A 56,626-nucleotide genomic window follows, 5' to 3' on the forward strand; every position below is an offset into this window, starting at 1 on the left:
CTGTCAAAATGTTCTTTTGCCATGATTCTATCTCCATTTAGTGAGAGCCCAGATCGGGAGTCGGACCCGAGACCTCTTCCTTACCAAGGAAGTGCTCTACCACTGAGCTACCTGGGCATAAGCCCTATGGCACCATTCAGTACCATAGGGCGGTTTGTTGCGTGGGCCGTCGTGGTTTCGAACCACGGTAGGCGTAAGCCAACGGATTTACAGTCCGTCCCCTTTAACCACTCGGGCAACGACCCATATTTTCAAGCCAAAGATAGGAATCGAACCTACGACCGGCTGATTACAAATCAGCTGCTCTACCAGCTGAGCTACTTTGGCAAGTGAGCCAAATTTAATAAGTTTAGGTGCATCTTGTCAACGAAAAAAGGCGCTTTTTGAAATTTTTTTTGTTTTTTTTCGTCAAAAATGTAAACAGACCCCGCAAGAGATTGTGAATAGATTGTGAATAAGCAAAAATGTTCTCTTTTTCACCCCGGCCATACCCGCCCAAGACGCGAAATCCGCTTTCAATTCGTTGATTATCATTGACATAGCGCACACTCCCTTGTAAAAAAGCGGCCTTTACCCTAGCGATGCCAAATATCCGTAACTATATTTCCTCGCAACACAATCGTGAAACCAATCCCAAGGAGATTGAAATGAACAAGATCAAACTTTCCGCAATCGTGCTCGGCTTTGCCGCCGCTGGCGCGTTTGCCCAGGCTCCTGCCGCCGCTCCGGCTGCGGCTCCCGCAGAACAGGCTGCCGCCCCGGCTGACTCCGTGAAGGCCGCCGAAGAAGCCAAGAAGGCCGAAGAGGCCAAGGCCGCCGAAGAGGCCAAGAAGGCCGAAGAGGCCAAGGCCGCCGAAGAAGCCAAGAAGGCTGAAGAGGCCAAGGCCGCCGAAGAAGCCAAGAAGGCTGAAGAGGCCAAGGCTGCCGAAGAAGCCAAGAAGGCTGAAGAGGCCAAGGCTGCCGAAGAAGCTAAGGCCGCCGAAGAAGCCAAGGCCGAAGACTCCAAGCCGGCCGAAAATACCAACCCGGGTGAAGTCGCGAACGCTGCCGGCAATGCTTTCAGCATGCTCAAGGCCAGCATGAGCGAAGGAACTTCCGCCGCCAACATGGAAGTGAAGTTCTCCGGCGAAGTCGAATTTGACGCCTACACGGGCGACCTCATCAACGAAGACGACGTCAATCACAACTACTGGACCACCTTCGACTTCAATATCGACGTGAAGTTCAACGAGAAGTGGTCCGCACACGTGGGTGTCGAAGCTGACGGTCCCGTCGAAGCTCCGGGCATCGGCTACAACGGCGCTTTCGTGCAGTACAAGCCTGCCGACTTCTTTGCCGTGAAATTCGGTGACCTCACCTTCACGGAAGGCGCGTTCAAGGCCTACTACGGCTACGACGACCCGACCTACAACGCCGCCGGCATGGTGGAACACGATATCCGCGGTCTCCAAATCGAACTCGCCGGACTCGAACTCGGCATCGGCTTTGGCCGTAACGCAAACGACGTGTCTTGCGATGTCCTCGGCGCCTGCGCAAACGGCAAGGTCTACAACGCCCATTTGGCTTACGAATTCGACTACGCCGGTCAGCACCTGCGTCCGTTCTTCGACTACAAGAGCTACCAGACCGAAGAACACAACGAACTGCATGCCGGTATCGATGCCGGTATCAACATCGGCGGCTTCGGCTTCCGCGCTGTGTACGGCTTCCACGCCGACTTCCTGGGCGATGACGAAGATGTCGTACCGAATACCGACCTGACCTCTGTCGCCCACACCATCTTGGCTGAACCCACCTTCGACGTGGCCATGTTCCAGATCAAGACGAGCTTCTTCTTCGCCTTCATCGGCGAAAACGACGCAAACGAAATCGAAGGCCAGAACATTTCTACCTTCAACCGTCTCGCTGGCAACGACTTCGAAATCCCGGAGTACATGTTCATCTATGCTGAACCCGCCCTCAAGGTCGGTGGCTTCATGAAGTTCGGTATCCCGGTCGAATTCCACACCAATACGCTTGACACCGATGTGGATGACACCAAGACGATCGATGTTGGCGGCCGCCTCTACCTCACCCCGGTCGAACATCTCGATATCACCCTCCTGGGCATGGTTGACATTCCGGTCGGCGACAACGACAACGATGTCGGCCTGCGCTTCGGTGCAGAAACCGTGTTCAGCTTCTAATCTAGAATTAGACTCTTGACAGAAAAAGTTCCCGGCTGATGCCGGGAACTTTTTTTTCTGTAGATCTATAGACTCTTAATGGGCCACGCCTAACGGGCACGCACAAGCCTATCGCACGGAAACACGCCGGGTTGCGCGGCCAATGCGGACAAGGTAATTGCCTGCGCGGCTGACCGGAATGGAGAAATTCGACTCCCCTACCCTGCCGGAACTAAGCACGCGGCCCTGCATGTCGAACAGGGCGAAGGCCGCACCAGGACGGGCTCCGGAAACCTGGAGTTCGCGGTTCATCGCCGTCACACGGAACGAGGGTGCCATGGCGATTGCCGGGATGGCGTCCTTGCAATCCTTGCCCTTGCATTCGGAGCTACTGGATTCCGGTTCCTTGCTGGAGCTGGAACTAGATTTCTCGCTGCTCGAGGAGACGGCAGAAGAGCTGCTTTCTGCGCTGGAACTGGAACTTTCGGGATTGACCGGCGCGAAGTTCGCCGTGACCGTAGTATCGGAAACGACCGTGAGGCGGTACTGCGTGCTCACGAGGCGCACGTCGTCTTGCCAGTTGCTCAGCACGTAGCCGTTATCCGCGACGGCGACAAGTTCAGCCTCTTCGCCATACTTGTAGATTCCATTTTCCTTGAGGCCCCTCACTACGCCCCAGTTCCCGTTGTTCACCTTCACGGTCACCTTGTATTCCTTCGGTTCCCACTTGGCGTAGAAAATCTTGTCGCCCGCATCCTTACCAGAAATTTCGGTGACGACGCTGCCCTGGAAGTTGGCCGACCTGAACCAGCCCTTGAAATCGTAGCCCGTGCGCGTGGGTTCGGGGAACACAAGGCCCTCGCCGTACGTGTATGTCGTGGGAGCGTTCTCGAGCTTGCCACCGTTCAGATTGAGTACGAGGGCAAATTCGGACTTCGTCACGAGAACCGGGTATTCGTCGCCCTGCGTCCAGGCCGTACCGGTAATGCCGTTTTCGACAGCGACTCCTTCACCGTCCTTCTGTACATAGTTGTGGAGCGAATCCGCGACCGTGCCGTCCCTAAACTTTTCCATCGGGAGAATAATTCCGAGCGACGAGGTATCGAGACCTTCGACAGTCGGCGCAACGAAGTTGTTCTCGAAGACAAGATTCGTGCCGTAGGACACCGCCATCACGTAATCGATGGCGCCATACCTCTCGTTTGTCCTGGAGATTTCGCCAATGCTGTAGTTGTTAGCGACAATACCGAAAACATCGCTATAGTAGACACGCGAAATAAGGCCCGCGACATACGTGTTATTCGGGCTCGTACTGCGCACTGCACCCGTATTGTAGTTGTTCGCGATTGCAACTTCCCCACTGCCAGATATATCCGAAATGAGACCCGCCATATAGGCGGAAGGCCCGCTGATTTCACCGGCGTTGTGGTTCTGGACGAACGTGAGCTTGCCATAGGACTGACCCAGGATTCCTGCGACCAGGCCCGCATTGTTGTTGAAGATTCGGGCGACCACCTCGCCGTTGTTTTCACAATTCATGATGGTCGTTGTTCCCGAAACACCGCCTACAAAGCCTCCCGTCGAAGAATAGCCGCCTACAATTTTCGCACTGTTGACGCTATTGGTGATGCTGATTGTCCCGTACAGGTAGCCACCAAAGCCACCCGCATTGGAGTATCCCTGTATCACACCGTCCGACGTGGAATTGGTAATGGAGAGCGTACCGCTACTGTTGGCAACAAAACCGCCAACGACGTTCGAATCGGATTTCAGGAAGCCCTTGAAATGGCAGCTGTCCATCTCAAGCTTCGCTCCCGGATAGCTGACCCCTCTTGCAGTTCGCGCACCCTTGATAGATGCCACAAAGCCGGCCACTCCATTCTTCACACCGCTAAAGTAGGTATCCTCGAGGGTAACTTTCTTGATGACGACGGGCCCTTCGGCCTGCAGGGCCGGGTCGTAGTTCCCTTCGTAGATTTCATTGAAGAAGGCCATAGGCTTCTTGGGTGCGGCAACGCCGTAAAGGCCGGATATCTTGTGGCCCTGGCCGTCGAACTTGCCCGAGAACGACTCTATAATTTCCCAAGGCAGGAACTTCGCCACGTTCGCACTGTCGAGCGTGCCGTCTTCCTTGAGCACGTTCTCGTTCACCACGATATCTGCAGTAAGCTTGCCGCATATTTCGGGATGGTTCCAATACGACATGCCGTGCGACCCGTTCACGTATGCCGCAAAGCCGTAGAGTTCTGCCGCATCCGAAATCGCGTAGCAGTTGTCCGTTTCGTCAAGTTCCGGCATCTTGAGCTTGAACCAGGCCGCATAATACGTCTTGTCACCGGAATCGTCCCGGGTAATGGCCGTCACGGGCGTGCCCTTGAGTTCGGCGTTGTCGTACCAGCCCGCAAACAGGTTGCTGTCGAGCCGCACGTCGTTTGGGAGTTCAAGGCCGACACCTTCCGTATAGATAACCGCCCCGCCGGAATAGATGGTACCGCCGTTCGTCTCGTAGGTTACGCCGAAGGTCCTCTGCAGTTTTGCCCAGTATTCCTTGTCGCCCGAATCCATGTTGGTAATGGCATAAACTCTTTCGCCCTCGAATTCGGGATTGTCGTACCAGCCCATGAACGAGGCGTTTTCCATGTAGACATCCTCGGGAAGCGCCTTCGAGAAACCCGCGACGTAGCTGTCGAAATACGTGGCGTTATTGCCCTCGAAGGTATGGAATGTCACCTTGTATTCTGCCGCCTGCGAGTTCTCGAGCTTGCCCGAAAGGTTCGGGTAGGCATCTGTACCCACGTTCTGGCCCCAGACGGAGCCATTTTCGCCCTTCCGCAGGACAAGCGTCACCGTGCCGTTTTTGAACAGGCTATCGGCAGCCGGGGTGCCGGCAATTTCCCTGTAGGCCTGCGTGTTCAGGTAGTAACAGTTTTCAATGCTCACCGTCGATGCGCCTAGATTCCCGGCAATAAACGCCTTGCTTTCCCTGCTCATGAGGGATTTCGACTTCCACACGCTATAGCAGTTGGACATGTACAGCGTGGTGTTCGAAGACAGGTGAGCCAGGATACCGGCGATATTGTAACTGCGCCCCAGGATAAGGCCGCGGTTGTAGGTGTTCTCGAAATGGGCGGTACTCCTGTAGTTGATACTCCCCAGGATGCCCGCGGCGCCCTGCGCATCCGCGTAAGGCAGGAGCGTCGATTCGTTATATACGCCCGAAAACTTGGCACAGTAACCCGAGCCGTAATTTACACTGAACGGGACACCGACTACCCTGCCGGCAATCGCGCCAAAATAGTCGGCCTTGACCGCAAAGTACGAATCCACGAGCCCGAAATTCTTGAGCTCGGCGAACTTGTCCGCAGTGCCGCCGATGCCCGCGAAGAACCCGAAGCTTGCGTAATACGCGGAATCGGCATAGAACAGGCCCGAAACCACGTGCCCGTTGCCATCGAACACACCGGCGAAACTATCGATCGGGTTCCACGGGATATAATTCAGCGCGGCTTCAGCATCCTTGAGCGTGCCATCCTCTTTCAGCACGTCGCTATTCACCACGATGTCGTTCGCGAGGCCCGCACAGGCCGACCTTTCCCGGGTATAGCCGGCGGTTCCGTTCACGATGGCGGCAAAACCATAGAGTTCCGGAGCGGTCTTGATGACGTAGCAGCCCGCATCGTCCTTCGCAGGAGTTTCCATCTTGTACCAGCGGGCATAGAATACCTGCGCGCCCGTCGCATCCGGGCCCACGGCCTGCACCCTGTTCCCGCTAAAGTCCTCCTCGGCGTACCAGCCCACAAAGACGTAGCCATCGCGGGAAACCTTCTTCGGGAGTTTCGCGCCCAAGCCTTCCGTATATTTTTCGACCATGCCGGAATCCACAGTGCCGCCGTTCGTATTGAGCGTAATGGAAGCGACCGCCATGAACTTGCCCCAGACCGTAGCGTCGGTATCTGCTGCGGCGACATGCGAGAGCGTATCGCCCTTGAACTCGGGATTGCCGAACCAGCCGAGATTCTCGTAGCCCGCGCGCTCGATATCGGGAATCCTGACCGCGAAACCCTTCGGGGCCGCAATTTCAATATTCTCGCCACCGTGCGTATCGAAAGTGACCGTCCTTGCCTCGAAGGTCGCGTTCTTCACCTCGCCCGTAAGCACGGGATGGGAGTCCGTACCCACGTCCTGCCCCCAGACGGAGCCCTCGAAACCCGCATAGTCATAGGCATGCATGAGGCTTGCAACAGAGCCATCCGCGAGTTGTGCCGCCGTGACTGCCGTACCGTAATGCTCGTTGCGGCCGGGAGCGACATAGAATACGTTGTCGATCATTTCCAGGGCATAGCCCTTCTCGCCGACAATGGACTTGACATCGATGGAAGTTTCCTGTTTGTCGAGCTTGACCTCGCCCAGGTTCATCACGTTAACAAGCGCGCCTCCATAGCTCCAGTGTTCGCCCACGATACCGCCGGACGAAGAATCCGACGTGACAGTCCCCAGGTTGTAGGAGTTGACAATCCACGCCCTGTTCATGTAGTAAACGCCACCGACAATGCCGCCTGCACCGCTCCCCGCAAAGACGGAGCCCTCGTTGAAGCTGTTCCTGACAACGTAACCGCCATCACCGCCCGTAGAGCCACCAATCAGGCCCCCCGCAAAGCGCCCGCTCACGACCACGCCATCAAAAGAGACGTTGTCGAGAACCGTGGCCACATTCGAATACGCATGGCCGACAATGCCGCCCACTTCGAATTTTCCGCGGAAATAGGAGCCCTGCACACGTAGATTCTTGACGGTCACTTCGGGATAATTGAACCCTTCCCTGTTAGCGGAATTGTACGGGGCATTCGTCGAACCGATAAGGCCGACCGGAGACTGCAAGGAATCGTTAAAATAGAGGCCCGTGATGGAATGCCCCTGCCCGTCGATACTCCCGGTAAACGCGATAAGCGGCGTCCAGGTCGCAAAATTTGCCGTATCCGCCACGTTGAGGTTCCCTTCCGCGTCGAGGACGTTCTCGTTCACCACGATATCCTTCGTGAGCTTGCCGCAGGCGAGCGAATCCTTCACAAAGCCGTCGGTTCCGTTCGCGATGGCGGCAAAACCGTAGAGTTCGGCCGCGCTCGAAATCTGGTAGCAACCATCCTTCAGTTCGGGCGTCTTGGGGGTGACTGTCACCGCCCCCGCAAAGACGCTAGAAAGCGCAAACGATGCGCAAAAAAGAAATCCCTGTGTCCTGGACATCTTTGTAACTCCTGATTATAGTTTCCTAACATACAAACTGCTTTTTTATTGCTGTTTTGTGAAGACGCAAGCGTGCTTTCGCGTTGTCAAGCGTTACAATGCGAATTTGGGCGAAAAACGGGAAAAAAGGACTAAATAGGGTTTCGAGATATGCGGCTGCCATGTAAAAATTGGTTGACAGGTGTAGCGGTGCGTCCAATAACTATATTTTGCCCATGCTAGTAAAAGGATTGAGTTATACGAGCCATATCGAGGTCCGCTACGCCGAAACCGACGCCATGGGAGTCGTGCACCACGGATCCTACCCTATCTGGTTCGAACAGGCGCGCATCGATTTTTTCAAGTCCATCGGAGCCCCCTACACGGCCATCGAAAAAGAGGGATTCCAGAGTCCGGTACTCGAATTGGTTGTCCGCTACAGGCAACCCTGCAAGTTCGGCGACACCGTAGACATCGAAACGACCATTTACAAGGTAAACACGCTGAAATGGAAATTCCAGTACAGGCTGTTCGTTGGCGAGACGCTCTGCGCCACGGCATCCACCCTGCATGCCTTCACCAAAGGCGGAGTCCCGACCATGGAAAAGCCCGAATGCTTCAAGAAGGTAGAAGGCAAGCTTTTCCCGGATAAATAGGCCGGACTTCGCAAAAATTTGTTTGTATATTTAGTTTATGGAAACTTGCACCTTCAAACACACCGCCCGCGTCGAAGTGCGCTACGCGGAAACAGACCAAATGGGAATCGTCCACCACTCCGTTTACGCCGTGTGGTTCGAGCAGGCACGTACCGAATACTTCCGCGAGGCGGGCGCGAGCTACGCCGACATGGAGGCCGAGGGGTTCTCGAGCCCGGTGCTCGAACTGAACGTGCAGTTCAAGGCGCCCACGCACTACGGCGAATTCGTGGATATCGAGACCACCATGATTCGCGTAGACAAGCTGCGCATCCGATTCGAGTACAGGGCGAGCGTGAACGGCAAGCTGTGCACCACGGGCCACACGCTCCACTGCATGCTCAAGAACGGGCGCCCCACACGCGAACTGCCCGCAAGTTTTGCCAAGTTTGAATTCGTTAGCGAGGAGAAATAGATACATGGAAAACCAAGAAGAGACCGTCCAGATTCACATCAAGTCACTGGACAAGACCGTAGACTTCCCTGTAAGGAGTTCCAGCCCGTGCAAGAAATGCAAGGGCACCGGAATAAAGGACAAGAAGGCTTGCCCGATATGTTGCGGTTCCGGCAGCATCAAGATGCTCGACTGCATCCGCTGCAACGGCACGAAGCAGATTGAAAATGGCCTCAAGTGCAATATCTGCAAGGGCGAAGGGACTATCTCCGAAGCAAAGACAAACGAGTTCCTCCAGGCCCGCCAGTTCTGCGAAGAATTCCAGAAGAAACCGGCAAAGACAATCCTGATTTGCCTCGCATGCCTCATCGTGCTTGGCGCGTGCTCCTACTTTATTTCGAGTTACCTGTTCGTAGACCTCCGCATGATTCAGTCATGGAATGTCTACATCCCGCTTTTGCTGGGACTCGGCGCCGGATTCTACGTACTGGTGACCCTCCACAAGATGCACGTGGGGTCGTACCTGCCCGCACCCAAGAAGTTCATGATTTCTGCCGCAGTTGTCGCCCTCGGTATTGCGGCAATCGCCATTCCGGGCCCCGTTGCCGGGCGCTACCACTGGATGGAAAGCGAAGCGAAGGAAATCATCAGCGACGCCCTTGCAGAAGACAAACTTTCTTGCCAGAGCGTCAAGGTATCCAGCCACGACGGCAACGACTATCACGGAATCGCGACGATTTCTGATGGCGATGTAATCAAGATAATCATCCACTACAAGAAAGTCGAAGAAACGAGCCGCGAAATCGGCTACTCCATCGAAGTGGAACCCGTGGAATAAGATATGGACCAGCCGCTCGCCGAAAGACTACGTCCGCAGAACCTGGACGAATTCCTTGGCCAGAACAAGATTCTGGGCGAGCAGAGCCTTTTGCGAAAAAGTCTCGAGAACGACAATGTGCCGAGCATGATTTTCTGGGGCCCGCCCGGCTGCGGAAAGACGAGCCTCGCCCACGTGATTCGGCAACATACCAAAAAGCGCTTCGTCGCCCTTTCGGCAGTCGCGAGCGGCGTGAAGGAAGTGAAGGAAGTCCTCGCCGACGCGCGCACGATGAAGAACGCGTTCATGGACACGATTCTCTTCATCGACGAAATCCACCGCTTTAACAAGGGCCAGCAAGATGCGCTGCTGGGTGCCGTCGAGGACGGCACGGTGACGCTCATAGGCGCCACCACCGAGAACCCCGGGTTCGAGGTCAACAGCGCCCTCCTGAGCCGCTGCCAGCTGATACTGTTTGCACCCCTCAGCAAGGAAGACCTGCGCACGCTGATTTTCAGCGCACTGCGCGACCACCCGCGGGGCCTGCAGCTCAAGGACGTGGAAGTCGAAGAGGCGGTTATAGACAAACTAATCGCACAGTCCGACGGCGACGCACGCTTTTTGCTGAACCAGATTGAATGGATTGGCAAGAACCTCGGCGATCGCAAAATCATCGACGAGAAACTGCTGGAAGAATTCCAGTACAAGAAGCCCCTGCGCTACGACAAGAGCGGCGAGGAGCACTACAACCTGATTTCGGCGCTCCACAAGTCGGTGCGCGGATCTGACCCGGATGCGGCCCTCTACTGGCTGCACCGCATGCTGCAGGGTGGCGAAGACCCGCGGTTCATACTGCGCAGGCTGATGCGCATGAGCATGGAAGACATCGGGCTTGCAGACCCGAACGCACTCTTGCTCGCGACCGCCGCCCGAGAGGCATACGACTTCATGGGCATACCCGAGGGCCTCATCGCGCTCGACGAACTTGCGGTGTACCTCTCGCTTGCGCCCAAGAGCAACAGCCTGGAACTTGCCGGAATGAAGGCAGACTCCATCGTGAAGCAAACCGGGACACTGCCCGTACCGCGCGCATTCCGCAATTCGGTGACGAAGGTCGGCGAAAAGCTGGGCTACGGCGTAGACTACCAGTACGACCACGACAGCCCGGGCGCATACTCCGCGCAGGAGCATTTGCCCAAGCAACTCGAAGGCACCGAGATTTACCAGCCCAAGCCCTACGGCAAGGAAAAGGCTCTGGGCGAGCGGCTCGCGCAGCTGAAGCAGATAAAAAGAGAAAAGAAACAGGCCGAGAAATAAATAATTTTTACACAAAAATACGCTAAAATACAACATTTAAACATATTTTAGTGCATTCATAGAATTACTTTTACACACTTTCAACACGGAAACAGCACGCCGGGAGGGGCAAAACCTAGGATTTCCGGGCGCAAAAACCTATTTCTAGCATAGCATCAAAACTGGAGTGTGTTATGCAGAAAAAGTGTATGGGATGGATAGCCGCGGCAGCGCTCGCGGCAGGGATGGGGGCAACGGCCTCCGCAGCGGAAGGGGACGCCTACACATGGCCCGCCTACCGCTCTGACCTCGATTACGACACCAAGTCGAACCTGGGCGAAATCAAACCGCCCACCAAGTTCAACAACAACTGCTCGGGCGTGACCGGCAAGAAGGCCGGCAAGTGGTGGGCCTTCTACTGGGGCAAGGATCGCGACAGCCGCATTACCGACGTGACTATCGACAGCATCCTCAAGAAATACGATACCGACTTCGAGTACCTCTATAACGAGATGGGCTGGGCCCCTGACGCACAGGCACAGGACGGCCAGTACAGCGCCGTGTACTACTACGGCTCGGGCACGTGCGCGGGCGGCGCAAAGACCGACACCACCGGCGGATGGCAGACATGGGTCGCGGGCTACACGGCCGTCGCGGCATCGTTCTACCCGCTGTACAGTTTCAACACGAGCTGCCCCTACCGCGATCGCGTGGCACAGATGGACGCGATGATCCACGAGGGCATCCACTCGATGACGAACGGCTACCCCGGCGCCAAGGAGGCGCACTGGTTCCAGGAAGCGGGCAACACGTGGATCCAGCAGGACATGTTCAGCCACCGCGAAGGCGTCTATAGCGGCATGGGATTCCTGAACGCGGCGACGGTGATCGCGCCCTTCATGCCCATCGAATGCTACTCGGGCTGGCTCATCGACGGCACCTTCGGCGGCCCCGGCGCCCAGGGCGTCACCGGCAAGAACCAGCGCTACCTTCTGGGCGGCGCGCAGTACAGCAACATATTCCCCACGTTCATGGGCACATGGCTCGGCACGGGGTCCGTGCGCTGGGTGTACGGGCACGCCTACGGTAAGACTACCTACCTGCTCGAAACCTACGGGCTCGACATCGGCCTCGGCGACGAGGGCGTGCGCAGGCTCATCACGGAATTCCGCGCAAGGCTCGCCATGCTCGACATGAAAAAATGGTCGAACGAAATCAAGAACCTGCTGAACCAGAATTTCGGGAGCGATACCTACTGGGAACAGGACATGTGGGACAACAACAGGAAAAGCTACACCTGGAAAATGACTCCGTACCAGAGCGTCACCACGAGCAACGGCGACTGGGTGCCGAACCAGGACTTGACTCCGGGATGGTCGGGCTCGAACGTAATCCCGCTCAAGCTCAAGGACGGCGCGACGCAGATCAGCATGACGCTCTACCCGAACGGCTCGCATTCCACGAACGACAACATGCGACTGGTGCTCGCCTACCGCGCCACGGACGGCACGCCGGTGTACAGCGAACCCGTGAAGGGCAACGAAACCGCAATCCTCAAGATAGCGAAGACCCCGAGCACCACGGGCGGAAGCAAGATGGCCTTCGCCATCGTGGTGAATACCGACTACAACTACTCGAAAAATCCCGATATGCGCACCTACCACTACGATTACCGCCTCAAGCCCGAGGAAGGAATCAACGGCGCAGGCGACGCGAATACGAAATACTACAACGACTTCAAGCTCGACTACAAGTGGCCCGAAATCGGCGACGCGCCCGTTGCATCGAGCAGTTCCGTTACTCCGACGTCCTCCAGTAGCTCCGTTACGCCGACATCGAGCAGTTCGAGCATCGTAGCACCGGCGACGGTCGCAGCGACATACGAAATCAAGGTAACCCTCCCCATCGACGACAACTACGCTCCGGTCACCGCCACCTTCGACGTCGCCGAAGTCGCAGACAAGCTCGGGCTCACCGCGGCAAGCCTCTCGAAGGCGACCTTCTTCGCGCAGGAACCCAGCGGGAACAAGGTAACCGAATCTACCGCGAACGCTCCCGGCCACTGGTTCGGCATGGCGGGCAACGTGGTGGAATGGGGCGAAAACGCCTATGTATTCAGCGAAGCGGATATTGCGAAGGGAACCCTCTCCATCGGGCACTACCCGAACCGCGTGAATAACGGCGATACATACAAGTTCACGCAGGGACTCGAGTACAACGGGAAAACGGTCCTCTTCAAGGTGACAGTCACCCTCACGAACGAGCAGGGCAGCGGAGCCGGCGAATCGACCACAGCACTGATGTACGGCCTCAAGGGAATCGCGACGCACATGGAACTCTCCCTTGCCCGCAGGAACCTCAGCGTGCGCTACTCGCTCCCGAACCGCGACAACGTGAAGATAAGCCTGTTTACCGGATTCGGCGCGCTAATCGACCAGAAGGTGACGGGAATCCAGAACGCAGGCGGGCACGTGCATACCTTCGACATGAGCGAGATGCCCGCGGGCACCTACATCGTGAAGGTATCGACCGGCAGCTACCACGAGGCGCGTCCGATAAACATTACCAAATAACCGGCTTTTCATTCCGATCCAACATGGATAAGGGAAGGCAACCGCCCTCCCTTATCTTTTTATACCCAGCGTTCCAAAAAATCCTTCGCGTCGCGGCTCACGACCAGGCTACCCAGCAGGCGTTGCAAGCGTCCAAGCACTGGGGAATTTTCCGGCTCGAAAACCACCACCTTCTTGAAGCGTTCGCGATGCCGCAGCAAAAATTCCAGGTTGTTCATGTCCGTCTTCGGGAAACCGTAACCCAAGAAGTATATCTCCTGCGCATTCTTGAGGTAATAATCCGCCTTGCTCCAGAGCAGGTTGAAAAGGCTCCCGCGCAAGAAGGATTCCTTCGCGTGCGCCATCGGGATGTAGATGGGCGTGTCTTCGCGGTAGATGGGGAAACTGCGGTCGCAGGGTTCCACCTGGCACACGTTCTTGAGGTCAAGCGGGTCGGAGGCTCCCTTTACCGGGTACCAGTTGAGCGAACCGTGTAGCTTGATGAGGTCGACCGTGAGCGTCCGCGGGGCACGAACCGCACTCCGGTCCGCAGGGTCAATGCGCACGCCGTAATCCACCGCCACGCGCGAACTCATCTCCGGGTCGGCAGCAATCACGTCCTCGACAAGCGTATCGTAGTTGAACGTGAGCAACAGCGTATCGCGCACGCCCTCGCCCGGGCAGTTCTCGCACCCCCCAAGGAACTTGCGGAGCACCGCGGCCGATTCCGCATCCACACCCTTGTCGTGCCGGATTTCGCTCGCAATAAACCGCAAAAGCTCGAACCGCAGGCTAGAATGGTACAGGCTCTCCCGCACCCCCGGGAAAATCTGCGCCGAAAGAATCGAAGTCGAAAGCCGCTCGATGTCCAGGTAATCCGGCTGGCCGTTACACAGTTCCAGGAACCGCGTGCAGTACTCGCGCAGGTGCGGGAACTCGTCCGGGATGCCGAAGGGAATGCGCTCGTTCAGGTCGCGGAGCGTGGGCATCTGCGGGCAGAAAGACTTGCTGAAGCCGGAGCCCAGCACAAAAATGCGGCGGTATGTACCCGATGTAGTATCCATGGTCTAGCGCTCCTTTAATCATTCTTAATGCAACGAACAGGATCCAAGGCTTTTTTATCCATATAATCACCAAAATTGAGTGCAGAAGACTTGTTAAATATAACAGGATAGGCGGAAGTTTTTCTAGAGCTGCGTTCAGTCGACTGCCAAAACGCCGCAAGTTTGGTTCTGTCAGAAACGCTACTTATGGTGTCATAGGGAAGTTCCGGATCGCATGGATTTTGTATATTGCACTCTAGATTTATGCATGTATTCACATTTATGCATAAATTGTAGTAAAAACGCCAACTATAGAACAAACATAACGCCATCGACAGGAGCTCAATTATGGCAACAATACATATCGACGACACGAAACCCTTCCCGTACATCCCGGCGGAGCCGAACAACAAGCGCGAAACTTTCGCGGATTTCTGCAAACGGCAGGCGTCTGGACTAAAACTAATCAGCGACGAAATTGAACAAGAAAACAGGGAGCAGGAGGAATTGCACAAATTCCAGGAAAGGAGCGTTGAGCGCAAGAAGAAACTGCTGTTCGACAACCTCGATCTCATCATGCGCCACAAGGACGAAATTCTTGCGACACCGCGCTACGCCAACATAGACGCCCACTACGCCATCAAGGGTGGCGGGCTATACGTAGGCCCCTTGCAAACTTCAAGGACATTCAACATCGCAGGCAGCATCGTCAGGGTCGGCTTCAGGCTCGCGACACTCCTGCGCATCTGGGAAACCGATCAGTTCAAGGTGGAATGCGAGTGCGGCGGCACAGCTGTCATCCGCTCGTTTACGGGATCGCCCCTTTCGGGAGGTTCGCAGGCGACGGCGATTTGCCCCAGTTGCAAAAAAGAAACCCGCGTCGCAAACCGCAGTTTTGGCCAGTATTTCTGGTATTTGCAGGCAAGCCTTTCCGAAGACGTCGAGGCCGTCGCGAGGGATTTTATCGCCAAATGGACGCTCGCCGAAACAGAACACGAAAAGAAGGTCGCCGAGGGGATATACAGAGACCCCAGACCAGGCGACGATCTCCACGGCGACGGCAAGCCATGCAATCTCGAAACCATGATCAACGAGCTGAAAATTAAGGAATATGACGAATCCGTGCATTCACGAACGTAAATGACAGTATTTGTCACAACTATTGATTAGATTTAATAAGCAGAAAAGGAGCAAACTATGACACTCGAAGAAAAAGTAAAGGAACTGTATAACAAACTGAAGCCCAAGTGCGAAGCAGAAGGCCTGAATCACTTTTGGGAAGTCCACAAGGCATTAAGGCGATTCCGCAAAGAACATCCCGATCTGGACGAGCAGTGGTCCAGAGAAGCCGAAGGGCTGTAACTTATAACTATATTCTTACTATGCTGCACCTGAAATTCGCACTGAACCTGGAAAATCTGGCCGACGAGATGATCGACGCTCTCGGCAAGTGTTGGACGGACCCTTTCGATTCGCCCATCGTGATTTTCCCGGACCCGAAAATCGAGCAGTGGTTCAGGCTGCGCTATATTGCCAAGTGTGGCGTCCTCGCGAATTTGGAAATTATCACGCTCGATAAATTCCTGTTCAGGTATTTGACGCAGGGGGATTCCTCCAAGCAGAAGCTGACGGCGGATATCCTATGCAACGTGCTAATCGCTTACTTGAACGAGACCTATTCCGCAAAGTCTAAATCGATTCCGAAAGAAATCAAGAAGTACCTCTATAAAAAGTCCGGCGAAAATTTTTCTGGCGAAATAGACGAATCCAAGTTGTTTGATTTTGCACGCACGCTGGCGGGGCTCTTCTTGGAATACGAAACGAGCCGCCCGGGCGGTTTTATTTCGCCCTTGCAGAACAAGCATCACGAAGGCCTGCTTGCCTACTGGAAAGAGGGCGAGTTGCGGGACTTCTTCTCGGACAAGGGCCGTGTATTGCCCAAGGAAAAATGGCAGCGCGATGTGTATGCGCAGCTGTTCCACAATGCAGGCGGCAAGTCCCTGCTGACTCGCGTGTTCGAGGCGACGCACAAGCGCACGGGCAGCGATACGGAATACCTCACGATTCCCTACCTGTTTTCGCAGCAGAAAGATTCGTCGCAATGGAAAAAGCCGGTCTTCATTTTCAGTCTTTCGGGCATGGGACAGTTCTACCGCGTAATCTTGCAGAGGTTTGCGCAGGAACACGATATTTTCGCTTTCATTCAGAATCCGTGTATGGAATTCTGGGAAGATGTAGGCAACCGCGCCGTGACGCGCTGGAGCAAGAAAGACGAACCGTCGCGAATTGCGCTCCCGGCCGTTCAGGATTCCGCTACCGAAGAGGGGCTTGCCCAAAACGAGAACTTGCTCCTTAAAAATTGGGGCCGCACCGGCCGCGAAAACATTCGCCTGTGGTGTTTGGCGTCGGACTATACTTTTGATTTTGTCGGTTACGAATACGCTCCGAATTCGTTGCTGCATCAGGTGCAGTACCTGGTTTCGCACCGCCTGAACCGTTTTGACGATTCCGAAGCGGCGTCAGAATCCATTTCGCCTGAGTTCGACCGTTCGCTGACTCTTACCGCAGCACCGTCATCGCTGCGCGAAGTCGAGAATTTGCATACGCAGGTGTGCCTGCTTTTAAAGCAGGGCGTGCGCCTGGACGAGATGGTAGTGATTGCGCCCGAGCTGGATGCGTACCGCACACCGATTGAGCAGGTCTTCAATGCGGCCCCGCGCGACAGCGAGTTTTACATTCCCTACGCGATTACGGACTACCCGGAAAAGGATTCCCTGATTGGCAAGGCCATCGCGAATCTTCTGGACATTCACCAGCAACGTTCAATTTCGAGGCCGGCATTCTTTGACCTTGTCAAGAATCCGGTGGTCCAGTCTACGCTGCAGATTACCGACAGCGACGTGGCTGCCTGGGAAAAGTGGGTGGTAAACATGAACGTTTACCGCCATACCGTCGAGGGCTCCGAAGATGACTGGAGCCGTTGCATAAACCAGATGCTTTTTTCGCAGGTGACCGACGCTCCGTTTGCCTCGGCCCACGAGCGTTACTTGCCCTACGAAGATATCGAATCTTCAGACGACGGGCTCACCATGAAGTTTATCGCCTGCATCGACGAACTGAACCGCTGGATCCGTTTTGCGCCGGAGGGCATCGAGCCCCACCAGCCGAATTCCCTTGCGGCGCTGAAATCGCATTTGGCGCATTGGGTGGCGTTGAACGCCAAGGAAGACCGCTTCGCTGTCGAAAAGAAGATTTGGCAGAGGGTGCAAGACGCAATCGACCTGATGGAATTCCAATTCGATGCGGGTGCGGCCTGGATTTCTTGGAAAATCGCGGGGCAGATGCTTTCGAGCGCCTGCCAGGATTCCCACACCGGAAACACGCGGCTTTTCAGCGGTGGCCTCACCTTTATGCGCTTCGCTGTCAACAGGGTTGTCCCGGCAAGGCATATCTTTTTCCTCGGCGCAAACGCAAGCGTATTCCCGGGACAAAAGAAAGCGAACACCATGGATTTGCGCACCCAGACAACGCGCTGGCCGGGTGACGACACTCCGGTCGACAAGAACTGCTATACCTTCCTGTGTCAACTGATGAGCGCCGCCGACGGATTCCACATCAGTTACATCAACAGGAACCTGAAAAAAGACGAAGAACTTTTCCCGTCTTCGGTGATTCGGGATTTGCAATTCTTTATTGCCGAAAGCGCTTGCCCGAACAGTGCTGTTTTTAGGGAACGCAAGATTCCGCTGGACGAAACCCGGCCGGACGAAGAACTGTTTACGCTCCGCTCCATCCGCAACAAGTTGAACCGTATTCTGGAAACCCGCACCGAAAATACAAGCGAAAACGAGCCGGAAGAAGTTCAGGTTGCCTTGCCCGATACGGTGAATACCCGCGACTTCAAGCGGTTCTTCGATGATCCGTTCCAGTTCCAGCTGGCGCGAAAGGTGACGTTGCCGTCGGTAGAAAATGACCCCGAAAAGGAACTTTTCGAACCAGTGTCCTTGAACAATCTCGACCGCTCTATTTTGCTCAAGGATTTTGTGCAGTCCGTCATGGATGCCGAACGCATCAAGGATTCCAAGACAGAAGAGGAATGGATTTTAAAGAAGAAAATTCCGCGTGGAGTTTTTGGCGACGTCGCCCTTGACGACATCAACAAGGAATCGGAAGATATTTACAACCTGGTTTCTGAAAGCGTTGGCTGCAGGAACGCGAAATACCAGGAACAGCTGGAAGTTTCTTTGTCGGAAGGCGCACACAGCTGGACATTGCGCAGCAAGCTTGACTGGCACAATGAACTTGCAAATGGAACGCATGTGCTATTCAGCGTCAAGTCCGGCGATATTTCCAATACAGATTTTACCAAGCTGTTTTTGGACGCCCTGCTGATTGCAGCAGCAAACTCGAACGATGCTGACGGAATCCCTTTTGAATTGAGGGTGTTCTCGAGCAAGAACAAAGTTGCCGAAAAGAAATTCTCGATAGACCGTCGCGGCGCCATGCAGCGCCTGAAAATCATATACCACCGCTGCTATGTCGAAAATTACCGCAAGTGCGTGCCCGCGAAAATGTACACCGAAGGCGACATGCAGACATTCTCCAATTACCGCCTGAAACTGGCGGGCAAATATGGCCCGTGGTCATATTTTGACGGAAAGAATCTATTCGACCCCGAAAAGTTCTCCGGATTTTCGCACGAGGATTTTTCGAAGGACTGGGAAATCGCCGTGATGGAACAAACCCGCTTGCTGGACCCGATTTGGAGGGATGACGATGAATAATGTTTTCGACATAGAATCGTTTACCGGCAACGAGAACCTTTTTGTCGCGGCCTCCGCAGGCACGGGCAAGACTTACACGATTCAGCAAGTGGTGGGCAAGCTGGTGGCTCAGGGAATGAACCTGAACCAGATTCTGATTGTGACCTATACCGAGAAAGCCGCCGGCGAACTCAAGGACCGCATCCGCAAAAAAATCGAAGAAGAATTCAAGAAGGATAGCGGGAACATTTACTTGCAGCAGGCCCTGCACGATGTTCAGGGCGCACCCATCGGCACCATCCATTCGTTCTGCCAGAAGGTGACGCAGGAATTCGCCTACGAAGCCGATGTGCCCTTGAAGCAGGAACTGATTGACGAAAGCGCCGTAGAAGAACTGATTCAAAAATCGATACGCGACGTGTGGGCGCACGAAGAACTTTTCAAGTGCTTTGTGAAATACAACGGCGACTTGGATAGTTTTACGGAATTGCTGAAGGGCGCCATCGCAAGCTATATTCCCGAAACGGTCCGCTTTGCAGGAAACATGGAACTTCGCCTCGGCACAAAAGACATTGACTTCGACGATGTCGGCTGCATGGCCGAAGCGGAAGACTTTACGCACTTGAGGGAAATCCCCTGTGTAGATGCCGCCTGCGATATCCTCAAGATTCACCAGGACGAACTCATTTCAAAATCCAAGACGGCAGGCAACTTGCTTAAGGCAGTGTCGTCGTGGACAAAGGGCTTCGCCCTATATAACGGCGCGTCGTTCAAGTTCAATGTCTTGAATGATGGCTCGGAACTGGATTCGGCCCTCGGCGTCATCAAGGATTTGAAGGCTTTGCTCGACGAAAAATCGGGCGGTATCGAAACGCTGCTTTTGCACAAGTGCCTTTACGAATACACGCCCAAGCTTTTTGATGCTTGGCAACTCCACAAGAATACAAGCAAGATTCAGTCCTTCAACGACATGATTCGAAACGTCTACAAGGCAGTCCTTGATGACGATTCTCCGCTGGTAGATTCGTTGCGGCAAAAATACCTGTTCGCCATCATCGACGAATTCCAGGACACGAACCTGTTGCAATGGGAAATTTTCAAGCGCGTGTTCTTTGATGCCGACGATGGACTCCACCATATTCTGGTGGTAGGCGATCCGAAGCAATCTATCTATAGTTTCCAGGGCGCAAACGTCAAGGTTTACGAAAATGCCGTTGACCAGATCGCAAACGGCAAGGTGCTTTCGACAAACTGGCGCTCTTCCAAGGCGATGATTGAAGCCTGCAACGAACTTTTCCCGCCATTCGGGTTTGAATTCGAACCGTCGAAGAGCCCTATCGAAGCTAAAAAAGATGCGACCTACAAGGGAAAAGTCATCAAGCCGTTCCTTGTAAGCAAACCGAATGTAGATCCGAAAGATTACGCTGAAATCGTGGTCAACAACATTGTAGACCTATGCTCTTTCAAAGGCGGCAAGACAAACCTCCAGATTCCGGACAAGGGAACGGGTGAACTTCGCAACGTCAAGTTTTCGGATTTTGCCGTCTTGGCGAGAACCCGTAACGAACTTGACAATATCGAATACGGCATGAAAAAGGCCGGCATCCCGTTCTTGCGGTACATGGACGCGAACTTGTTCCGGAGTCGTGAATGCGCCGAATGGACAGCGCTTTTCAGGGCCATCGACGCCGAAGATTATTCCGACAGGAACCGCAGCCTGCTTTACGCGGCGCTCATGACGGACTTTTTCGGCAAGGACATGGACTACATCAATGCGTTCAAGCCCGACGAAGACGGCGCGCAGTTTATTACCATCTTTTCGCGGTGGCATGCGTTGGCAGAACAGCGCCGCTGGGCCGAACTGCAGGAATCCATTTACAGCGATTCGAGCAATCTTGTGTCGCTCAACGCTCCGGATCAGCTCCAGAGCCTGAACAAGATTCGCCAAGTGGGCGATTACGCCATCGAATACCTCTATACGGCAAACGCCTCGCTCGAAGAACTGATTCGGCATTTGGACGGCCTCGCTATCGGTAGCGAAGACGCTCTCGAAAATTCAAACATCGTGGCGAAAGGCACCGACCTCGACGTGGTGCAGACCATGACCATTCACGCCTCCAAGGGCCTTGAATTTCCGGTGGTGATTTCGGTCGCGAGCGAGCGCGGGCATGTAGGATCTTCGGGGCCATACGTTTTCAACAATCCATCGGGCGACCTTTCCCGCGTAATGACTTTTGAAAAAGGCGGAAAAGAAATTTGCCAGCATGAAACCGAAGAAGAATGGCGCAGGCTTTTCTATGTCGCATTCACCAGGGCCTCGTACTTGATGATTTTGCCTTGGTTCCCGAAATTCAAGCCTGACAAGAACGGAAAAATGCGCGCCCGCTGCAAGGCGATGGACTGGTACGTAGACATTCTTGAGGGCTTTTGCAAAAAAGCCGAGAACGCCAAGTTCTTCGATTTTGTCGAAGACAAAAAGTTTAAGGACCGAAAGGAATCCGTACGCACAATTTTGAAGCTGATGCAGAAAGATTCCGAAACGGTTTCGGCGGCAAGCGTCGAATCGGCCGCACAAACGCTCAAGTCGCTTGATGTGTGGCGCAAGTTCCCGCATTCTACCTCGTACTCGCAAATTGCTCACGGTACGCAGGAGCAAGAAACGGACGAAGGCCGCCTGCAAAAAGACGAAGTCGACAGCACGAAGGCAAAAACGGAAAACGAAGCGCCAACGGCCGAAGATAAATACCCACGCGGCGCCGAACTCGGTAACGCTATCCACAAAATTTTTGAATTGGTGGACTTCGAAGAAGTCGGCAAGCTCGCGCTCGCAGAGGCCCTCGAATTCAAGCCGTTGCAGGAACTGGTTCGCAAGTCCTTCATTGACGAGAATCTGGATATCGAGCATCACCCGCATTGGCTCGCAAGAACAGTCGAGATGGTTTGGCATACCCTGAACGGCAAACTGGAAACAATCGAGGGCGCGCAAAAGACGGGCGAATCGTTTACCCTGAACGAAGTCTCGTTTGCAAACCGCCGCAGCGAACTTCCGTTCCACATGGCGCTCGATGGCGTAAAGGGGACGGAACTTCTGGACCGTTACTGCAAGGGCTTTATAGACCTTCTGTTTGTCCGCGATGGCCGCTACTGCATTCTCGACTGGAAATCCGACGTGTTGGGCGATTACGAGAACGAATCGATGAAAGAACACATGGTGTTCAGGCATTACGACGTGCAGCAGATTCTCTATTCTTACGTGCTGATTCGCTGGCTCAAAGGCTTCTACCGGGATTTGACGGAACAGCAGATTTTCGAGAAGTATTTCGGCGGCATCTATTACGTATTCTTCAGGGGCTGTAGTGAAGGTGAAACCTCCGGCATCATGTCGAGCACCTTCGCCTCTTACGAAGAACTGAATAAACTTTACAGCGGGATTATCTAGCCATGGACAAGAGCAACGAAAACTTGATGAATGCGTTAGTCGAATGTGGCGCCGTCACTCCGCTGCAAAGGCGTCTTATGGATGCGATTCCGGCTTTTTGCTCCGATGCCGACCCTGAACTGTTTGATTTGCTTGCCCTTTTGCTCTGCAGGCAGAATTTTGGCGATACGCGCATTCCGCTGGATTCTGGCAAACTGGAAGCCAGGCTTTCGAAGACGCTCGAAAATTTCGGCATTCCTTGCGAGCCCTGCTATAAGGAATCCCTGCAGAAAGCGGCAAGAAAAATCAACGACGGCGGTTACGAAGGAATTGTCGGTACAGACGCGCACGAACATTCCTTTTTCAAGAAGCCCTTTACGCTGAAGGACAATTACCTTTACCCGACCAAGTATTTCTATTCCAAGCTTACCGTCGAACAGAAAGTCCGCGAGCTCTTTGTGGCGCACGCTCCGGTAAAAGGTGCTGCGGAAAAATGCATCGAAAGTGTCGCCTCGTTCACAAAAGACGTCAACGGAAATCCGGTGCGGCTCGAAGCGGAGCAGGCCGAAGCGATTGTGCGCGGTGTCGACGAAAACTTGATTGTCACGGGTGGCCCGGGCACAGGCAAGACGACGGTCATCTTCTTCTTGCTTCGGGAACTTTACTGCGAGCATCCGGACAGGCTTGCCTACCCGCTGTATCTGGCGGCCCCGAGCGGCAAGGCCGCCGACCGCATGAAAGAAAGTATCGTGAATTCCGTGAACCTGGTCGGCTCCGAGGAATTCGAGAACCATCTTGAGATTTACAACAAGATAACGAATGCGGAAACGTACACCCTCCACCGCCTGCTGGGTTACAAACCGAACGAAAACAAGTTCTTTCACGACGAACAGAATCCGTTCCCCGAAAATGCGGTTATTGTCATCGACGAAACGAGCATGGTGGATATCTCGCTTTTCGGGGCTTTCCTGAAAGCGGTTCCCAAAAGCGTGCGACTGTTCTTGCTGGGCGATGCGGACCAGTTGCCGCCTGTAGATGCGGGTGCCGTGCTAGGCGACCTGCTCGGCGTAAAGACGGATTCCACCGTCAAATTAACTGTTTCGAGGCGCTTCGACAAGAATTCCCAAATCGGGAAACTCGCCTCGCTCGAAAATGCCGAAACTCTTTTTGGTTTCAAGGATTTGAACTCGTGGGTTCTAGGAAGCGCTGTGCAGATGCTGGGATTGCCTGCCGAAAATTACCGTAACGAAGTCGAAGCCTTGCTTACCCGCTGGTTCGAAAATTACCTCTCGGACTTTGTAGATGCGGCAAGTCAAATCAATCCGCAAAAGCAGTGTTCGCCGCAAGATGCGGAGTACGCAAATTGCCAGAAGGTGTGGGAATTTTGCACGCAGTCAAAAATTCTTTCTGCCGAAAGGCAGGGCGGCATCGGCACGGACTTCATCAACCAATTCATGGAACGCCTCGTCCTCGAAAAATGCCGCAACAAAAGAACATGCAAAATGCTCATGTTGGTCAAGAACCAGAAAACCTTCCGGCTCTACAACGGCGACATGTGCATTCTCTGTTACGATCGGTCGGGCGAAAACTACCTGATGTTCAAGAAGGGGAACGACTTTGTATTTTACCCCACGTACCTTTTCCCGAAGGATGTTTTCGAACTCGCTTACGCCTCGACTGTTCACAAGGCCCAAGGGTCCGAATACAATCATGTGCTGATGTTCCTGCCGACCCGACTGGGGCACCCCCTGCTAAATCGCCAGATTCTTTACACGGGCATCACCCGCGCCAAGAAAACCGTGACCATCGTCGCGACTCCCGAAACGTTCAAGGCCGCCTGCGAAACAGTCATCGAACGCGATACGGGAATCGAACTATAAAAAAGAGCGCCGAACGAGCACTCTTTTTTTCAAAAACAGTCCGCAGCATAGCGACGGTTAGATGAGTTTTTCCACCTTCGCGCAGAGTTCTTCCGCTTCTGCGGCAGTCGGCGCCTCCGCAATCACACGAATCACCGGCTCCGTATTGCTCGCACGCACATGCACCCAGGACTTTTCGCTCCCGAGCCACAGGCCATCGCGCTCGTCGCTCTTCCAGCCGGCAAATTCCGCCTTCACCTTCGGGAGGATATCCGCCACCTTCTTGTCGCCGAGTTCGAACTTCTTCTTCGGCATCACGTAGGCGGGGTTTTCAGCCACAAACTTCTCGGGGCCGCCGTCATGGTGCGCCATCCAGCTGAGCACCAGCGCCGCCGCCACAAGGGAATCACGCCCGTAGTGGAGCGCCGGCAGAATCACGCCGCCGTTGCCTTCACCGCCGATGATGCAGGCGTTCTCGATCATCTGCAGGCTCACGTTAATCTCGCCCACCTTCGCGCGGCTGAATTCGCAGCCGTACTTCGTGGCAACATCTTCGTTCATGCGGCTCGTAGAAAGGTTCACGCAAACGCTTCCCTTCTTTTGGCTCAGAACTTCTTCAGTCGCAATCGCAAGCGTGTATTCCTCGCCGATACTTTGTCCTAAACCGTCCACGAGGGCGCAGCGGTCGGCATCCGGGTCCACCGCAAATCCGAGCGCGCAACCGTTCTTCTTTACGGCGTCACGCAAATCGCCCAGGTTCTCGGGAATCGGTTCCGCACCGCGCGGGAACGTGCCGTCGGGTTCGCAATGCACGCGCACCACCTCGCAGCCGAGCTGTTCCAGCAAGCGCGGCACAATGTAGCTGCCCGCACCGTTCACGGCATCCACGGCCACCTTGAACTTTTTCGCGCGAATCGCCTCCACGTCCACGAACGGAATCTTGAGCGTGCCGTCGATGTGGATGCCATCGGCATCGGACGCCACCTCGTACTTGCCCATCGTGCGATAATCCGGATAACTGAAGTTGTCCGCATCGGCGAGTTCGAAAAGCTTCTTCACATCGTCGGGCCCGAGGAAGAGTCCCTTGCTGTTGAGGAACTTGAGCGCGTTCCATTCAAGCGGGTTGTGACTTGCGGTAATGATGATACCCGCATCCGCCTTGAAATGCACCGTCAGGAGTTCCACCGAGGGCGTCGTCGAAAGGCCGACATCCACCACGTCCACACCGGAAAGGCGGCATATGCCCGCGACAAACTGCACGATGGCATCGCCGGTGGGACGGCTGTCACGCCCGATAACCACACGTTTCGCCTTCGTAATCTCGAGGAAGGCGCGCACGTGGCTCTTCAAGACTTGCGGGGTGAGGGTGTCGCCCACGATACCGCGGATACCCGAAATAGAACGCATCAGTTTAGACATCTTGTATACTCCGTTTTTTTATCCCAGTTCCGGAACGCACGCGTAGAACACGAGCGGCTCCTCGCTCTCGTTAATCAAGCTGTGGCTGTGACCCTTCGGGCAAAAGTGGCACTGGCCAGCCTCGACATATTCCACGCCGTCGTCGAACAGCACCTTGCCCTTGCCCGCGACGAAGAACATGATTTCGCTGTTGGTCTCGTGCTTGTGATAGCCGATAGATGCGCCCTGTTCGAGCGTCCCGTGCATAATGCGAGTCGTCCCGTCAAAGTACATCTTTGCCTTGTATTCTTTCTCGCCACCCTTGAAGTTCGGCAGCACCGTCGTTTCCATGCCTTTCAAATCGATAATCATTTTTACACCCTTGAAGACTTATTGCGCCATGAAAAATAGCATTTTAGAACGGCATCTATCCCATCGCTTCCATAACACCGACAGTCATAGCGAGCGCCGAATAAACCAGGCCCACGATAATGGCAATCTTTTCCTTGCGCCGGAATTCTTCCGCATCGTACTCGGGCGCATCAATCTTCATCTTCCACGCTCCACATGAAGTTGCCCACCGGATGCTTGTCGGCAACTTTCTGTCCTTCAACTTTTTCGCTATCGCGTTCATTCTCTGCCATAGTACAGGAAAAATAAAAAAAAGACGGGCCGGGGTTAACCGGTCCGTCTTGAATTTTTTACCCTATATCAGGGAACTAGTTCTTGATGCAACGGACATACAAAGCATAGCTTTTGCCTATTTGCGGGAACGTCAAGCCTTGCGTATTAATCATCAACGAAATAGCCCTGTTGGTATAGCCGCTTATTTCGGAAATACCCCACATGGTGAACCCGGAGCCAACGGAAGGACCTGAAGTTGGAATAAGTGCATCGAATCCCAGGTTTTTAGCATTGCCGCTCCATACTTCCGCCATCAAGGCCTCCTGCTCGGAAATTTCCAACGCTTCGGCATAACCTCTTGCCCGTTCGTAAAGTGCATTCAATTCCGTATAGGTGGGCAGATGCCAGCCCGCAGGGCATACACCTTGGTAAGGCGTTTCGGGATTATAAACGTTATTTGCAGCATCGAAATTTGTCCCATAAACTTTATTCTGGTACGTGTTCGACACGTTCATCGCGCCAGACCACCTGTAGAGCATCCCGTAATCCTCGCAGTTCGGCAAGTAATCCGAACCCTGCGAGCCGGGGCAGCTCCAAGCGCCCTTCAGGTTCGTCATGGTACTCGAATCCGCATACGCAAGGTTCTGGGTCATCCAAGTCTGGTCACCGATTTTCTTGTAGCTGTAAAGTTTGCCATCTCTGTAATCGCAGAAATGGGTGGTAGTATCGAAGGCCGCTCCGCCACACCTTTGAATGACGACGCCGCTGCCGTTTTCATCCACACCAGCACAGAACTGCTTCGACACATCGTAGCCGAAAGGCAGGGTGTAACGATTATTCCCTTCATCCTTGAACCATGTGGTATGATTGCTCTTAAGAACAACAGTCGGTCCGAAGTTCGCATATGAGTCGTTTTCTACTGCGCTGACAGAGAGCGTCATGGGGTAATTCCCGCAAAGTGACGAGAAGAGGGTATCGGAACGGCAGGTCTGGGTTTCCGGATCGAAGGTGTTGCCGCCACACTTAGCGAACACCCTGTCGCCTGCACAGAAGTAGTCCGCGGTACTGTAGCTGTACCCGCCACACTTTTCAACGAGCGCATCATTTTCGCAGAAATAAGCGGTAGTATCATAAGCGGCACCGCCGCACTTTTCAACGATCGCGCCATAGAGGCGGTTAGAGCCTTCGGGTATGTAGCAGAAATAAGTTTCATTGGCGTAGAAATTATCCGGATAACTCACCTGGAAAGTCGAATCCTCTCCAACGAACACATATGAAGTTTTAAGAGGGCTTCTTGTAACAGTTGTTGTCATGCCATAATTCGGGCTTGCGCCATTTGCAGACTTGGTTGAACCGCAATAGTACATTCTCTTAGCGCTATTGACGGAACTACTGCGTGCATACAACATGGAATCAACACCAGATTGCTTGCTAAGCAATATACTTGTTGACGCTTGAATATTGTCAAACACCAAATCCTTATCGCCAAAGGTAACGCTATGCAGGCACTGGGCCTTGGTAGAATCGTAGTACCAATGCCAATTCGGGTCATCCTTATCGCCACAAAGAGTCAACACAACGCCTTCTTCACACTTCTGTGTAACAAGATCGTAACTCTTGTTTCCACACAAATCATAGAGGGTTCCGTCCACACAGAATTTTTCGCTTGGCTTGTAGCTTTCCCCACTGCAAAGGGCAAGAACGACACCTTCATCACAGAACTGCGTTGCCGGATCGTAGGCTACACCGTCGCAAGTCTCGTAGAGAGTCCCTTCTACACAGAACTTTTCAGTCGGGTTATAGGTCGCGCCATTACAGAAGGGAGCGACAGTACTGCCTTCAAAGCAGAAGTTCACTTCCGGGTCGTACGGCGTTACACCGCACATGGCCTTGTACAGTGTAGTATTTTCACTGCTACCGCAGGTCACCGTCACCGTGCCATCGCCGTTATCCTCAAGAGAACACTTCAAGGATTCGAGCCATTCCGCTTCGGTTCCCTCAAAACCGGCCCTGACAGCAAGTTCATAAGCACTCTTGCCGTCCAAACCACTTTTCCCCTTCAACGATTCCAACCACTGGGCCTCGGTTCCTATCGAAGGATTATTTTCCTTTGCAATTTCATAGGCGCTCTTGCCATCAACGCCATCAACGCCGTTCTTGCCCGGGGTTCCCTTCAGCGAGGCAAGCCATTCAGCCTCAGTACCCTCGAAGCCGGCCTCGACAGCCAATTCGTAAGCGCTCTTGCCGTCGATGCCATTCGTACCATTGGTGCCATTCGTACCGTTAGCTCCCTTCAGCGAGGCGAGCCATTCAGCCTCGGTTCCTTCGAAGCCGGCAGCCACTGCAAGTTCGTAGGCGCTCTTGCCGTCGATGCCATTCGTACCATTAGTGCCATTCGTGCCGTTCGTGCCATCAATACCGTTCACGAGCACGCCAACGGAGTCGCCGGCGCAAAGCACCTTGAAACCGCCATCGAAAGGCTTCACAACACAAGAAGTTCCATCCTTACCGTCGGTGCCGTTCGTACCATTGGTGCCATTTTTACCATCGGCTCCGTTCTTGCCGTTGGTACCATCTTTACCGTTAGCACCGTCTTCGCCGTTCTTCACGGTACCGACACTCTTGCCTCCGCAAATCATGTCGAAGCCGGAACCATCCTCGAGCGCCTCGGCAACGCAGCTCGTGCCATCGGCCCCGTCTGCACCCGGAGCACCGTCCGTACCGTTTTCACCTGAACAGGCCACAAGCGCCAATCCCGCCGTGAAGCCAACTGCGTATGTCCATTTTTTGATAGTCATGCTATCTCCTTTTTTGGGGTTAGAATCTTCTTACTTTTTAATGTAAGAAAAAAAAAACATTCGTCAATGCTTTTCGTAAGATTTGATAGCAAGCAAAAATTAGCACGACCACCACCCCTAGCCGGCCAAAACGGCATTTTTCTAAATTTACCCCCCGTGATCCAGATTCAGAACGTCTCCAAATCATTCGGCGTGCAAGTTTTGCTCGATGGCGCGAGCCTGCTTGTGGGCGACCATGAGCGCGTAGGGCTCGTAGGCCGTAACGGTTGCGGCAAGTCCACGCTGTTCAAGATGATTCTCGGGCAGGAATGCCTTGACGGCGGTTCCATCGACATTCCCAAGAAATACACGCTGGGCTACCTGCAGCAGCACCTGAACTTCACGCACGCGACCGTGCACGAGGAGGCCTGCAGTGTCTTGAAGCCCAACGAAGACGGCTGGCTGGAAGAACACAAGGTAGAAGCGATTTTGTTCGGTCTCGGATTCGACGAGGAATCCATGCACAAGAGCCCGATGCTGTTGTCCGGCGGTTTCCAGATTCGCCTGAACCTCGCGAAGGTCTTGGCGAGCGAGCCCGACATGCTGCTGCTCGACGAACCGACAAACTACCTCGACATCGTGTCGATGCGCTGGCTCAGCCGCTTTCTGCGTAGCTGGAAGGGCGAAGTGCTCCTGATTACGCACGACCACCACTTTATGGACGAGGTCTGCACGCACACCGCCGGGATTTTCCGCCACAAGATTCGCAAGGTGAAAGGCACAGTAGAAAAGCTCCGCGAGACGGTGGCCGAAGAAGAAGAAGTCGCCCAGCGCACGCAGGAGAACGAGGCGAAGAAAAAGGAGCAGCTCGAAAAGGTCATCGAGCGTTTCCGCTACAAGGCCGCGAAGGCCGCCATGGTGCAGTCCAAGATCAAGGCCGCCGCAAAGCTTGCCACGGGCGAGCGACTCACGCACGAACGCAATCTAGAATTCAGCTTTACCGAGGCAGGTTTCCCCGGCAAGAGGATGCTGCAAATCAAGGGACTCTCGTTTGCGTACCCGAACAAGGGCGAAGACGGCACCGTGCAGGGAATGGGCCCCGAGCTCATCACCGACTTGACGATGGAGGTCTTCAAGGGCGACCGCATCGCGGTTATCGGCCCGAACGGCCGCGGTAAAACAACGCTGCTGAACCTCATAGCAAAAGAACTGCAGCCGACCGCAGGCGAAATCACCTACAATCCGAACTTACAGATAAACTATTTCGGACAGACGAATATCAACCGCCTGAACCTCGAAAACACCGTCGAAGAAGAAATAGCCTCGGCGATTGAAGAAGTATCGCAGAAGAGCCGCGCCCGCGGACTTGCGGGTCTCATGATGTTCAGCGGCGACAATGCGCTCAAGAAGGTGAAGGTGCTCTCCGGTGGCGAAAGGAGCCGCGTGCTCCTCGGGAAGATTCTCGCAAGCCCCTGCAACATGCTACTGCTCGACGAACCCACGAACCACCTCGACATGGAAAGCATCGAGAGCCTCATCGACGCGCTCGAAGACTACGAGGGCACCGCGTTGGTGGTAACCCACGACGAGGAACTCCTGCACGCGTTCGCCACAAGGCTCGTGGTATTCGACGGCGGCAAGTGCCGCATATTCGAAGGCACATACGCCGACTTCCTCGAGAAGGTGGGCTGGGCATCCGAAAAGAAACCCGGCGGCACTGAATCCGCGAACATCAAGGTTTCGAACATCGACGTGAAAACGGACGCACCCTCGGCAGCCCCGCGCGCCAAGGAAGACCGCAAGGCGCGTGCCGACTATATCGCCGAGCGCAGCAAGGTCATAAAGCCCCTCGAAAAGAAACTCGCGAAAATCGAAGAAGATATCGCGAAGGCCGAAGCCCTCGGCGGCGAACTCGAAGCGAAACTCGTGACCGCCTCGGAAAGCGGCGACGGGAACGCCATCACCGCCATCGCCAAGGACATGGACGACAACAAGAAGAAAGTCGACCAGCTTTACGAAGACTGGGAAAAGACCAGCGCCGAACTCGAAGCTGCCAAAGACAAATACCCGATATAATCCGAAGTCTACGCCGGGTCGTTCACCGGTTTGGAGTAATCGCGCTCGCCGAAGAGGGCCGTGCCCACGCGAATCATCGTGGAGCCTTCTTCAATCGCGACTTCCAGGTCGCCAGTCATGCCCATCGAAAGCTGGTCGAAGTGGGCAAACGCACCGCCCTTCGCGAGAAACTTCTGCTGCAGGGTGCGTAGGAATGCGAAGCATTCGCGGCTGTCTTCGGCGACACCCGTGTTCTTCCCGATGGTCATGAGCCCGCGGAAGCGCAAGTGCGGGAAGTTTTCGCTCTTGCCGTCATCAGTCGCGGCACCCGCTTTTTCTGCAAGTCCGTTCAAGAACGCTTCGGCCTCGTGCACGTCGAGCCCGCTCTTGGTCTCTTCTTCACCGGCATTCACCTGGAAAAGGATATCAAGGATTTTGCCCGCGCCGTTCTCTCCGGGGAGTGCCGCGCAAACGCGCTCCAATTTCTCGACCGCCTCGATGCTCGCGATGGAGTGGATGCAGTCGGCGACAATCGCCGCCTTCTTGAGCTTGTTGCTCTGCACGGGGCCAATCACGTGGCAACGCACGCGGCTCCCGTCCTTCGCCATGCGCGGCGCAGAGAACTTGAGTTCGGCTTCTTGCACGCGGTTCTCGCCGAAGTCGGTCGCGCCCAGGCTGATCGCATTTTCCACGGCTTCTGCCGGGTGGAACTTGCTCACCCAAACGAGCTTAACCGATTCACGGCTGCGGCCCGCAATCTTGCAGGCTTCCGCAATCCTTGCCTCAAGAGTTGCAAGGTGTCCACGCATTTCTTCGAGAGTGAATTCCATTTTACGCCTCTAATTTTCCAACGCTCAAATATATAAAACGAAACGGGCCATCATCTGACAAGAAAAGCATTTCTATTCCAGGAACTTCTCTTTCTCGGACCGCAATATTGCTAATAAAGAAATCAAGAAAAACGCAAAGAAAACCGACAATGGAATAAGTCCAAAAACCGGCAAAAATACCAACAACGCCAAAAAGAGAATAAATCCCGGCAAGAAAGGAATCAATACAATAAAGAACAACTTCCAAAAATTGATAGGCTGCTTCCAGAGTTTTCTGTAAAACAGCGTCAACGGCGCGCCCAAGGATATCGGCACAAAGGGGAGCAGGATTGCCGCGCCAAAAAAGTGCGGATTGACATCGACGGAGCTTTTATCTTCTATAGCCAAGTATTGCGCTTCAAGAATACCCCATACCACGGCAAAGATGATTACAGGCACAAGGAAAATAACCATATCCACAATCATGCAGACAGTGACTTTCCCTTTATCTAAATCATACAATCGTTTATTCTTATCCATCGGCTATCAAAATACAAAAAAATCCCCGGAGCGCACCGGGGACAATAAATGTACCTATCGCTGTTTCTATCGCTACGCTCCAGAATGACAGGCTCCAGGGTGACACTCAGGCTACCAACTTCTTCGCCTTCTTCTGCACGAACAGGATCTTCACGATTTCGTCGATGTGCTTGTGCGTATAGATCTTGAGGCCCTTCTTCGCGGGTGCCGGGAGCTCGTCCACGTCCTTCTTGTTCTGCGCAGGCAGGCGGAGCGTCTTCACGCCGGCCTGGAGGGCCGCCAAAGCCTTCTCGTTGAGCCCGCCAATCGCAAGGCATGCACCCGTGAGGCTCACCTCGCCGGTAAACGCGACGTCAGGCGGTACAGGAATCTTGGTGAACGCTGAGAGCAGGCACAGCGTGAGGGCAATACCCGCAGAGGGACCGTCCTTCGGCACGGCGCCTTCTGGCACGTGGATATGGATGTCCGTCTTCTTGACAATCGCCGGGTCGATACCGAAACGGTGCAGGCGCTCGCGCACCAGGCTCACCGCAATCTGGGCGGATTCCTTCATCACGTCGCCGAGCTTGCCCGTCATTATAATCTGGCCCTTGCCGCTCAGGAGCATGCACTCGATGGGCAGAATCTCGCCGCCCACGCTCGTCCAGGCAAGGCCCGTCACCACGCCGGGGCGGCCCGGTTCGGGCAGCTGGCTATCGAGGAATCTCGGGGCGCCGAGGTATTCCTGCAACTGCTTTTCGGTGACGGCGGGCTTGATCTTCTTGCCCATCACGATTTCTTTCGCACGGTGGCGCACCGCACTCTCGAGGGTACGTTCCAGTTCGCGCACGCCCGCCTCGCGGGTCCATCCGCGCATCACCTGGTTGATGATGTCCTCATCGAAGGAAACCTGTTCGCCGAGCTTCACGCCGGTACGTTCGCAAATGCGCGGCACCAGGTACTTGCTTGCAATCTGCAGTTTCTCGTGCGGGTAGTAGCCGGGCAGGCGCACAATCTCGAGCCTGTCGCGCAGCGCCTCGGGGATTTCGCTCTCGCTGTTCGCCGTCGCGATAAACAGCACGCGGCTAAGGTCGAGTCCCACTTCCATGAAGTGGTCGGTAAAGTCGTGGTTCTGTTCCGGGTCGAGCACCTCGAGCATCGCGCTCGCGGGGTCGCCGCGGAAGTCGCTCGCCATCTTGTCGATTTCGTCCAGGAGGATAATCGGGTTCATGCACTTGGCACGGCGCAGCGCCTGGATAAAGCGGCCCGGCATCGCTCCGATGTAGGTGCGGCGGTGGCCGCGTATTTCGGCCTCGTCGCGCACGCCGCCAAGCGTAATGCGCACAAAGTTCCTCTGCATGGCATTCGCGATCGATTCCACGAGGGTCGTCTTGCCCACACCGGGAGGCCCGACGAGGCAGAGGATCGGGGAACGGCGCTCGGTCCCGGTAAGCTTCAGGACCGCGATGTATTCCATGATGCGTTCCTTCACCTTGTCGAGCCCGAAATGCTTGGAGTCGAGCTCGCCCTTCACCTTCTTCATGTTGAGCACGGTATCGGTGTACTCACCGTAAGGCATCGCGAGGAACCAGTCGATATAGTTGCGGCTCACCGCGTATTCCGGGGAAGTCGGCTGCATGAGCTTCATGCGCGCAATCTCGTCCTCGAGCTTTTCGACGATCGCCGGGCTGAACTTTTTCGCCTTGATCTTCTTCAGCAGCTGTTCCGGCTCCGAGGCGCCTTCGCCATCGCCGTCCAGTTCATCCTGCAGCTGGCGGATCTGTTCAGAGATAAACCATTCCTTCTGCTGCTGCGCCATCTTCTGGCGCACGCTCTGCTGGATGCGCACCAGCACGTTCTCGTTGTCGTCGGTCACGTCCATGAGCGCGAGAAGCTTCGCCGACATCTCGTCGAGCGAGCGAGCTTCCAAGAAACTCTGCTTTTCGGCAAGCGACACCTGCAGGAAGGGAATAATCCCGTAGTAGGCGTTCAGCTGGCTTTCCATGCCGAAGAATGCATCCACCATGCCCTCGGCAATATTGCGCTTGGTCGCATAGTCGCGGAAGCGCGTCATCACCTCGTCGAAGGAATCCGTCTTGGCATTTTCCTTCACGGGGAACTTGCGCGGGGAAACCGTCACCTGCAGGAACCCGTCCACCGTCATGATGGAGCGGAGGTCCACGATCTGCACGCCTTCCAGCACCGCCTTCACGCAGCCGTTCGGGAAAGGCGTCACGCCGTTCACGTTCGCAATCACGCCCACCGAATAAAGGTCCAGCATCGGGTTCTGGATTTCTTCCACCGACACGTCCTTCTGGGCAACGAGGATAATCACATTGTTGTGGTTCTCCGCGAATTCCAGGGCACGGAGCGACATTTCGCGACCCACCAGAATACGGCGGGTCGTATGCGGAAACACCACGGCATCCCGAAGCGGGAGCAACGGATACGTTTTCGAAAAATCAAAATTCATAGCGCTAAGACGCCTTCTTGCGGGTTTTCTTAGCTGCACCGGAAACCGCAACACCAACGGAGCTCAGGCCGCTCTTCACCATCTCGGCAGTCAGCACGAGCTTCTTCACGTCGGAACCGGGCATCGTAAACATAGCCTTCTGCAGCGTCCGCTCCATCACGGAACGGAGCCCGCGGGCCCCCGTCTTGCGCGTCATGGTTTCGTGCACGATTTCCTTGAGCGCCTCGTCGGTAAATTCGAGTTCAATCCCGTCCATGGCGAACAGACTCTTGAACTGCTTCACAAGCGCGTTCTTCGGCTGCGTGAGAATATTCAGGAGGGCAGCCTCGTCGAGTTCCTCGAGCGCCACAGCAATCGGCAAGCGGCCCACGATTTCGGGAATGAGGCCGAACTTGATAAGGTCATCGGGTTCGAGCTGCTTGAAGAGTTCGCTGAGCGTATTGTCCTTCTCGCTACGGATGTCCGCACCGAAACCCATGCCGCCCTTGTTCACGCGCTGGGCGATAATCTTGTCGAGCGTCTCGAAGGCGCCACCGCAAATGAAAAGGATGTTTCTCGTGTTCACCTGCACCAGGGCCTGTTCCGGGTGCTTGCGACCGCCCTTCGGCGGCACAGCCGCCACGGTACCTTCCAAAATCTTCAGGAGGCCCTGCTGCACGCCTTCACCGCTCACGTCGCGGGTGATGGAGGGGTTCGCCGTCTTGCGCGCAATCTTGTCGATTTCGTCGATGAAGATAATGCCGCGTTCGGCCTTCGCCACATCGTAATCAGCGGCCTGCAAAAGGCGCACGATGATGTTTTCGACATCCTCGCCCACGTAGCCCGCCTCGGTGAGTACCGTCGCGTCTGCAATGGTAAAGGGGACATCGAGGAAGCGCGCCATCGTCTGCGCCAAAAGCGTCTTGCCCGAACCGGTAGGCCCCACCAGGAGCAGGTTCGACTTTTCGACTTCCACATCATCCTTGGAATCCGCATGGGCCTGCCTGTAGCGCAGGCGCTTGTAATGGTTGTAGACCGCAACGGAAAGGGCCATCTTCGCCTGGTCCTGTCCAATGACGAACTCGTCCAGGTGCGCCTTGATTTCGGTCGGGAGCGGAAGCGGCTTTTGCACGGCAGCCTCGGTAGCCGCCTTCTCCTGCATCGCACGGGAGCGGTCTTCCTCGATAATCCTGTAGCACATCGTCACGCAGTCGCTGCAGATATGCACGCCCGCGCCCGTAATCATCTTCTCGACGCGTTCTGCGGGCTTGCCACAAAAGCTACACGTCACAGTAGGATGGTTTTTCCCGCTACGATACATTAAATTCCCTCTTTACGCGGAACAAAGATTTCATCGATGACGCCAAAGGCCTTCGCTTCATCGGGGCCCATGTAGAAATCGCGGTCGGTCTTCGCGCGGACCTCGTCTATCGACTTGCCCGTGTGCTTCGCGACGATTTCGGTAAGCGTATCCTTCGTGCGCACGATTTCCTTCGCAGTAATCTGGATGTCAGTCGACTGGCCGGTAGCGGCACCCGACGGCTGGTGCAGCATGATGCGCGAATGCGGGAGCGCATAGCGCTTGCCCTTCGTACCCGCAGCGAGAAGCACGGCAGCCATGGAGGCGCAGCTTCCGATGCAGATGGTAGCGATATTCGGGCGCACGTGCTGCATGGTATCGTAAATGGCAAGCCCTGCCGACACGTAACCACCGGGGCTGTTGATATACAGCGTGATATCCTTCTCCGGGTTCTCGTATTCAAGGAAAATCAACTGGGCCATGACGTTGTTCGCCACTTCGTCGTTGATGGGCGTGCCCAAGAAGATGATGCGTTCCTTGAGGAGGCGCGAGTAGATATCGTAGGCGCGTTCACCGCGTCCGGTGGTCTCGATGACGGTAGGGATGATCATTAACTAACCTCTTTTACTTGGATTCTTCGGCGGCAGGGCGGATACCCACGATGAAGTCCGCTGCCATCTGGACGCGGAGTTCGTCACGCAGCTGGTTGATTCTGCCGCTCTGGCGGAAATGGTTCTTCAGATCTTCGAAGCCGATGTGGTAGGCATTCGCCATCTGCTGCAGGCGTTCGTCCACCTTGGCCTGGCTTGCCTTGAGCTTTTCCTTCGTGGCGACGAAGTCGAGGATGCGGTGCTTCTTGATTTCGCGGATGGCCTCGGGGCCGAGTTCCTTGAGCTGTTCCTCGGTGGGTTCCACGGCGTCCTTCTCGTCCTGCACGTTGCGGTTGAGGCTCCACTTGATGAGGTCGCGTACGCGTGCATTCGGCACCTCGAACGGGTTCGCCTCGATAATCTTGTCGATGGCCTCGTTCACGGCCTTCGTCTTCGCGGCATCCTGCTTCTGGTTGCTGAGGCTTTCGGCGAGGTTGCTCTTGAGCTCTTCCACGTCCTTCACGCCCACCTGCTTGCAGAATTCCTCGTCGAAGGTCGGCGGCACGATTTCGCGCACGTCGGTAATCTCGACGTTGAACTGGGCAGTCTTGCCGCGGTAGCGTTCGTCCTTGTGGTCATCCGGGTACTTGAAGTTGATTTCCTTCTTGTCGCCGGCCTTCACGCCAACGAGGCCCGCATCGAATCCCGGGGAAGCGGATTCGCCGAGGAGGCTGCGGAATTCCTTGTTCTCCGGAAGTTCCTGCTTCTCGCCGTCGATAACGACTTCGATGTAGTTGCCCACCACGACGTCGCCGTTCTTCGCCTCGCGGTCCACGTGTTCGTCCTTGCTCCACATCTGGACAAGGCGGTCGAACTCGGCCTGGACTTCTTCTTCATGCACGGCGGTAGCCGGAACGGTGATACCGGTATCGGCATAGCCCTTGATGTCGATTTCCGGGTCAATTTCGACTTCGACGGTCATCTTGATGCCGGATTCCTTGTCTTCCTTGAACTCGGTCACCTTGAGCTGGCCCACGGGGATGATGTTAGCCTTCTTGAGTTCTTCGCCAATGACCTTGTCGACCGTCTCGTTCACGACTTCGTGACGGATGGCGTCACCGAACTGCTTCAGGACCATGGCCTTCGGAACCATGCCCTGGCGGAAACCCTTGAGGGCGACCTGCTTCTTGTACTGCGCGAGCTTCTTCTCGAAGGGGGCAGCGAGGTCGGATTCGGGAATGGTGACATCGAGGGTGCGCACGGTAGCGCTTGTTTCTTTGATTTCAACGGGCATACAAAACTCCGATATGCTTGTTTTGGTTTGTAAAATTCTGCGAGGGGTGGGAGTCGAACCCACACACCGAAGTACCAGATCCTAAGTCTGGCGCGTCTGCCAATTCCGCCACTCTCGCGTTTCAGCACCCAAAGTTAGAAAAAAAAAGCCAACTAAATTCTCCATTCACTCTATATATCGCCACCAGGGGCGATTTTGTCAACCGGAATCAACCGATTTCTATCACGCCGTAAAAACGCGAAGGAATGGCCTTGGGAACCAGGCCAAGCCTGTTCGCGACCCGCAAGGGGAAACGTACCGCGTAACCCAACGGGCCCTTCAGGTACCGACCGAGCAGGGACAGCGCGAGCGAAGGGAACAAAGGGTCGCCCAGTTCCAGCCGGTAGGGCTTTCCAAAAGAATCCAGCATGGATTTCATTTCTTCGTTGGAAAAATGCCAAAGGTGGTCCGAGACCGCGACATGCGCATACGAAAGCCCAAGACCGAACAGCAGCTCAAAATCATCCGTACACGGGAGCGTAAAAACGACCCGTTTGCGGGCGGCCGCAATCGCAGACCCGAGGAACGCCTTCGGGTCGGGAACATGTTCGAGGACCTCGATCAGCATGACCGTATCCGCGACGCCTTCGCCAACGCTCTCGCCCGGCTGCAAAAGCCGCGTCGAGAGTCCGTTCGCCTCGGCAACCTTCAGGGACTCGGAATTGATGTCGGCAACGACGGTATCGTAGCCCGCCTTGGAGAGTTCCAGGGAATAGGCCCCGCGACCGCCGCCGATGTCGAGGACGGACTTTCCGCGGGTTTCACGGAGCAAAAAATCTACAATCGGCCTGTGAGCTTCACCGGGCAATGCCGGCGGCCCCGGAACGAAAAAAGCGCTCTGACCTTGCAGTTTTCCCATAGGTCAAATATATAAAAAAAGCCTGCCGCAGGCCTACTCCGACAAGTATTTCTTTTTTTATCTTTATCGTGTGCCTCTCGTTCTAAAAAGCATCAAGATTGGCGTGTTCATCGCGTGCGCCAACTTCCTGATTCAGGGAATCTCGTTCCTTGTCCAGAACTTCATCGCACGGAACCTCGGGACATCCGGCTACGGCTTTTTCGGAGTCCTGCAGACGGACTATTCCATCTTCTGCACGATTGCGGATTTCGGCATGGGCACCCTGGTGCTCGCCTTCTTCGGGAACCGGGCCACGAAGGGGAGGCTATTCCAGAGTATCTTCCAGCTCAGGATCGCCTGTTCCGTCGCGGCTGCGATCGCCATGGTCATTTTCGCCATTACGGTCAGGCGCCACCACCCCATCTTCTACGGCGAACTCATTCTGACCCTCGGGCTTGTTTTCCAGCATGCCTTCTTCGACTGGTATTTCATCTGCGGCAAGTTCTGGAAAAAGCTGTTCATCTCCAAGCTGCTGCATTCGATTTCGTATTCCGCCGTCATGGGAGTTACGCTCCTCTATTTCAAGGTTTCACAGATCGAACTCGTCGCGCTTGCCATGGTGCTTGCAGCACTGCCCGCGTTCACCTTCGGCGTCACGCAGGCCCTGAGCAGCAAGCTGCTCAGGCTGACAAGGCGGACCTTCCTCTTCTTCAAGCTGATGTTCAAAGCCGCAGCCCCCTACGCGATCTCGAGTTTCGCCACATGCGCCTACCTGCCCGTCGGCCTCTATGTTGCAGACAAATTCGCATCTGCGGAATTCCTGAGTTCATACAACTTCGGCCACAAGATACTCGTCCTCTGCTCGGGAATCATGGTCCACTTCATTTCGTCGAACCTGGTCGCCCAGCACATGTCCAACGACAAGTTCGTCCATGTCAAGGAAATCGCCATATTCACGGCATTCATCGCCGCCTGTTCCTCGCCGCTGTGGCTGTTCCCCCACCAGTTCCTGCAGTTCCTCTTCTTCGCCGTCCACTGGACTCCCGATTCACTCGAATGCAGCGCGTCGATCCTGAAAATACTTTCCTTCTCGCTCCTTTTCCAGGCAGCGAGACTCTCCATGATATCCACCCTGCTCAAGAACAAGGCGACATGGACCTACGCCATCATCGTGAGTGCGGCAGGGGCAACAAACGTCGTCGCATGCTCGCTCGCGGGAGCGTTCCTCGCGAACCGTTACATCCCGCTATTCGCGCTGACCGGCGACGTCGTCATCACCGTCATTCTCCTGTGCTACTACATCCGCAAGGGAACTCTTCGCTGGTAGCACGCCACGCCCCCTGCTAAGCAGGCACACCAGCGCAAAGAAGAATCCCCAGACCCAGTACATGCTCTGCTTGTATCCCGTCGTGAAGTTCCAGAGGATAATCCACATCATGAACATGCACATGAACAGGACAGGCATGGGAGTCTTGGCCGTAGCCATGTAGCGGTAGTTCCACGAGAAAAAGATCCCGAAGAAGAACGGCAAAAAGAACAGCCCGACCAGGCCGAAATCCTTGTAGGCATCCCACAGGTAGGGAATCGTGTTCAGGCTCTTGATCTTGACCACGCTCTCGTTGAAGGGTGTATCCCAGCCGAAACTCTGCTGCAGGCCGTCCCCTATCTGCAACAGGTGCGTCATGCCGTAGAAGGCGTCGATGCCGTAGGTCCACTCATGTTCCGCGGCATCGACCGGCTTGTTGAACGCATAGTCGAGATTCCAATAGTTGTTCGCCACGTACATGTACGGGAGCAACGCCACCGTCTTTACCATCCCGTTATTCATGAGGTCGTCCGTCGACGAGCCGCCATATTGCCCCTTCAGGGACGCCACGGCCACAAAGAAAACCAGGACGAAGGCGACCGCGACCATGATCAGCTTCCACGAAAACCGCCTGTGCAGATAGTTATACAGCAAGAAGATGAAGCCGATACAGAGCATGTTGATGCCGCGGCTCGGGAATGTCAAGAAACTAAGCACAATCGTGAAAGCCACCATTCCCCTGGACGCATAGCGGACCCACCGCACCGGGTTTATCGACTTGAACGATGCGACACCGAAAAGCCCGACCACCATGGCGCCCGATGTAAAATAGTCCGCGTACTTGAGCGCCGGGCTATCCCCGGAAAGCCAGAACGAAGGGTTGCCCGTCAGGAGCACAAGGTTTCCCGCGACAGAGACAACGCCGGCCACGCCTATGAAGAAATAGGCAAAGGCAAGGAAGCTTAAACAGAAATGCGTGGGCCAGCTATACTTCCCCTGCAGCGACAGCGTCTCGGGCATGCGCGCGCCGCCTTTCGATGTCCACGCCATCTCCGCAAGGACGGCGCCCCCGATAAAGGCAGCCATGCCGCCGCCCCACACGAGCCATGTCGTATACCTGAAATCGGTCATGGCCGGGACAAGCTTGAGGTAGGCGACCCCGAGCATCACCATCTGGACCAGAAAATAGAGAACCGCCGGGCGGAAGTAGTCGCTCCTGCGCGTGGAAAGCACAAGCAGGACAATAGCGGCCAGCGAGAACATCACGCAGGATTCCGGACACACCGCCAAGTTGATATCCATGATGGACCGCCTAGGATGCTACTTGCGCCAGAAGCAGATTCCATGCACGAAGTTGGCCCATTCCGCGGAAGTGCCCGTGTTCTTCTCCTTCTCGGAACGCATGAACTCCAGGAAATTGCACAGGAGCGTCGCCAGCAAAAAGGACATGAACGCCGTGAACATGAGGATAATGCCGCGCCTCGGGAACACTTTCTTGTCGTTTTCCCAGGGCGGTTCGAGCACATGCAGGTTCGTAAGCATCTTGGCCTCCTCGAGCCGCATCTGCTCGCTCTGCTGCCGCAACAGCTTATACATGGCTTCCTGCACACGGATTTCGTTTTCGCGGCGCATGTATTCGGCGCCAAGCTCGGAGGACTTCTGCAAGGCGACCATGCCCACCTTCTCGTGCTTGCCCTTCAGCGTCCCGTTCAGCGCCGCGTTAATTCCCTGGTAGCGCTTGGAAAGTTCCTCGTAACGCTTGCTCTTGCCACGGTCAGCCTTCTCGAAGGACATCTCGATGGACACCTCCTCGCGCTTCGCCTGCAAGGCGCTCAGGTACTTGATCGTCGATTCCAGCTGCACCTCGGGATCATAGAAGTTGTTCTCGACCTGGAACTTCACGAATTCCTTCATCAGCGAATCGAGCGCATGTTCGCAAGAATCCAGCCTGCTCTGGAAATAAATCCTGGACTGCCGCGCCTGGGACGTCTTGAACACGTTGAACGCGGAATCCGCCTTCGTGAGGATAAACGAGACCATCTTCGCCGCGAGCCTGTAATCCTCGTCCTCGACCGAAATCGCGAACATGTCTTCCTTGTTCATCTCGATCCCGAAATTCTTCCGGAACTTTTTCAACAGGTCCGCATGGAACTTGCCGTCGAACTCGTAATGTTCCGCCAGGTTGAACTCGTCGATGACCTGGTTGTGCAGCTCCCACGAATTCAGGATAGTCCACACCGCATTCGCGTCATCGTTGTTCGAAGACAGCCCCAGAATCGAGGAGACCCCGGACATGCCGCCGATCATGGAACTCAGTCCATCCAGCGAGCCCTGTGTCGACTTGGGCGGAGTCACGACCGCCTGCGCGACATACGTCGGCTTGATGACCCACATCACCAGGACAAAGGCCGTAAGCGTCGGCAAGAGCACAATAAAGGCGAACAGCTTGAAATGCTTCAAGTCGCCGTTCAGCAAGCGAAGGCAAATCTCGACAAATCCTACCGAATCCTGTTTTTCCATACGAAGCTACTTGTAATTGACGTAAATGATGAATGCGGACGATACCACCGTGAGGAGCGAAGCGAGGAAAAGGGTAAAATCCTTGAAGGACTCGTAACGGCTCTTCGGCACCTCGATGTAGTCGCCGGGATTGATCGGATCCTCCGTGACGCTCAGGCTGAGCGCTTCCGGGGATTTCCCACGCCACACCTTGACCTGGTTCCAGGAACCCGAAATCGTATTCAGGCCCGCCGCAGCGATATAGTCGATGGCATGCCAGGAAGGATTGTAGTCCACCTTCCCGATATGGTTGAGCGCGCCGCCGACATAGACGGCCATCTCTTCTGCAGAAAACTCCACTTCCGTATTCGGCGAGACAACCGTGCTCTTCATTTCTTCAAGCGGAATCCAGCGCGGCGTCTTGCCCTGTTCCTTCACGCAGGCGGCCTTGTACCCGAAATTGTGCAGGCGTTCCCCGCCGGCAAGTTCAAAGTACTCCTGCAGGGTGCGGCCCTCCTTGTAGGTGACGCTCGTCCTGAATCCCGGAAAAACCATGACGACATTCTCGCCCATCGGAACGAACGGGACATAGATCTGGTCTCCCTGAATCAGCATCACGTCCTTTGCAAAGTCACCCTTCACCGAGACGTCGTTGTAGTTCACGTGCAGGGTGTCGCCGTGGCGGATAATCATCACGTCCTCAAGATTCGCGCGCGAAACGAAACCGCCCACCTGGCGGAGGAAATAGCTCAGGCGCGTCTGGGGCTCCAGGAGGTGCTGTCCGACATTCATCAGTGCACCCATCGCATTCACCTTGTATTTTTTCAGTGCGGCAAGCTGGACGAAGCATTCCTCGCGCTTGAAGCGCTTGGCTGCAAGATCCAGAATCAGTTCACGGGCCTCGGCAAAAGTCTTTCCGCCGACATTCACGGAACCACATTCCTCTATGGCGACAGAACCATCGGGATAAACCTGGACCGACAAGTAGGCATTTTCCAGCATCAGGTCCAAAAAATCACCGGGGCCAAGGATATAGCTGGAATCGACCGTAGCTTCCGCATAGGCCGGGGTCAACGCGACGGAACTGCGCGAAGACGGCCCGTGGTTCCCACCAATCGCCGAGCCGGAAAAAAGATCCATCTCACCTGCAGAAAACGCAAGCGAGATTGTCAGAAGTATAAGAGCAATAAGACGTTGCATGTTTCCATAAGATACAAAAATAGGCACCACCAAAAAAGGGAAAATCAAAAAAAACGGGGCCGACAAACGTCGAGCCCCGTTTTTCTCACAGCAAAGACTAGTTGGCAGACTTGCTCTCGCCTTCGACCATGCTCACGGCATCGGACTTGGCGGGTTCGGCAGCCTTCTTGGCCTTGGCAACGATCTCGTCTTCGACGAGGCCGATGAGGGCCATTTCGGCAGCGTCACCAGCGCGGTTCGGGCCGAGCTTGATGATGCGAGTGTAGCCACCGTTGCGGCCAGCGTAGCGCGGTCCGATGGTAGCGAACAGGTCCTGGAGAACCTTCGGGCTCGTGACGAAGCGTGCAGCTTCGCGACGTGCAGAAAGGTCACCCTTCTTTGCGTAGGTAATCATGCGGTCCACGTTGGAGCGGACAATCTTCGCCTTGTGAAGCGTCGTGCGCACGTAGCGGGCGGACTGCTCCGCTTCCATACCCTTCTCGATGATGGAGGTGGTAAGGGCGCGGAGGATGGCACGCTTGTGTTGGGCGTTAACACCCAGTTTCTTGTTTTTTACACCGTGTCTCATTGTTAATCCTTCAAGTAGTCATCGACGTCCATGCCAAAGGAAAGGCCCATGGAGGTCAACACCTCGTTAAGTTCCACCAAGGACTTCCGACCGAAGTTCTTGTATTTGAGCATATCGTTTTCCTTGTTGCGCACAAGTTCGCCAACGGTATGGATATTCGCCATACGGAGGCAGTTGCTGGAACGAACAGAGAGTTCGAGTTCGTCCACGCGAGTGCGCAGGAGGGTGGCAATACGCTGACGTTCTTCGTCCATCTCCAGCTCTTCGGGGCTCTCGAGGTCGCCTTCGAAGTTGATGAAGATTTCCAGGTGATCGACGAGGAGCTTCGCAGCGTAGGCGAGAGCGTCTTCGGGATCGATGGAACCGTCAGTCGTGATTTCCAGCTCCAGACGGTTGTAGTCCGTCTTCTGGCCAACGCGGGTATCGCTGATGTGCATAGCCACCTGCTGCACCGGGTTGAAGTTCGCGTCCGTGGCGATAACGCCGATCGGAGCGTCCTTGTCCTTCAATTCGTCGGCACGGACGAATCCGCGGCCACAGGAGACCTTCACGTCCATGGAAAGCGATGCGTTCCCGTTCAGGGTCGCGATATGGACGTCCGGGGTCAGGATGACCACGTTCGGATTGTCCATGAAATCCTTGGCCGTGACTTCGCCATCACCGGACATATCCAGGTGCAAAGTTTCGTCATGGTCGGAAAGGAGCTTCACGCGGATGCTCTTCAGGTTCAGGATGATGTCGGTGACATCTTCCTTCACACCCGGGACCGTAGACATTTCCTTTTCAACGCCTTCGATTTTCACGGAGACGATTGCCGCACCCTGCAGGGAGGAAAGGAGCACACGGCGGAGCGCATTGCCAAGCGTGATGCCCCAGCCTCTTTCCAAGGCCTCGACAACGAACTTAGCTTTACGACCGTCTTCGCTAGTTTCCACTTTCTGGAAGCTACGCGGCATCTGAAGTGATTTCCACATCATTGGCGATACCTCTTTGGATTAGACTCTTCTCTTCTTTTTAGGACGGCAACCGTTGTGCGGAATGCCCGTCACGTCTCGAATGGAGAGAACTTCGAGGCCCGCATTCTTGAGAGCGCGGACGGCGGACTCACGGCCACCACCGGCACCCTTCACGCGGACGTCCACCTTGCGCATGCCGAGGTCGAAAGCCTTGTGGGCGGCAGTTTCGGCAGCGAGCTGAGCGGCGAACGGAGTGCTCTTGCGGGAACCCTTGAAACCGGAGTTACCGGGGGAGCCCCAAGCCACGACGTTACCGCGGGCATCGGTGATAGAGACGATTGTGTTGTTGAAGGTAGCGTTGACGCAGGCGATACCCTGGATGTCGATACGCTTCTTGCCCTTCTTGACCTTAACTTCTTCAGTAGCGGCTGCGGCCGGAGCTTCGGCAGCGGCAGCGGTTTCCTTGATTTCTTCTTCAGCCACGACGAATCTCCTTACTTCTTCTTGTTAGCCACAGTCTTCTTGGGGCCCTTGCGGGTACGGGCGTTGGTACGGGAACGCTGACCGCGGACCGGCAGGCCCTTGCGGTGGCGGATACCACGGTAGCAACCGATATCCAAGAGACGCTTGATGTTCAGGGTAACTTCCGCGCGGAGCTGACCTTCCACGGAATATTCGTCTTCGAGGAGATGACGAATCTTACCTTGTTCTTCTTCGGTGAGGTCATCGCACTTCTTGTTCTTGTCGATGCCCAGCTGAGCACAGACCTTGTTTGCGGTGAACAGACCGACACCATAGATTGCCGTGAGACCGTACTCGACAGTCTTGTTCTTCGGCAAATCGACACCAGCTATACGTGCCATACGATCTCCTTATCCCTGCTTCTGCTTGTGACGGGGGTTCTTCGAACAGATGATACGCAATACACCCTTGCGACGGATGATCTTGCAGTTTTCACACCTGGGTTTGATGGAGGCTTTGAGTTTCATAGGTTAGACCTTCTTTTGATACCTATTACTTGTAACGGTAAGTGATTCTCCCACGATTGAGGTCGTAGGGAGAAATTTCTACCAACACTTTGTCGTCCGGCAAAATTCGGATGAAATGCCGACGCATCTTTCCTGAAACGTGAGCGAGAATCTCGTGGTCATTTCCAAGTTTCACACGGAAGAACGCGTTGGGAAGAGCTTCCAACACAACACCTTCTACCTGTATTCCTTCTTCTTTAGCCACTAGGACGCCATCCTGCCGCGAATGCGGCCATGTTTCAAGAAACCTTCATAATTCTTGGTATGCAGTTGGGCTTCGAGTTGACGAAGCGTGTCCAACGCCACACCGACCACGATGAGTACCGAGGTGCCCCCAATATAGAAACTCATATTGAGCGCGTCTTTCAGGTGAAGCGGTCCGACGCTGATTAGAGCGAGGAACAGCGAGCCCGGAAGAGAAATTCGGGTCAACACATGGTCAATGTACTCTGCCGTCTGCTTACCGGGACGCACACCAGGGATAAACCCACCAGACCTCTTCAGGTTTTCGGCAATGTCGTTAGGGTTGTACTGGATTGCCGTGTAGAAGTAGGTGAAGAATATGATGAGGAGAGCGTCAATCACACTGTAAGAAATGTGACCCGGGATGAACATGGCAGCAAAGGACTGCATCGCGGAGACGTTCGGGAACCACGACGCGATCATGGCCGGAATGAACATGATGCACGAAGCGAAGATAACGGGGATCACGCCAGCGGTGTTCACCTTGAAGGGCAAATAGCTGGACTGACCGCCCATGACCTTGTTTCCGACAGTCCTGCGAGGACTTTGGAGTGGAATGCGACGGTTCGCCTGCTCGACGAAAACGATAAAGCCGATAATCACGACCACGATCGCCAGGATGAAAATCTCGATGGCGAGCGGCTGGATCTCTTCTCTAAACATTTCCAGTTCGGCAAAGAAAGCCCGCGGAAGGCCTCCGACGATACCGGCGAAAATGATAAGCGAAATACCGTTGCCCACACCGTGCGAAGTAATCTGTTCGCCCAGGTACATCACGAGCACCGTACCTGCGGTGAAGGTCAGGGTAGCAAGTAAACGGAAGCCGATGTTCCCCGCACCGGTAGCGAAGTCGTCCGCGAGGACGGAAATGCCTGTACCGGCAGCGGCGGAACCCACTTTAAGGGAGGAAAGCCATACGGAAATGCCCCATCCCTGCAAAGCGGCAAGAACCACCGTAAAGTAACGGGTGTACTGGTTCAGCTTGGCGCGCCCTTCCTGGCCTTCCTTCTGTAGCATCTGGATGGCCGGGATAACAGAGCCCATCAACTGGATGATGATGGATGCGCTGATGTAGGGCATGATACCCAGGGCGAAAATCGTCGCTTTCGCAAACGCACCGCCCGTGAAGGAGTCGTACATGCCGAACAAGTTGTTCGAGTTCTTGAAGTACTCCGCGAGGACCGCGGCGTTTACTCCGGGGATAGTGATGTGCGCACCGATGCGGTAGACGATGAGGATGCCGAGCGTGAAGAGCAACTTCTTGCGCAGGTCCTCAATCTTGAACGCATTGATGAACGCATCTATGGCTTTCTTGAGAGCTTCCATTAGACGATCTCGACTTTGCCGCCAGCAGCTTCGATGAGGGCCTTGGCCTTCTCGCTGATGGCGTTAACCTTTACGTTGATAGCCTTGTCGATAGCACCGAACGCGAGAACCTTGACCGGCTTCTCGATGTTGCGGATGAATCCGAGGTCGAAGAGGACCTTGGCGTCGAATTCGGTAGCGGAGACCGCTGCGAGACGCTTCAGGTTCACGATCTGGAATTCGATACCGGCGTGCTTGAAGCCACGCTTCGGGATGCGACGGTGGATCGGCATCTGGCCGCCTTCGAAAGCGACACGGCCGGCCTTGGCACTCTTACGAGCGCCGGCACCCTTCTGGCCACGACCAGCGGTGGTGCCCCAACCGGAACCCGGGCCACGGCCAATGCGCTTGCGCTTGACGACCTTGGCTTTGCCAGGATTGAGAGTATTGAGTTCCATTATTAGATCTCCTCGACCTTCACCATGTCACGCACGGCATTGATCATGCCCTGGATGCTGGGGGTCAAAACGTGTTCAACAGATTGTCCGATCTTGCGGAGACCGAGGGCCTTCACGTTGGCGCGATGCACCGGAAGGCGACGGACGGTACCCTTGATCAAAGTAATACGAACTTTCTTCATGGTGTATTACTCCTTAGGCTTCAAAACCGCGCAGCTTGGCGCAGTCCTGCTTGTTCATCTGGGACATCAGGCCTTCGAGGCAAGCGCTGACAACAGTGCTCGGGTTGGAAGAACCGTGAATCTTGGTGAGGATGTTGCGCACACCGGCGAGTTCGAGAACGGCACGGGCAGCAGCACCGGCGATAACGCCAGTACCAGGAGCAGCCGGCATCAGGAGGATGCGGGTGGAGCCGTTCTTGACTTCGATGTCGTGCGGGATGGTGCCGTCGAGCAGCTGGACTTCGACAATGTTCCTGTGGGCAGCTTCAGTGCCCTTGCGGATGGCTTCGGAAACTTCCTTGGCCTTGCCGAGACCCACGCCCACCTTGCCGTTCTTGTTGCCAACGACAACGAGAGCGGAGAAAGACATACGGCGACCGCCCTTGACGGTCTTAGCGCAACGGTTGATGTGTACAACCTTGTCTTCAAATTCAGAAACTTGAGCTTCGCGTTCCAAAGTGTACCTCACTAGAATTTGAGTCCGCCTTCACGAGCTCCCTCAGCGAGAGCCTGAACGCGACCGTGATAGATGTAACCGCCGCGGTCGAAGACCACGGATTCAATGCCCTTGGACTTAGCGACTTCAGCGACCTGGAGACCGAGCTGCTTAGCCTGCTCCGACTTCGTCATGCTGCCGAACTTGCTCTGGAATTCCTTCGCAGTCGTTGCAACCTGCACGAGAGACTTGTTGTTCGCGTCATCGATAATCTGGGCGACCATGTGAGACAAGGAACGGCGAACGGCCAAACGAGGGCACTCTGCAGTTCCGACAACAGACTTGCGCACACGTTCGTGGCGTGCGATTCTGGACTGGATTCTTTTTTTAGCGATTGCAGTCATAGTTTACCCTTATTTACCTGTCTTCTTACCCTGCTTGCGGCGGATGATTTCGCCTTCGTACTTGATGCCCTTGCCCTTGTACGGTTCAGGCTTACGGTACTTGCGGATTTCAGCTGCAGCCTGGCCGACCTTCTGCTTGTCGATGCCGGAGATGGAAATCTTCAGCGGGTCGACAGCCTTGAGTTCGACGCCTTCCGGAGCCTTGAAAATGACCGGGTGCGAGAAACCGAGCACAAGGTTCAGGTCCTTGCCCTTCTGTTCCACACGGTAACCAACGCCCACGATTTCGAGGGTCTTCTGGAAACCCTTCGTGACGCCTTCGACCATGTTGTTGACGAGGGCGCGGGTAGTGCCATGGATAGCGCGGGTGAACTTCTGATCATCAGGACGGGAGAACGAAAGCTGGTTGCCTTCGAGCTTGATGGAAATGAGTTCGTGGACGTTCGTCTCGAGCTTGCCCTTCGGGCCTTCCACCTTGATGTTCTGACCATTGACGGCGACTTTCACGCCAGCCGGGATATTGATAATAGCTTTTCCGATACGGGACATCGTTACCTCACCAGACCTTCGCGACGACTTCGCCACCCACCTTCTGTTCGCGGGCTTCGTGGTCGGTCATCACGCCTTTAGATGTGGAGATGATAGCAAAGCCGAGGCCATTGCGGACGCGCGGAAGCTTGGCCACGTCAACGTAGTGACGGAGACCAGGCGACGAAATGCGCTGGATGCCTTGGATTGCGGGAACGCCGTTGGTGTAGCGGAGCAGGATCTTGAGCATGCCCTGCTTGCCGTCTTCAACGACGACGAACTTCTTGATGAAACCTTTTTCCTGCAGAACGCGAGCGATTTCACGCTTCAGGTTGCTGGCAGGGATGTCCACCACGGGGAGCTTTGCCTTGCAGGCATTGCGCACGCGGGTGAGCATATCGGCGATAGGATCTGTCATTGCCATTTTATACTCTCCTTACCAGGACGACTTTGTGATACCGGGGATTTCGCCGGCGAGTGCCATTTCGCGGAAGCAAATACGGCAAAGGCCAAAGCGGCGCATAAAGGCGTGCGGCCTACCGCAACGCTTGCAACGGTTATACCCGCGAACGGTATACTTCGGGGTACGCTTGCATTTTTCAATCATTCTTCTGCTTGCCATGGTATTACCTTACTTCCTGAAGGGGAGTCCAAGTTCTTCGAGAAGGGCACGGCCTTCGTCGTCCGTCTTGGCGGAGGTGACGAAAGAGATGTCCATACCGAAAGTACGGGAAACCTTATCGATATCGATTTCGACGAAGATCGTCTGTTCCTTGATACCGAGGGTGAAGTTGCCCATTCCATCGAAACCACGACGGGCGAGGCCACGGAAGTCGCGGACGCGCGGGAGGTTGATGTTGATGAAACGGAAGAGGAAGTCCCACATGTTGTCGCCATGGAGGGTGACCTTGGCGCCGATTCCCAGACCTTCGCGGAGGTGGAAGTTGGCGATAGCCTTCTTGGCGGTGGTGACGACGGCCTTCTGACCGGTAATGGCAGTGAGAGTGTCGGCAGCTTCGTCCAGAATCTTACGGTTCTGGGCAGCGGCGCCCACGCCCATGTTCACCACGATCTTTTCGAGACGCGGGATTTCCATTACGTTCTTGTAGGCAAACTTTGCTTGCAAGGCCGGAACGACTTTTTCGAGATAGAATTGCTTCATCTGGTTCATGGTTACACAGCCTTTCCAGTCTTGACACTGGTACGAACGCCCTTCTTACCCTTCTCGCGGACGATGCGGGTACGGACAGGCGTGTTGCCTTCGAGGAGCATCACGTTGGAAATGGCGATAGGCATTTCCTTCTCGATGATGCCGCCAGTTTGATTGGTCTGGGACGGCTTCTCGTGACGCTTGCGGACGTTCACGCCCGAAACGGTCACCTTGTCGCCCTTGACACTGATCACGGTGCCGGTCTTGCCCTTGTGGGCGCCGGAAATCACCTTGACGTTATCATTCTTCTTGATGTTAGCCATTAGAGAACCTCAGGTGCGAGGGAGATGATCTTCATGTAATTTTTTTCGCGGAGCTCACGAGCCACCGGTCCAAAAATACGGGTTCCGCGCGGTTCACCATCCTTGGTGATGAGAACCACAGCGTTGTCCGAGAAACGAATGAACGTTCCGTCCGGACGAGCGATTTCTTTGCGTGTGCGCACGACGACGGCGTCGGCCACGGAACCCTTCTTCACCTTGCTCTGGGGGATAGCGTCTTTAACGGCTACCTTGATGACATCACCGATGCTAGCATAGCGACGGTTGGTGCCACCCAAAACACGGATGCAGGCGACTTCCTTGGCTCCACTGTTGTCAGCCACGACGAGTCTGGTTTCTTCTTGAATCATAATTCGCCTTACTCCAGAATTTTACTTCTTCTTTTCCACGATACGGACGAGGCGCCAGCGCTTCGTCGCGGACAGCGGACGGGTTTCCATGATTTCCACCAGGTCGCCCTCGCCCGCTTCGTTGTTTTCGTCGTGGGCCTTGAGCTTCTTGGTGGTGGTCATGATCTTGTTGTACATCGGGTGACGCTTGCGGTTTTCGACCACAACCGTGATAGTCTTGTCCATCTTGTCAGATGAAACAACACCCTGCTTGACTTTACGAAGGTTTCTATCCATTTCCTGCTCCTGCCGGCTTATGCCTTGGCCTTTTCGCTGAGGATGGTCTTGATACGGGCGATGTCCTTGCGGGTCGCACGGATCACAGAGGGTTTTTCCAAATTACCGAGCTTCGCAGTCATGCGGTAATTGAACAAATCGAGATTCAACTGAGCCAGTTTTTCCTTGAGCTGGTCAACGCCCAGTTCCTTCAATTCACGTGCTTTCATTAGATCTCCGATTCTTCGATGATTTTGCATTTGAGGGGGAGCTTCTGCGAGGCGACATGGAGGGCTTCCATGGCGAGTTCGCGTTCGACACCGCCCATTTCGAAAATGATACGGCCCGGGAGGATCACGGCGACCCAGAATTCCACGGCGCCCTTACCCTTACCCATACGGGCTTCGGCAGGGTGACGGGTGATGGGCTTGTCGGGGAACACGCGGATCCACACGCGACCGCCGCGCTTGATCTTACGGGTCATGGCGATACGAGCCGCTTCGATCTGGCGAGCCGTCAGCCAGCACTTTTCAAGAGCCTGAATGCCGAATTCGCCGAAGGCCATGGTATTGCCGCGGGAAGCGACACCCTTCATGCGGCCTTTCATCTGCTTACGATGTAATGTTCTTTTAGGACTCAGCATATTACTTCTCTCTCTTGTTGTCGTTCATGACGTCCTTGCCGATCTTTTCGCCGTGCATGATCCACACCTTGATACCGATGGCACCATAGACGGTCTTAGCAATGGAAGTCGCGTAGTCGATGTCGGCACGGAGAGTGTGCAGAGGCACGCGGCCTTCGGCATACTTCTCAACGCGGGCGATTTCGGCACCGCCGAGGCGGCCACCGCACTGCACCTTGATGCCTTCCACACCCATGCGCATGGCGCTCTGGATGGCGCGCTTCATAGCGCGACGGAAGGAAATACGCTTTTCGAGCTGACGGGCGATGTTTTCGGCGACGAGCTTAGCATCCGTTTCCGGGCGCTTGATCTCGTGGACGCTGATAAAGATTTCCTTACCGGTGAGGAACTGGAGTTCGCCCTTGACGCGTTCCAGCTCTTCGCCCTTCTTACCGATGACGATACCCGGGCGGGCGGTAAAGAGGTTCACGTTCACCTTCTTGACGGTGCGTTCGATGCCGACCTTGGAGAGGGAGGCATGTTCGAAACGCTTCATCAGGTAGCGACGGAGCACGATGTCTTCATAGAGAAGATCGGCAAAGTTGTCTTCGGCATACCACTTGGATTCCCAACCGCGGATAACGCCAAGACGAAGACCATTGGGATGAGTTTTGTGACCCATTGTTATTTCTCCTTGTCTGCGACGACGACGGTGATGTGGGAGAGCGGCTTCTCGATACGGAAGGCGCGACCCTGGGAACGCGGGTGGATACGCTTCATGATGGTGCCACCATCGGCAGTGATAGTCTTGACCACGAGTTCCTCGGCGGAAACCGGGGCGGCAGACTTCTGCTTGAAGTTGGCGACAGCGGACTTGAGGGCGTTCTCGACGAGCGGGGCACCCTTGGTCTGCGTGTGCAGGATGGAGAGCATCGCGAAGGCTTCGTCGACGGACTTGCCACGGACGAGGTCGACAACGCGACGGAGCTTGCGAACGCCGTAGCGGACGTTTTTCACTTTAGCAACAGCTTGCATTATTTCTTGCCTCCAGCAGTTTCGGTCTTGCGATGGCCACGGAACGTACGAGTCATAGCGAATTCGCCGAGCTTATGGCCAACCATGTTTTCGGAGACATAGACCGGCAGGAACTGCTTGCCGTTGTACACGGAGAACGTAAGTCCGACCATGTCCGGAACGATTGTGGAACGACGGGACCAGGTCTTGATCGGCTGCTTCTTGTCGGAGCCAGCCATAGCCTGGGCTTTGCTGAGAACGTGGGAATCCACGAACGCACCTTTCTTAAGGGATCTCGACATGAATTAGGCCCTCTTCTGACGACGGCGCACGATGTACTTATCGGTACGCTTATTGTTACGAGTTTTGGCACCCTTGGAGTTCTTGCCCCAGGGAGAGCACGGATGACGACCACCAGAGGTACGTCCTTCACCACCACCGAGCGGGTGGTCGACCGGGTTCATCACGACACCGCGGACGGAGGGACGCTTGCCGAGCCAGCGGGAACGACCGGCAGAGCCCGAGGATTCATTCATGTGGTCGATGTTGGAAACCTGGCCCACGACAGCGAGGCAGTCTTCGGAGATGAAGCGAACTTCACCGCTCGGAAGCTTGACCTGGCAGAGCTTGCCATCCTTAGCAACGAGTTCGGCAGCGGCACCGGCGGAGCGGACCAGCTGTGCACCCTTGCCGGGCTTGAGCTCAATGTTATGGATCATGGTGTTCAGCGGAATATCGCGGATCGGGAGAGCGTTACCGATGCGGAACTCGGCACCTTCGCCGGAGTTCAGCACGTCGCCGACCTTGATGTCGGCCGGGGCGACGATGTAGCAGCGCTTGCCGTTCTGGTACTTGACCAGGGCGATACGTGCGGAACGGTTCGGATCGTACTCGATCGTCTCGACAGTGCAGGGGATACCCGCAAACTTGCGCTTGAAGTCGATGATACGGTACAGCTTCTTGTGACCACCACCGCGACGGCGGGAAGTGATTTCACCGACGTTGTTACGGCCGGAGCTGCTCTTGATGCCCTCAGTGAGGGGCTTGTACGGCTTTTCCGCAGTGATTTCCTTGCGGTCACCAATCTGCTTGTAACGCAGAGTCGGGGTAAGCGGGCGATAAGATTTCAGACCCATGATTATACTCCTTCGAACTCGGCAATCTTTTGCCCGGCCTTCAGTGTGATGTAGGCCTTCTTCCAGTTGGGTTTCTTGCCAGCAGCCATGCGCCTGCGAACAATCTTGCCGCGGTTGATCAACGTGTTGACCGAAGCGACCTTCACATCAAAACGCTTTTCGATAGCGGCCTTGATGTCGTCCTTGCTAGCGTCCAAGGCAACCTTGAAAACATACTTGTGCACATCGTTACGCGGATTCACCATGTTCTTCATGGTTTCTTCGGTCACGTGCGGAGCAATGAGGATTTCGTGAATTTCCTTCATTAGCGGCCTCCTTCAAGTTCCGCGAGAGCGGCCTGAGAGATGACAACGTTGTTTGCACGGACGATGTCGTAGGTGTTGACATCTTCAACGCGGGCGCAACGGCACCAAGGAATGTTGTTAGAGGAGAGGTAAAGGTTCTGATCCTTCACGCTCACGACAAAGAGAACGTTGCGCTGTTCGATACCGGACTTGGTAAGAACGGCGAGCAGGTCCTTGGTCTTCGGGGCATCGAAGCTGAGGGCTTCGAACACCTGGACCTTTCCTTCCTTGGCCTTGTCGGCGAGGGCGGAACGGAACGCGATCTTCTTGACCTTCTTGTTCACCTTTTCGAAGTAGTCGTGGGACTTCGGACCGTGGGCCTTCGCACCACGCACCCACACGGCGGAGGTGTTCTGACCGGCACGGGCGCGACCAGTACCCTTCTGCTTCCACGGCTTCTGGCCACCGCCGCTAACTTCACCCTTGGTCTTGGTCTTGGCGGTGCCCTGGCGGTTGTTGTTCAGGATAGCCTTGATGTGAAGGTACATGCAGACCTTGTTGACTTCCTGGTCGAACATAGCCGGGAGCTGGATATCATTCTTAAAATCGCCTGTTGCGGCGAAAAGCTTTGCACTAGCCATTAGTCTTTCCTCACCACGATAATGCTGTTCTTCGGGCCCGGGACAGCGCCGCGGACGAAGATCAGGTTGCGGTCGCCATCAACTTTGACGACCTGGAGGTGCTTGACGGTCACTTTCTTGTTGCCGTATTGACCAGGCATACGCTTGCCCGGGAACACGCGGCCCGGATAGGAGTGAGCGGAGGTACCGCCCGGTTCACGCATGTTGTGCGTGCCATGGGAGCGGGGACCGCTGTGGAAACCGTGGCGCTTGATGGCACCAGAGAAACCGTGACCCTTGGAAATGCCGGAAACGTTCACCATCTTTGCATCGGCGAAGTCAGCGGCACCGAATTCCTTGCCAACCGGCCAGGATTCGAGATCAGCTACGTCAAATTCGGCGAGGTGTTCACGAACAGCAACGTCAGCCTTCTTGAAGTGGCCGATTTCAGCCTTGTTGGCACGCTGTTCCTTCTTGAGACCAAAGCCGATCTGGACGGCAGTGTAACCGTCCTTTTCTTCTGTCTTGTGGCAAACGACCACGCACGGACCGGCTTCGAGAACCGTTACAGGGACGCATTCGCCCTGTTCCGTGAACACTTGGGTCATTCCCAACTTCTTTGCGAGAATACCGTTCATTGTATTAGACCTTAATTTCGACTTCGACACCAGCCGGCAAGTCAAGTTTCATGAGGGAATCAACAGTTTGCGGCGTAGCGTCGAGGATGTCGATCAGACGCTTGTGCGTACGGGATTCAAACTGTTCACGAGAAGTCTTGTCGATAT

General features: G+C 55.2%; 56 protein-coding genes, 4 tRNA genes and 1 pseudogene (1 of these 61 cut by a window edge). 13 read left to right on the plus strand and 48 right to left on the minus strand.

Features of this window, described 5'->3' with window-relative positions:
- Positions 1–45 precede the first annotated feature (45 nt).
- The 3 genes from B4B27_RS00730 to B4B27_RS00740 form a co-directional block, all read right to left on the minus strand.
- Positions 46–117 (minus strand) — tRNA-Thr (locus B4B27_RS00730).
- Between the two features lie 45 nt (positions 118–162).
- Positions 163–245 (minus strand) — tRNA-Tyr (locus B4B27_RS00735).
- Between the two features lie 9 nt (positions 246–254).
- Positions 255–327, minus strand: a tRNA-Thr gene (locus B4B27_RS00740).
- A gap of 320 nt (positions 328–647) precedes the next feature.
- Here B4B27_RS00740 and B4B27_RS00745 point away from each other — a divergent pair.
- Positions 648–2,186 carry a hypothetical protein gene (locus B4B27_RS00745; RefSeq protein ID WP_206674504.1) on the plus strand — a complete coding sequence of 513 codons (1,539 nt, stop codon included), beginning with the start codon at positions 648–650 and terminating at the stop codon, positions 2,184–2,186.
- 108 nt (positions 2,187–2,294) lie between these two features.
- Here B4B27_RS00745 and B4B27_RS00750 read toward each other — a convergent pair whose 3' ends face one another.
- A complete protein-coding gene (locus tag B4B27_RS00750; RefSeq protein ID WP_290722693.1) occupies positions 2,295–7,406 on the minus strand; it encodes an InlB B-repeat-containing protein in 5,112 nt (1,703 codons plus the stop codon).
- Between the two features lie 215 nt (positions 7,407–7,621).
- On the opposite strand from B4B27_RS00750, the gene B4B27_RS00755 reads away from it, so the two are divergent.
- The 5 genes from B4B27_RS00755 to B4B27_RS00775 all read left to right on the plus strand — a co-directional run bounded on the left by B4B27_RS00755 (position 7,622) and on the right by B4B27_RS00775 (position 13,160).
- Positions 7,622–8,041: an acyl-CoA thioesterase gene (locus B4B27_RS00755; protein ID WP_173382656.1), complete on the plus strand. Its 420-nt coding sequence runs from the start codon at positions 7,622–7,624 to the stop codon at positions 8,039–8,041.
- Positions 8,042–8,078: 37 nt separating this feature from the next.
- Positions 8,079–8,495, plus strand: coding sequence for an acyl-CoA thioesterase (locus B4B27_RS00760; protein WP_290722697.1), 417 nt, complete (start codon positions 8,079–8,081; stop codon positions 8,493–8,495).
- Positions 8,496–8,499: 4 nt separating this feature from the next.
- Positions 8,500–9,312 (plus strand): hypothetical protein, encoded by an 813-nt coding sequence (locus B4B27_RS00765; protein WP_290722699.1) that lies wholly within the window; start codon positions 8,500–8,502, stop codon positions 9,310–9,312.
- A gap of 3 nt (positions 9,313–9,315) precedes the next feature.
- Positions 9,316–10,608: a replication-associated recombination protein A gene (locus tag B4B27_RS00770; RefSeq protein WP_290722700.1), complete on the plus strand. Its 1,293-nt coding sequence runs from the start codon at positions 9,316–9,318 to the stop codon at positions 10,606–10,608.
- 173 nt (positions 10,609–10,781) lie between these two features.
- Positions 10,782–13,160 (plus strand): DUF4859 domain-containing protein, encoded by a 2,379-nt coding sequence (locus B4B27_RS00775; RefSeq protein WP_290722703.1) that lies wholly within the window; start codon positions 10,782–10,784, stop codon positions 13,158–13,160.
- Positions 13,161–13,219: 59 nt separating this feature from the next.
- Here the strand turns inward: B4B27_RS00775 and B4B27_RS00780 are convergent, their stop codons facing one another.
- A complete protein-coding gene (locus tag B4B27_RS00780) occupies positions 13,220–14,203 on the minus strand; it encodes an SIR2 family protein (RefSeq protein WP_290722705.1) in 984 nt (327 codons plus the stop codon).
- Between the two features lie 327 nt (positions 14,204–14,530).
- Between B4B27_RS00780 and B4B27_RS00785 the strand changes: the two genes are divergently transcribed.
- From B4B27_RS00785 to B4B27_RS00805, 5 genes are read left to right on the plus strand one after another with little or no spacing between them, the layout of a single operon-like run.
- Positions 14,531–15,322, plus strand: a complete 792-nt coding sequence (locus tag B4B27_RS00785; protein WP_290722707.1) for a hypothetical protein — start codon at positions 14,531–14,533, stop codon at positions 15,320–15,322.
- A gap of 57 nt (positions 15,323–15,379) precedes the next feature.
- Positions 15,380–15,544 (plus strand): hypothetical protein, encoded by a 165-nt coding sequence (locus tag B4B27_RS00790; RefSeq protein WP_290722709.1) that lies wholly within the window; start codon positions 15,380–15,382, stop codon positions 15,542–15,544.
- Between the two features lie 20 nt (positions 15,545–15,564).
- On the plus strand, positions 15,565–18,966 hold the full coding sequence (locus tag B4B27_RS00795) for an exodeoxyribonuclease V subunit gamma (protein WP_290722711.1): 3,402 nt from the start codon (positions 15,565–15,567) through the stop codon (positions 18,964–18,966).
- Positions 18,959–22,384, plus strand: coding sequence for a UvrD-helicase domain-containing protein (locus tag B4B27_RS00800; RefSeq protein WP_290722713.1), 3,426 nt, complete (start codon positions 18,959–18,961; stop codon positions 22,382–22,384). Before B4B27_RS00795 ends, B4B27_RS00800 begins: the two co-directional genes overlap by 8 nt.
- Before the next feature lie 2 nt (positions 22,385–22,386).
- Positions 22,387–24,243 carry an ATP-dependent DNA helicase gene (locus tag B4B27_RS00805; protein ID WP_290722715.1) on the plus strand — a complete coding sequence of 619 codons (1,857 nt, stop codon included), beginning with the start codon at positions 22,387–22,389 and terminating at the stop codon, positions 24,241–24,243.
- A gap of 57 nt (positions 24,244–24,300) precedes the next feature.
- Here B4B27_RS00805 and glmM read toward each other — a convergent pair whose 3' ends face one another.
- From glmM to B4B27_RS00825, 4 genes are all read right to left on the minus strand, one after another.
- Positions 24,301–25,641 carry a phosphoglucosamine mutase gene (gene glmM, locus B4B27_RS00810; protein ID WP_290722717.1) on the minus strand — a complete coding sequence of 447 codons (1,341 nt, stop codon included), beginning with the start codon at positions 25,639–25,641 and terminating at the stop codon, positions 24,301–24,303.
- Between the two features lie 18 nt (positions 25,642–25,659).
- Positions 25,660–25,992, minus strand: a complete 333-nt coding sequence (locus tag B4B27_RS00815) for a cupin domain-containing protein (RefSeq protein WP_073116006.1) — start codon at positions 25,990–25,992, stop codon at positions 25,660–25,662.
- 55 nt (positions 25,993–26,047) lie between these two features.
- Positions 26,048–26,173, minus strand: coding sequence for a hypothetical protein (locus B4B27_RS00820; RefSeq protein ID WP_290722721.1), 126 nt, complete (start codon positions 26,171–26,173; stop codon positions 26,048–26,050).
- Between the two features lie 166 nt (positions 26,174–26,339).
- Positions 26,340–29,042: an FISUMP domain-containing protein gene (locus B4B27_RS00825; protein WP_290722723.1), complete on the minus strand. Its 2,703-nt coding sequence runs from the start codon at positions 29,040–29,042 to the stop codon at positions 26,340–26,342.
- 156 nt (positions 29,043–29,198) lie between these two features.
- On the opposite strand from B4B27_RS00825, the gene B4B27_RS00830 reads away from it, so the two are divergent.
- A complete protein-coding gene (locus tag B4B27_RS00830) occupies positions 29,199–31,097 on the plus strand; it encodes an ABC-F family ATP-binding cassette domain-containing protein (RefSeq protein WP_290722725.1) in 1,899 nt (632 codons plus the stop codon).
- 8 nt (positions 31,098–31,105) lie between these two features.
- On the opposite strand, the gene B4B27_RS00835 is transcribed toward B4B27_RS00830, so the two are convergent.
- From B4B27_RS00835 to B4B27_RS00870, 8 genes are all read right to left on the minus strand, one after another.
- Positions 31,106–31,906: a YggS family pyridoxal phosphate-dependent enzyme gene (locus B4B27_RS00835; protein ID WP_290722727.1), complete on the minus strand. Its 801-nt coding sequence runs from the start codon at positions 31,904–31,906 to the stop codon at positions 31,106–31,108.
- 72 nt (positions 31,907–31,978) lie between these two features.
- On the minus strand, positions 31,979–32,425 hold the full coding sequence (locus tag B4B27_RS00840; RefSeq protein WP_290722730.1) for a hypothetical protein: 447 nt from the start codon (positions 32,423–32,425) through the stop codon (positions 31,979–31,981).
- Positions 32,426–32,531: 106 nt separating this feature from the next.
- The gene (lon, locus tag B4B27_RS00845; protein WP_290722733.1) at positions 32,532–34,877 is read right to left on the minus strand and encodes an endopeptidase La; all 2,346 of its coding nucleotides are present in this window, start codon (positions 34,875–34,877) and stop codon (positions 32,532–32,534) included.
- A gap of 4 nt (positions 34,878–34,881) precedes the next feature.
- Positions 34,882–36,177 (minus strand): ATP-dependent Clp protease ATP-binding subunit ClpX, encoded by a 1,296-nt coding sequence (gene clpX / locus B4B27_RS00850; protein ID WP_173366178.1) that lies wholly within the window; start codon positions 36,175–36,177, stop codon positions 34,882–34,884.
- Positions 36,177–36,767 (minus strand): ATP-dependent Clp protease proteolytic subunit, encoded by a 591-nt coding sequence (locus tag B4B27_RS00855; RefSeq protein ID WP_173366177.1) that lies wholly within the window; start codon positions 36,765–36,767, stop codon positions 36,177–36,179. Before B4B27_RS00855 ends, clpX begins: the two co-directional genes overlap by 1 nt.
- A gap of 13 nt (positions 36,768–36,780) precedes the next feature.
- Positions 36,781–38,040, minus strand: coding sequence for a trigger factor (tig, locus tag B4B27_RS00860; protein WP_173366176.1), 1,260 nt, complete (start codon positions 38,038–38,040; stop codon positions 36,781–36,783).
- Between the two features lie 38 nt (positions 38,041–38,078).
- A tRNA-Leu gene (locus B4B27_RS00865) sits at positions 38,079–38,158 on the minus strand.
- Positions 38,159–38,248: 90 nt separating this feature from the next.
- The gene (locus B4B27_RS00870; protein WP_173382640.1) at positions 38,249–38,938 is read right to left on the minus strand and encodes a class I SAM-dependent methyltransferase; all 690 of its coding nucleotides are present in this window, start codon (positions 38,936–38,938) and stop codon (positions 38,249–38,251) included.
- 70 nt (positions 38,939–39,008) lie between these two features.
- Here B4B27_RS00870 and B4B27_RS00875 point away from each other — a divergent pair, with 70 nt between their 5' ends.
- Positions 39,009–40,244 carry an oligosaccharide flippase family protein gene (locus B4B27_RS00875; protein ID WP_290722741.1) on the plus strand — a complete coding sequence of 412 codons (1,236 nt, stop codon included), beginning with the start codon at positions 39,009–39,011 and terminating at the stop codon, positions 40,242–40,244.
- Here B4B27_RS00875 and B4B27_RS00880 read toward each other — a convergent pair.
- From B4B27_RS00880 to rpsJ, 31 genes and pseudogenes are all read right to left on the minus strand, one after another.
- Positions 40,164–41,525, minus strand: coding sequence for an O-antigen polymerase (locus tag B4B27_RS00880; protein WP_290722742.1), 1,362 nt, complete (start codon positions 41,523–41,525; stop codon positions 40,164–40,166). The two genes, B4B27_RS00875 and B4B27_RS00880, sit on opposite strands and share 81 nt — an antisense overlap.
- Positions 41,526–41,543: 18 nt before the next feature.
- Positions 41,544–42,743, minus strand: coding sequence for a GumC family protein (locus tag B4B27_RS00885; RefSeq protein ID WP_173382637.1), 1,200 nt, complete (start codon positions 42,741–42,743; stop codon positions 41,544–41,546).
- Positions 42,744–42,749: 6 nt separating this feature from the next.
- Positions 42,750–43,922 carry a polysaccharide biosynthesis/export family protein gene (locus B4B27_RS00890; protein ID WP_173382636.1) on the minus strand — a complete coding sequence of 391 codons (1,173 nt, stop codon included), beginning with the start codon at positions 43,920–43,922 and terminating at the stop codon, positions 42,750–42,752.
- Between the two features lie 193 nt (positions 43,923–44,115).
- A pseudogene (rplQ, locus tag B4B27_RS00895) lies at positions 44,116–44,490 on the minus strand (50S ribosomal protein L17); the annotation flags it as partial.
- Positions 44,491–44,492: 2 nt separating this feature from the next.
- On the minus strand, positions 44,493–45,467 hold the full coding sequence (locus B4B27_RS00900; protein WP_290722747.1) for a DNA-directed RNA polymerase subunit alpha: 975 nt from the start codon (positions 45,465–45,467) through the stop codon (positions 44,493–44,495).
- 18 nt (positions 45,468–45,485) lie between these two features.
- Complete coding sequence (gene rpsK / locus B4B27_RS00905; protein ID WP_173304119.1) at positions 45,486–45,914, minus strand: 30S ribosomal protein S11; 429 nt, start codon at positions 45,912–45,914, stop codon at positions 45,486–45,488.
- Positions 45,915–45,940: 26 nt separating this feature from the next.
- Positions 45,941–46,309, minus strand: a complete 369-nt coding sequence (gene rpsM / locus B4B27_RS00910; RefSeq protein ID WP_072807559.1) for a 30S ribosomal protein S13 — start codon at positions 46,307–46,309, stop codon at positions 45,941–45,943.
- A gap of 9 nt (positions 46,310–46,318) precedes the next feature.
- Entirely contained in the window at positions 46,319–46,435 is a 117-nt protein-coding gene (rpmJ, locus tag B4B27_RS00915) for a 50S ribosomal protein L36 (RefSeq protein ID WP_088639011.1), read from the minus strand.
- A gap of 25 nt (positions 46,436–46,460) precedes the next feature.
- Entirely contained in the window at positions 46,461–46,679 is a 219-nt protein-coding gene (gene infA / locus B4B27_RS00920) for a translation initiation factor IF-1 (RefSeq protein ID WP_173382634.1), read from the minus strand.
- Positions 46,679–48,043, minus strand: coding sequence for a preprotein translocase subunit SecY (gene secY / locus B4B27_RS00925; protein WP_173382633.1), 1,365 nt, complete (start codon positions 48,041–48,043; stop codon positions 46,679–46,681). Before secY ends, infA begins: the two co-directional genes overlap by 1 nt.
- Positions 48,043–48,480, minus strand: coding sequence for a 50S ribosomal protein L15 (rplO, locus tag B4B27_RS00930; RefSeq protein ID WP_173382632.1), 438 nt, complete (start codon positions 48,478–48,480; stop codon positions 48,043–48,045). The genes secY and rplO overlap by 1 nt, the downstream gene beginning before the upstream one ends.
- Positions 48,481–48,482: 2 nt before the next feature.
- Positions 48,483–48,662, minus strand: coding sequence for a 50S ribosomal protein L30 (rpmD, locus tag B4B27_RS00935; protein WP_173382631.1), 180 nt, complete (start codon positions 48,660–48,662; stop codon positions 48,483–48,485).
- Between the two features lie 13 nt (positions 48,663–48,675).
- The gene (gene rpsE, locus B4B27_RS00940) at positions 48,676–49,158 is read right to left on the minus strand and encodes a 30S ribosomal protein S5 (protein WP_290722758.1); all 483 of its coding nucleotides are present in this window, start codon (positions 49,156–49,158) and stop codon (positions 48,676–48,678) included.
- Between the two features lie 11 nt (positions 49,159–49,169).
- The gene (gene rplR / locus B4B27_RS00945) at positions 49,170–49,541 is read right to left on the minus strand and encodes a 50S ribosomal protein L18 (RefSeq protein ID WP_290722760.1); all 372 of its coding nucleotides are present in this window, start codon (positions 49,539–49,541) and stop codon (positions 49,170–49,172) included.
- A gap of 9 nt (positions 49,542–49,550) precedes the next feature.
- Complete coding sequence (gene rplF, locus B4B27_RS00950) at positions 49,551–50,090, minus strand: 50S ribosomal protein L6 (protein ID WP_173382629.1); 540 nt, start codon at positions 50,088–50,090, stop codon at positions 49,551–49,553.
- A 7-nt stretch (positions 50,091–50,097) separates the two neighbouring features.
- Entirely contained in the window at positions 50,098–50,493 is a 396-nt protein-coding gene (gene rpsH / locus B4B27_RS00955; RefSeq protein WP_173382628.1) for a 30S ribosomal protein S8, read from the minus strand.
- Between the two features lie 12 nt (positions 50,494–50,505).
- Positions 50,506–50,691, minus strand: a complete 186-nt coding sequence (locus tag B4B27_RS00960; protein WP_014546106.1) for a type Z 30S ribosomal protein S14 — start codon at positions 50,689–50,691, stop codon at positions 50,506–50,508.
- A 9-nt stretch (positions 50,692–50,700) separates the two neighbouring features.
- Positions 50,701–51,240, minus strand: a complete 540-nt coding sequence (gene rplE / locus B4B27_RS00965) for a 50S ribosomal protein L5 (RefSeq protein ID WP_290722773.1) — start codon at positions 51,238–51,240, stop codon at positions 50,701–50,703.
- Between the two features lie 2 nt (positions 51,241–51,242).
- Entirely contained in the window at positions 51,243–51,542 is a 300-nt protein-coding gene (gene rplX, locus B4B27_RS00970) for a 50S ribosomal protein L24 (RefSeq protein WP_290722776.1), read from the minus strand.
- Positions 51,542–51,910 (minus strand): 50S ribosomal protein L14, encoded by a 369-nt coding sequence (gene rplN / locus B4B27_RS00975; RefSeq protein WP_290722778.1) that lies wholly within the window; start codon positions 51,908–51,910, stop codon positions 51,542–51,544. Before rplN ends, rplX begins: the two co-directional genes overlap by 1 nt.
- Before the next feature lie 21 nt (positions 51,911–51,931).
- A complete protein-coding gene (rpsQ, locus tag B4B27_RS00980) occupies positions 51,932–52,186 on the minus strand; it encodes a 30S ribosomal protein S17 (protein ID WP_173340348.1) in 255 nt (84 codons plus the stop codon).
- A gap of 17 nt (positions 52,187–52,203) precedes the next feature.
- On the minus strand, positions 52,204–52,395 hold the full coding sequence (rpmC, locus tag B4B27_RS00985) for a 50S ribosomal protein L29 (RefSeq protein WP_290722783.1): 192 nt from the start codon (positions 52,393–52,395) through the stop codon (positions 52,204–52,206).
- Entirely contained in the window at positions 52,395–52,808 is a 414-nt protein-coding gene (rplP, locus tag B4B27_RS00990; RefSeq protein WP_290722785.1) for a 50S ribosomal protein L16, read from the minus strand. The genes rpmC and rplP overlap by 1 nt, the downstream gene beginning before the upstream one ends.
- Before the next feature lies 1 nt (position 52,809).
- Positions 52,810–53,469 carry a 30S ribosomal protein S3 gene (gene rpsC, locus B4B27_RS00995; RefSeq protein ID WP_290722787.1) on the minus strand — a complete coding sequence of 220 codons (660 nt, stop codon included), beginning with the start codon at positions 53,467–53,469 and terminating at the stop codon, positions 52,810–52,812.
- 2 nt (positions 53,470–53,471) lie between these two features.
- Positions 53,472–53,822, minus strand: a complete 351-nt coding sequence (rplV, locus tag B4B27_RS01000) for a 50S ribosomal protein L22 (RefSeq protein ID WP_290722789.1) — start codon at positions 53,820–53,822, stop codon at positions 53,472–53,474.
- The gene (gene rpsS / locus B4B27_RS01005) at positions 53,822–54,103 is read right to left on the minus strand and encodes a 30S ribosomal protein S19 (protein WP_088638998.1); all 282 of its coding nucleotides are present in this window, start codon (positions 54,101–54,103) and stop codon (positions 53,822–53,824) included. Before rpsS ends, rplV begins: the two co-directional genes overlap by 1 nt.
- A 3-nt stretch (positions 54,104–54,106) precedes the next feature.
- Positions 54,107–54,937 (minus strand): 50S ribosomal protein L2, encoded by an 831-nt coding sequence (gene rplB / locus B4B27_RS01010; RefSeq protein ID WP_290722792.1) that lies wholly within the window; start codon positions 54,935–54,937, stop codon positions 54,107–54,109.
- 2 nt (positions 54,938–54,939) lie between these two features.
- Positions 54,940–55,242: a 50S ribosomal protein L23 gene (gene rplW / locus B4B27_RS01015; protein WP_290722793.1), complete on the minus strand. Its 303-nt coding sequence runs from the start codon at positions 55,240–55,242 to the stop codon at positions 54,940–54,942.
- Positions 55,242–55,862 carry a 50S ribosomal protein L4 gene (rplD, locus tag B4B27_RS01020; protein ID WP_290722795.1) on the minus strand — a complete coding sequence of 207 codons (621 nt, stop codon included), beginning with the start codon at positions 55,860–55,862 and terminating at the stop codon, positions 55,242–55,244. The genes rplW and rplD overlap by 1 nt, the downstream gene beginning before the upstream one ends.
- Entirely contained in the window at positions 55,862–56,479 is a 618-nt protein-coding gene (gene rplC / locus B4B27_RS01025; RefSeq protein ID WP_290722797.1) for a 50S ribosomal protein L3, read from the minus strand. The genes rplD and rplC overlap by 1 nt, the downstream gene beginning before the upstream one ends.
- Before the next feature lie 4 nt (positions 56,480–56,483).
- Positions 56,484–56,626 carry the 3' portion of a 30S ribosomal protein S10 gene (rpsJ, locus tag B4B27_RS01030; protein WP_173798279.1) on the minus strand. 166 nt of this gene lie beyond the right edge of the window, so 143 of the gene's 309 nt are visible here — the last part of the coding sequence; its start codon lies beyond the right edge, outside the window — the gene reads right to left on this strand; the stop codon is at positions 56,484–56,486.

This window comes from Fibrobacter sp. UBA2449, from assembly GCF_002342555.1.
Classification (GTDB): domain Bacteria; phylum Fibrobacterota; class Fibrobacteria; order Fibrobacterales; family Fibrobacteraceae; genus Fibrobacter.

What these genes read in the sequence shown, in the direction of transcription:
- B4B27_RS00785 (WP_290722707.1), top strand. Translation starts at nt 14,531, where the DNA reads ATGGCAACAATACATATCGACGACACGAAACCCTTCCCGTACATCCCG.
- B4B27_RS00870 (WP_173382640.1), bottom strand. Translation starts at nt 38,938, where the DNA reads ATGGGAAAACTGCAAGGTCAGAGCGCTTTTTTCGTTCCGGGGCCGCCG.
- rplF (WP_173382629.1), bottom strand. Translation starts at nt 50,090, where the DNA reads ATGTCCCGTATCGGAAAAGCTATTATCAATATCCCGGCTGGCGTGAAA.
- B4B27_RS00755 (WP_173382656.1), top strand. Translation starts at nt 7,622, where the DNA reads ATGCTAGTAAAAGGATTGAGTTATACGAGCCATATCGAGGTCCGCTAC.
- rpmC (WP_290722783.1), bottom strand. Translation starts at nt 52,395, where the DNA reads ATGAAAGCACGTGAATTGAAGGAACTGGGCGTTGACCAGCTCAAGGAA.
- B4B27_RS00900 (WP_290722747.1), bottom strand. Translation starts at nt 45,467, where the DNA reads ATGATGTGGAAATCACTTCAGATGCCGCGTAGCTTCCAGAAAGTGGAA.
- tig (WP_173366176.1), bottom strand. Translation starts at nt 38,040, where the DNA reads ATGCCCGTTGAAATCAAAGAAACAAGCGCTACCGTGCGCACCCTCGAT.
- B4B27_RS00790 (WP_290722709.1), top strand. Translation starts at nt 15,380, where the DNA reads ATGACACTCGAAGAAAAAGTAAAGGAACTGTATAACAAACTGAAGCCC.
- rplD (WP_290722795.1), bottom strand. Translation starts at nt 55,862, where the DNA reads ATGGCTAGTGCAAAGCTTTTCGCCGCAACAGGCGATTTTAAGAATGAT.
- B4B27_RS00775 (WP_290722703.1), top strand. Translation starts at nt 10,782, where the DNA reads ATGCAGAAAAAGTGTATGGGATGGATAGCCGCGGCAGCGCTCGCGGCA.
- B4B27_RS00835 (WP_290722727.1), bottom strand. Translation starts at nt 31,906, where the DNA reads ATGGAATTCACTCTCGAAGAAATGCGTGGACACCTTGCAACTCTTGAG.
- B4B27_RS00960 (WP_014546106.1), bottom strand. Translation starts at nt 50,691, where the DNA reads ATGGCAAGCAGAAGAATGATTGAAAAATGCAAGCGTACCCCGAAGTAT.
- B4B27_RS00750 (WP_290722693.1), bottom strand. Translation starts at nt 7,406, where the DNA reads ATGTCCAGGACACAGGGATTTCTTTTTTGCGCATCGTTTGCGCTTTCT.
- rplR (WP_290722760.1), bottom strand. Translation starts at nt 49,541, where the DNA reads ATGACTGCAATCGCTAAAAAAAGAATCCAGTCCAGAATCGCACGCCAC.
- secY (WP_173382633.1), bottom strand. Translation starts at nt 48,043, where the DNA reads ATGGAAGCTCTCAAGAAAGCCATAGATGCGTTCATCAATGCGTTCAAG.
- rplV (WP_290722789.1), bottom strand. Translation starts at nt 53,822, where the DNA reads ATGCAAGCTGTTGCTAAAGTGAAAAACGTCCGCTACGGCGTTCGCAAG.
- rplP (WP_290722785.1), bottom strand. Translation starts at nt 52,808, where the DNA reads ATGCTGAGTCCTAAAAGAACATTACATCGTAAGCAGATGAAAGGCCGC.
- rplW (WP_290722793.1), bottom strand. Translation starts at nt 55,242, where the DNA reads ATGAAGGAAATTCACGAAATCCTCATTGCTCCGCACGTGACCGAAGAA.
- rpsQ (WP_173340348.1), bottom strand. Translation starts at nt 52,186, where the DNA reads ATGGATAGAAACCTTCGTAAAGTCAAGCAGGGTGTTGTTTCATCTGAC.
- lon (WP_290722733.1), bottom strand. Translation starts at nt 34,877, where the DNA reads ATGAATTTTGATTTTTCGAAAACGTATCCGTTGCTCCCGCTTCGGGAT.
- clpX (WP_173366178.1), bottom strand. Translation starts at nt 36,177, where the DNA reads ATGTATCGTAGCGGGAAAAACCATCCTACTGTGACGTGTAGCTTTTGT.
- rpsC (WP_290722787.1), bottom strand. Translation starts at nt 53,469, where the DNA reads ATGGGTCACAAAACTCATCCCAATGGTCTTCGTCTTGGCGTTATCCGC.
- rpsS (WP_088638998.1), bottom strand. Translation starts at nt 54,103, where the DNA reads ATGTCGAGATCCCTTAAGAAAGGTGCGTTCGTGGATTCCCACGTTCTC.
- B4B27_RS00885 (WP_173382637.1), bottom strand. Translation starts at nt 42,743, where the DNA reads ATGGAAAAACAGGATTCGGTAGGATTTGTCGAGATTTGCCTTCGCTTG.
- rplE (WP_290722773.1), bottom strand. Translation starts at nt 51,240, where the DNA reads ATGAACCAGATGAAGCAATTCTATCTCGAAAAAGTCGTTCCGGCCTTG.
- B4B27_RS00815 (WP_073116006.1), bottom strand. Translation starts at nt 25,992, where the DNA reads ATGATTATCGATTTGAAAGGCATGGAAACGACGGTGCTGCCGAACTTC.
- rplO (WP_173382632.1), bottom strand. Translation starts at nt 48,480, where the DNA reads ATGGAACTCAATACTCTCAATCCTGGCAAAGCCAAGGTCGTCAAGCGC.
- B4B27_RS00880 (WP_290722742.1), bottom strand. Translation starts at nt 41,525, where the DNA reads ATGGATATCAACTTGGCGGTGTGTCCGGAATCCTGCGTGATGTTCTCG.
- B4B27_RS00760 (WP_290722697.1), top strand. Translation starts at nt 8,079, where the DNA reads ATGGAAACTTGCACCTTCAAACACACCGCCCGCGTCGAAGTGCGCTAC.
- B4B27_RS00770 (WP_290722700.1), top strand. Translation starts at nt 9,316, where the DNA reads ATGGACCAGCCGCTCGCCGAAAGACTACGTCCGCAGAACCTGGACGAA.
- B4B27_RS00780 (WP_290722705.1), bottom strand. Translation starts at nt 14,203, where the DNA reads ATGGATACTACATCGGGTACATACCGCCGCATTTTTGTGCTGGGCTCC.
- B4B27_RS00825 (WP_290722723.1), bottom strand. Translation starts at nt 29,042, where the DNA reads ATGACTATCAAAAAATGGACATACGCAGTTGGCTTCACGGCGGGATTG.
- B4B27_RS00795 (WP_290722711.1), top strand. Translation starts at nt 15,565, where the DNA reads ATGCTGCACCTGAAATTCGCACTGAACCTGGAAAATCTGGCCGACGAG.
- B4B27_RS00765 (WP_290722699.1), top strand. Translation starts at nt 8,500, where the DNA reads ATGGAAAACCAAGAAGAGACCGTCCAGATTCACATCAAGTCACTGGAC.
- rplC (WP_290722797.1), bottom strand. Translation starts at nt 56,479, where the DNA reads ATGAACGGTATTCTCGCAAAGAAGTTGGGAATGACCCAAGTGTTCACG.
- rpmJ (WP_088639011.1), bottom strand. Translation starts at nt 46,435, where the DNA reads ATGAAACTCAAAGCCTCCATCAAACCCAGGTGTGAAAACTGCAAGATC.
- B4B27_RS00800 (WP_290722713.1), top strand. Translation starts at nt 18,959, where the DNA reads ATGAATAATGTTTTCGACATAGAATCGTTTACCGGCAACGAGAACCTT.
- rplX (WP_290722776.1), bottom strand. Translation starts at nt 51,542, where the DNA reads ATGGCTAACATCAAGAAGAATGATAACGTCAAGGTGATTTCCGGCGCC.
- B4B27_RS00840 (WP_290722730.1), bottom strand. Translation starts at nt 32,425, where the DNA reads ATGGATAAGAATAAACGATTGTATGATTTAGATAAAGGGAAAGTCACT.
- rpsM (WP_072807559.1), bottom strand. Translation starts at nt 46,309, where the DNA reads ATGGCACGTATAGCTGGTGTCGATTTGCCGAAGAACAAGACTGTCGAG.
- B4B27_RS00855 (WP_173366177.1), bottom strand. Translation starts at nt 36,767, where the DNA reads ATGATCATCCCTACCGTCATCGAGACCACCGGACGCGGTGAACGCGCC.
- B4B27_RS00820 (WP_290722721.1), bottom strand. Translation starts at nt 26,173, where the DNA reads ATGAAGATTGATGCGCCCGAGTACGATGCGGAAGAATTCCGGCGCAAG.
- rpsH (WP_173382628.1), bottom strand. Translation starts at nt 50,493, where the DNA reads ATGGCAATGACAGATCCTATCGCCGATATGCTCACCCGCGTGCGCAAT.
- rplB (WP_290722792.1), bottom strand. Translation starts at nt 54,937, where the DNA reads ATGGGTCTGAAATCTTATCGCCCGCTTACCCCGACTCTGCGTTACAAG.
- B4B27_RS00890 (WP_173382636.1), bottom strand. Translation starts at nt 43,922, where the DNA reads ATGCAACGTCTTATTGCTCTTATACTTCTGACAATCTCGCTTGCGTTT.
- rplN (WP_290722778.1), bottom strand. Translation starts at nt 51,910, where the DNA reads ATGATTCAAGAAGAAACCAGACTCGTCGTGGCTGACAACAGTGGAGCC.
- B4B27_RS00805 (WP_290722715.1), top strand. Translation starts at nt 22,387, where the DNA reads ATGGACAAGAGCAACGAAAACTTGATGAATGCGTTAGTCGAATGTGGC.
- B4B27_RS00745 (WP_206674504.1), top strand. Translation starts at nt 648, where the DNA reads ATGAACAAGATCAAACTTTCCGCAATCGTGCTCGGCTTTGCCGCCGCT.
- rpmD (WP_173382631.1), bottom strand. Translation starts at nt 48,662, where the DNA reads ATGAAGAAAGTTCGTATTACTTTGATCAAGGGTACCGTCCGTCGCCTT.
- glmM (WP_290722717.1), bottom strand. Translation starts at nt 25,641, where the DNA reads ATGTCTAAACTGATGCGTTCTATTTCGGGTATCCGCGGTATCGTGGGC.